Annotated in this window: 43 protein-coding genes, 1 tRNA gene and 3 pseudogenes; 27 read left to right on the top strand and 20 right to left on the bottom strand. The window is 71.8% G+C overall.

The genetic code is table 11. The annotated features are described in order from the left end of the window. A partial coding sequence (locus AB0F10_RS14740; protein WP_360623889.1) for a protein kinase domain-containing protein occupies positions 1–1,317 on the bottom strand: 1,317 nt, incomplete at its 3' end. Positions 1,318–1,517: 200 nt separating this feature from the next. Between AB0F10_RS14740 and AB0F10_RS14735 the strand changes: the two genes are divergently transcribed. Beyond that, positions 1,518–2,453, top strand: coding sequence for an aminoglycoside 3'-phosphotransferase/choline kinase family protein (locus AB0F10_RS14735; protein WP_360623887.1), 936 nt, complete (start codon positions 1,518–1,520; stop codon positions 2,451–2,453). Positions 2,454–2,543: 90 nt separating this feature from the next. Then, complete coding sequence (locus tag AB0F10_RS14730) at positions 2,544–4,607, top strand: response regulator (protein ID WP_360623885.1); 2,064 nt, start codon at positions 2,544–2,546, stop codon at positions 4,605–4,607. Here AB0F10_RS14730 and AB0F10_RS14725 read toward each other — a convergent pair. From AB0F10_RS14725 to AB0F10_RS14710, 4 genes are all read right to left on the bottom strand, one after another. Then, positions 4,604–5,542 (bottom strand): ribose-phosphate pyrophosphokinase, encoded by a 939-nt coding sequence (locus tag AB0F10_RS14725; RefSeq protein WP_360623883.1) that lies wholly within the window; start codon positions 5,540–5,542, stop codon positions 4,604–4,606. The two genes, AB0F10_RS14730 and AB0F10_RS14725, sit on opposite strands and share 4 nt — an antisense overlap. Positions 5,543–5,611: 69 nt before the next feature. Continuing rightward, on the bottom strand, positions 5,612–6,679 hold the full coding sequence (locus AB0F10_RS14720; protein ID WP_360623881.1) for a DUF2855 family protein: 1,068 nt from the start codon (positions 6,677–6,679) through the stop codon (positions 5,612–5,614). 94 nt (positions 6,680–6,773) lie between these two features. Beyond that, positions 6,774–9,017, bottom strand: a complete 2,244-nt coding sequence (locus AB0F10_RS14715) for an MMPL family transporter (protein WP_360623879.1) — start codon at positions 9,015–9,017, stop codon at positions 6,774–6,776. Positions 9,018–9,048: 31 nt separating this feature from the next. After that, positions 9,049–13,761, bottom strand: coding sequence for an aminotransferase class I/II-fold pyridoxal phosphate-dependent enzyme (locus AB0F10_RS14710; protein ID WP_360623877.1), 4,713 nt, complete (start codon positions 13,759–13,761; stop codon positions 9,049–9,051). 735 nt (positions 13,762–14,496) lie between these two features. Between AB0F10_RS14710 and AB0F10_RS14705 the strand changes: the two genes are divergently transcribed. Together AB0F10_RS14705 and fxsT (AB0F10_RS14700) are read left to right on the top strand one after the other, a co-directional pair. Then, the gene (locus tag AB0F10_RS14705; protein ID WP_360623875.1) at positions 14,497–14,910 is read left to right on the top strand and encodes a hypothetical protein; all 414 of its coding nucleotides are present in this window, start codon (positions 14,497–14,499) and stop codon (positions 14,908–14,910) included. 396 nt (positions 14,911–15,306) lie between these two features. Continuing rightward, positions 15,307–18,204 (top strand): FxSxx-COOH system tetratricopeptide repeat protein, encoded by a 2,898-nt coding sequence (gene fxsT / locus AB0F10_RS14700; protein WP_360623873.1) that lies wholly within the window; start codon positions 15,307–15,309, stop codon positions 18,202–18,204. 3 nt (positions 18,205–18,207) lie between these two features. Here fxsT (AB0F10_RS14700) and AB0F10_RS14695 read toward each other — a convergent pair whose 3' ends face one another. The 4 genes from AB0F10_RS14695 to fxsT (AB0F10_RS14680) form a co-directional block, all read right to left on the bottom strand. Beyond that, complete coding sequence (locus AB0F10_RS14695) at positions 18,208–19,470, bottom strand: HEXXH motif domain-containing protein (RefSeq protein ID WP_360623871.1); 1,263 nt, start codon at positions 19,468–19,470, stop codon at positions 18,208–18,210. Next, on the bottom strand, positions 19,467–20,702 hold the full coding sequence (locus AB0F10_RS14690) for an FxsB family cyclophane-forming radical SAM/SPASM peptide maturase (protein ID WP_360623869.1): 1,236 nt from the start codon (positions 20,700–20,702) through the stop codon (positions 19,467–19,469). The genes AB0F10_RS14695 and AB0F10_RS14690 overlap by 4 nt, the downstream gene beginning before the upstream one ends. Before the next feature lie 6 nt (positions 20,703–20,708). Next, entirely contained in the window at positions 20,709–20,846 is a 138-nt protein-coding gene (locus AB0F10_RS14685; protein WP_360623867.1) for a hypothetical protein, read from the bottom strand. Positions 20,847–21,089: 243 nt separating this feature from the next. Next, entirely contained in the window at positions 21,090–23,942 is a 2,853-nt protein-coding gene (gene fxsT / locus AB0F10_RS14680) for an FxSxx-COOH system tetratricopeptide repeat protein (protein ID WP_360623865.1), read from the bottom strand. A gap of 572 nt (positions 23,943–24,514) precedes the next feature. Between fxsT (AB0F10_RS14680) and AB0F10_RS14675 the strand changes: the two genes are divergently transcribed. Then, positions 24,515–24,895 (top strand): STAS/SEC14 domain-containing protein, encoded by a 381-nt coding sequence (locus AB0F10_RS14675; protein WP_360623863.1) that lies wholly within the window; start codon positions 24,515–24,517, stop codon positions 24,893–24,895. Between the two features lie 64 nt (positions 24,896–24,959). On the opposite strand, the gene AB0F10_RS14670 is transcribed toward AB0F10_RS14675, so the two are convergent. The 4 genes from AB0F10_RS14670 to AB0F10_RS14655 form a co-directional block, all read right to left on the bottom strand. Further along, on the bottom strand, positions 24,960–25,790 hold the full coding sequence (locus AB0F10_RS14670; RefSeq protein ID WP_360623861.1) for an AraC family transcriptional regulator: 831 nt from the start codon (positions 25,788–25,790) through the stop codon (positions 24,960–24,962). 9 nt (positions 25,791–25,799) lie between these two features. Next, positions 25,800–26,597: an alpha/beta hydrolase gene (locus AB0F10_RS14665; RefSeq protein WP_360623859.1), complete on the bottom strand. Its 798-nt coding sequence runs from the start codon at positions 26,595–26,597 to the stop codon at positions 25,800–25,802. A gap of 75 nt (positions 26,598–26,672) precedes the next feature. After that, complete coding sequence (locus tag AB0F10_RS14660) at positions 26,673–27,209, bottom strand: hypothetical protein (protein ID WP_360623857.1); 537 nt, start codon at positions 27,207–27,209, stop codon at positions 26,673–26,675. 46 nt (positions 27,210–27,255) lie between these two features. Next, on the bottom strand, positions 27,256–27,705 hold the full coding sequence (locus AB0F10_RS14655) for a MarR family winged helix-turn-helix transcriptional regulator (protein WP_360623855.1): 450 nt from the start codon (positions 27,703–27,705) through the stop codon (positions 27,256–27,258). 55 nt (positions 27,706–27,760) lie between these two features. On the opposite strand from AB0F10_RS14655, the gene AB0F10_RS14650 reads away from it, so the two are divergent. From AB0F10_RS14650 to AB0F10_RS14625, 6 genes and pseudogenes are all read left to right on the top strand, one after another. Continuing rightward, positions 27,761–28,150 carry a VOC family protein gene (locus AB0F10_RS14650; protein ID WP_360623853.1) on the top strand — a complete coding sequence of 130 codons (390 nt, stop codon included), beginning with the start codon at positions 27,761–27,763 and terminating at the stop codon, positions 28,148–28,150. Positions 28,151–29,008: 858 nt separating this feature from the next. Continuing rightward, positions 29,009–29,264 (top strand): annotated as a pseudogene (locus AB0F10_RS14645) (Tn3 family transposase); the annotation flags it as partial. A gap of 394 nt (positions 29,265–29,658) precedes the next feature. Next, complete coding sequence (locus tag AB0F10_RS14640; RefSeq protein ID WP_360623851.1) at positions 29,659–29,994, top strand: metalloregulator ArsR/SmtB family transcription factor; 336 nt, start codon at positions 29,659–29,661, stop codon at positions 29,992–29,994. Beyond that, a complete protein-coding gene (locus tag AB0F10_RS14635; protein WP_360623849.1) occupies positions 29,991–31,817 on the top strand; it encodes a SulP family inorganic anion transporter in 1,827 nt (608 codons plus the stop codon). Before AB0F10_RS14640 ends, AB0F10_RS14635 begins: the two co-directional genes overlap by 4 nt. Beyond that, complete coding sequence (locus AB0F10_RS14630; protein WP_360623847.1) at positions 31,802–32,587, top strand: adenylate kinase; 786 nt, start codon at positions 31,802–31,804, stop codon at positions 32,585–32,587. The genes AB0F10_RS14635 and AB0F10_RS14630 overlap by 16 nt, the downstream gene beginning before the upstream one ends. 418 nt (positions 32,588–33,005) lie before the next feature. Further along, positions 33,006–33,262 (top strand): annotated as a pseudogene (locus AB0F10_RS14625) (Tn3 family transposase); the annotation flags it as partial. Positions 33,263–33,655: 393 nt separating this feature from the next. On the opposite strand, the gene AB0F10_RS14620 reads toward AB0F10_RS14625, so the two are convergent. Together AB0F10_RS14620 and AB0F10_RS14615 are read right to left on the bottom strand one after the other, a co-directional pair. After that, positions 33,656–33,727 (bottom strand) — tRNA-Val (locus AB0F10_RS14620). A gap of 59 nt (positions 33,728–33,786) precedes the next feature. Beyond that, positions 33,787–34,212, bottom strand: a complete 426-nt coding sequence (locus AB0F10_RS14615; RefSeq protein WP_360623845.1) for a TIGR02611 family protein — start codon at positions 34,210–34,212, stop codon at positions 33,787–33,789. Positions 34,213–34,529: 317 nt separating this feature from the next. On the opposite strand from AB0F10_RS14615, the gene AB0F10_RS14610 reads away from it, so the two are divergent. The 4 genes from AB0F10_RS14610 to AB0F10_RS14595 all read left to right on the top strand — a co-directional run bounded on the left by AB0F10_RS14610 (position 34,530) and on the right by AB0F10_RS14595 (position 36,942). Then, positions 34,530–34,961: an SsgA family sporulation/cell division regulator gene (locus AB0F10_RS14610; protein WP_020514863.1), complete on the top strand. Its 432-nt coding sequence runs from the start codon at positions 34,530–34,532 to the stop codon at positions 34,959–34,961. A gap of 276 nt (positions 34,962–35,237) precedes the next feature. After that, positions 35,238–36,170 (top strand): AraC family transcriptional regulator, encoded by a 933-nt coding sequence (locus AB0F10_RS14605; protein WP_360623843.1) that lies wholly within the window; start codon positions 35,238–35,240, stop codon positions 36,168–36,170. Between the two features lie 72 nt (positions 36,171–36,242). Further along, positions 36,243–36,698: an Rrf2 family transcriptional regulator gene (locus AB0F10_RS14600; protein ID WP_360623841.1), complete on the top strand. Its 456-nt coding sequence runs from the start codon at positions 36,243–36,245 to the stop codon at positions 36,696–36,698. A gap of 67 nt (positions 36,699–36,765) precedes the next feature. Beyond that, positions 36,766–36,942, top strand: coding sequence for a DUF4236 domain-containing protein (locus AB0F10_RS14595; protein ID WP_360623839.1), 177 nt, complete (start codon positions 36,766–36,768; stop codon positions 36,940–36,942). A gap of 5 nt (positions 36,943–36,947) precedes the next feature. On the opposite strand, the gene AB0F10_RS14590 is transcribed toward AB0F10_RS14595, so the two are convergent. Then, on the bottom strand, positions 36,948–37,868 hold the full coding sequence (locus tag AB0F10_RS14590) for a hypothetical protein (protein ID WP_360623837.1): 921 nt from the start codon (positions 37,866–37,868) through the stop codon (positions 36,948–36,950). Positions 37,869–37,955: 87 nt separating this feature from the next. On the opposite strand from AB0F10_RS14590, the gene AB0F10_RS14585 reads away from it, so the two are divergent. Together AB0F10_RS14585 and AB0F10_RS14580 are read left to right on the top strand one after the other, a co-directional pair. Further along, positions 37,956–39,581: a fibronectin type III domain-containing protein gene (locus tag AB0F10_RS14585; RefSeq protein WP_360623835.1), complete on the top strand. Its 1,626-nt coding sequence runs from the start codon at positions 37,956–37,958 to the stop codon at positions 39,579–39,581. 100 nt (positions 39,582–39,681) lie between these two features. Beyond that, the gene (locus tag AB0F10_RS14580) at positions 39,682–41,268 is read left to right on the top strand and encodes a GGDEF domain-containing protein (RefSeq protein WP_360623833.1); all 1,587 of its coding nucleotides are present in this window, start codon (positions 39,682–39,684) and stop codon (positions 41,266–41,268) included. A gap of 16 nt (positions 41,269–41,284) precedes the next feature. Here the strand turns inward: AB0F10_RS14580 and AB0F10_RS14575 are convergent, their stop codons facing one another. From AB0F10_RS14575 to AB0F10_RS14565, 3 genes are read right to left on the bottom strand one after another with little or no spacing between them, the layout of a single operon-like run. Further along, a complete protein-coding gene (locus AB0F10_RS14575; RefSeq protein WP_360623831.1) occupies positions 41,285–42,061 on the bottom strand; it encodes an endonuclease/exonuclease/phosphatase family protein in 777 nt (258 codons plus the stop codon). Beyond that, positions 42,058–43,626, bottom strand: a complete 1,569-nt coding sequence (locus AB0F10_RS14570; protein ID WP_360623829.1) for a phosphatase PAP2 family protein — start codon at positions 43,624–43,626, stop codon at positions 42,058–42,060. The genes AB0F10_RS14575 and AB0F10_RS14570 overlap by 4 nt, the downstream gene beginning before the upstream one ends. A gap of 44 nt (positions 43,627–43,670) precedes the next feature. Next, positions 43,671–44,681, bottom strand: a complete 1,011-nt coding sequence (locus AB0F10_RS14565) for a YihY/virulence factor BrkB family protein (protein ID WP_360623827.1) — start codon at positions 44,679–44,681, stop codon at positions 43,671–43,673. A 116-nt stretch (positions 44,682–44,797) separates the two neighbouring features. Between AB0F10_RS14565 and AB0F10_RS14560 the strand changes: the two genes are divergently transcribed. From AB0F10_RS14560 to AB0F10_RS14535, 6 genes are all read left to right on the top strand, one after another. Further along, a complete protein-coding gene (locus tag AB0F10_RS14560; protein WP_360623825.1) occupies positions 44,798–45,613 on the top strand; it encodes a YndJ family protein in 816 nt (271 codons plus the stop codon). 15 nt (positions 45,614–45,628) lie between these two features. Continuing rightward, positions 45,629–46,135, top strand: coding sequence for a DUF1990 domain-containing protein (locus AB0F10_RS14555; protein WP_360623823.1), 507 nt, complete (start codon positions 45,629–45,631; stop codon positions 46,133–46,135). After that, positions 46,132–46,908: an MBL fold metallo-hydrolase gene (locus tag AB0F10_RS14550; RefSeq protein WP_360623821.1), complete on the top strand. Its 777-nt coding sequence runs from the start codon at positions 46,132–46,134 to the stop codon at positions 46,906–46,908. Before AB0F10_RS14555 ends, AB0F10_RS14550 begins: the two co-directional genes overlap by 4 nt. Continuing rightward, positions 46,905–47,486, top strand: a complete 582-nt coding sequence (locus AB0F10_RS14545) for a VTT domain-containing protein (protein WP_360623819.1) — start codon at positions 46,905–46,907, stop codon at positions 47,484–47,486. Before AB0F10_RS14550 ends, AB0F10_RS14545 begins: the two co-directional genes overlap by 4 nt. A 5-nt stretch (positions 47,487–47,491) precedes the next feature. After that, complete coding sequence (locus AB0F10_RS14540; protein ID WP_360623817.1) at positions 47,492–48,274, top strand: hypothetical protein; 783 nt, start codon at positions 47,492–47,494, stop codon at positions 48,272–48,274. A gap of 69 nt (positions 48,275–48,343) precedes the next feature. Beyond that, positions 48,344–48,937 carry a pyridoxamine 5'-phosphate oxidase family protein gene (locus AB0F10_RS14535; protein WP_360623815.1) on the top strand — a complete coding sequence of 198 codons (594 nt, stop codon included), beginning with the start codon at positions 48,344–48,346 and terminating at the stop codon, positions 48,935–48,937. A 90-nt stretch (positions 48,938–49,027) separates the two neighbouring features. Here AB0F10_RS14535 and AB0F10_RS14530 read toward each other — a convergent pair whose 3' ends face one another. Beyond that, positions 49,028–49,957: a serine hydrolase gene (locus AB0F10_RS14530; RefSeq protein ID WP_360623814.1), complete on the bottom strand. Its 930-nt coding sequence runs from the start codon at positions 49,955–49,957 to the stop codon at positions 49,028–49,030. Between the two features lie 101 nt (positions 49,958–50,058). On the opposite strand from AB0F10_RS14530, the gene AB0F10_RS14525 reads away from it, so the two are divergent. The 4 genes and pseudogenes from AB0F10_RS14525 to AB0F10_RS14510 all read left to right on the top strand — a co-directional run bounded on the left by AB0F10_RS14525 (position 50,059) and on the right by AB0F10_RS14510 (position 56,084). Next, positions 50,059–50,835 (top strand): hypothetical protein, encoded by a 777-nt coding sequence (locus AB0F10_RS14525; RefSeq protein WP_360623812.1) that lies wholly within the window; start codon positions 50,059–50,061, stop codon positions 50,833–50,835. Between the two features lie 720 nt (positions 50,836–51,555). Further along, a complete protein-coding gene (locus AB0F10_RS14520; protein ID WP_360623810.1) occupies positions 51,556–51,753 on the top strand; it encodes a hypothetical protein in 198 nt (65 codons plus the stop codon). 863 nt (positions 51,754–52,616) lie between these two features. After that, a pseudogene (locus AB0F10_RS14515) lies at positions 52,617–52,709 on the top strand (IS5/IS1182 family transposase); the annotation flags it as partial. 300 nt (positions 52,710–53,009) lie between these two features. Beyond that, complete coding sequence (locus AB0F10_RS14510; RefSeq protein ID WP_360623808.1) at positions 53,010–56,084, top strand: glycosyl hydrolase; 3,075 nt, start codon at positions 53,010–53,012, stop codon at positions 56,082–56,084. Positions 56,085–56,123 lie beyond the last annotated feature (39 nt).

Below are 56,123 nucleotides of genomic sequence, written 5' to 3'. Positions count from 1 at the left end.
GCCGCCGGCCGTGGCGCCGGCCACCTCGGTGTACCCGGCCCGGTGCCCCCGCCGCCGCCGCCCGGCCCCCCTCCGCGGCGGGGCGGTCTGCGCCGGCGCCGGCGTGGACGCGGGGCGCGCCGCGGTGGAGCCGGACGGCCGGACCACCGGTGCCGGCGCGATCGGCTGCTCGGCGACGTACGCCGGGCCCGGGTCGTCGGTGCGGCCGAGATGCCAGGCCGTCGTCGTCACGCCGGAGGCCAGGATCGCGGCGGCGACCAGGGCGATCATCGCCCAGGGCCGGCCCCACCGCCAGGTGCCCGGCTGGTTGCCGCCGCGCGGCGCGGGCACCTTCGGCTGCCCGGCGAGCGAGGGGTGCACCAGCTGCGGCGGCGAGGGGCGCGACCGGGCCGCGGCGCTCAGCGGCGCCCGGGCCGGGCGCGGCAGCGCCGGGGCGTCCACCACCCCGCGGGCGACCTCGCTGAGGTCCGCGATCAGCTCGACGGCGGTCGGCCGCAGCCCCGGCCGCTGGTCGAGGCAGCCGACGATGAGGTCCCAGAGCGCGTCCGGCACGCCGGGCGGCCGGGCCGGGTCGCCCTGCAGGTGCAGTTGCATCAGCTCGTGGACGTTGTCGCTGTCGTACGGCGGGCGCCCGCAGACCGTCTCGTAGATCAGCACGCCGAGCGCGTACACGTCGGCGGCCGGGCTGGTCGGCGTGCCCTGGAACGCCTCGGGCGCCATGTAGTGCGGGGTGCCGACGACGGCGTTCGGCGTGGTGAGGCTGGGGGTGCTCAGCACCCGGGCGATGCCGAAGTCGGTCAGCCGGATGTCGAGCTGCCCGTCCTCGCGGTGCAGCAGCAGGTTGTCCGGCTTCAGGTCGCGGTGCACGATGCCCAGCTCGTGCGCCTCGGCCAGGGCCGCGGCCACCTGGGCGGCGAGGCGGGCCGCCTCGCCCGGCCGCAGCGTGTGGTGCTCCCGCAGGTATTCGCGCAGGCTGCCGCCCGGCACGAGGTCCATGACCAGGCCCAGCGACTCGCCGACGCTGAACAGGTCGCGGACCCGCACCACGTTGCGGTGCCGCAGCATCATGAGGATCGTGCGCTCCTGCACGAAGCGGGTGACCAGCTTGGGCTGGCGCATCAGGCTCTCGTGCAGCAGCTTGACCGCGACCGGCTGGCCCGAGGACCGGTCGACCCCGCGCCACACCGTGCCGGTCGCGCCCTGCCCGATGGGACGGACGAGAAGGTACGAGCTGCCGACGCATCGCCCGCTCAGGTCGAGGGTCGACGCGCCGAGGGAATCCGGGCGCGCGCCGCCGCTCGTGGGATCCTGGTCCACCGTCGTCGTGTCCTTCCGGCCGCTGCGGTGTTCTCCTTGTCGAACCCGGCGCACCCTCGGCCAAGCTCGAACCGACCGGAATAATGCTGTTTGTCCGTATCAACTTGCAAGTTTCAGGGTCGGAGTTCGCACGTGAGGTGGTTGTCCGGCTCCACCCGTCACCGCAGCCCCGGCCCGTCGTTCATCGAGATGAGGCGCACTTGACCAGGGAAAACGTCGAAACGATCTGGCCAAGCGCCGACGATGAGGAAGATTTCGACTTCATCGCCCGCGACGAGGAGGCGCTGGGCCCCGGCGTCCGCGCGCTCTGCGCCTCGCTCGGCGTCACCGAGGCGGCGTCGCGCTACCCCACCGGATCGCTTCCCGTGTACGCGGTGGGCGACAAGGTCCTGAAGCTCTTCCCACCGGTGCACATCGACGAGCTCCGGGTGGAGGCCGGCGTCCTGGCGGCGGTGCACGGCCGCCTCCCGGTGCCGACCCCGGCCGTGCACGCCTCCGGCAGCTTCGAGCGTTGGGGTTACGTACTGATGGACCGGATGCCCGGGGTGCCGCTCGCCTCGGTCTGGGCGGGTCTCGCCCGGCCCGAACGGGACGCCCTGGCCGGCCAACTGGGCGAGGCGATCGCCGCCCTGCACGCCGTGGACGTCCCCGAGATCGACGAGTGGTGGCCCGCCGACTGGTCCGAGTTCGTCGAGGACCAGGCCGCCGGGTGCGCGGGTCGGCAGCGGGCGCTCGGACTCGACCCGGCCTGGGTCGCGCAGATCGCGCCCTTCCTCGCCGGCGCGCCGCTCGGCGACGCGAAGCCGGTGCTGCTGCACACCGAGATCCTCGACGAGCACCTGCTCTACGCCGACGGCCGGCTGACCGGGCTGATCGACTTCGAGCCGGCCATGCGGGGCGCCGCCGAGTACGACTTCGTCGGGCCCGCGGTGTTTCTGGCGGACGGCGACGGGCTCTTCTACGGGCGGATGTTGCGGGCGTACGGCATCGAGCCGGATCGCGAGCTTCGGCGGCGGCTGATGGCCTGGACGCTACTGCACTACTACAGCAATGTTCCGGCGTACCTGAAACGGCTGCCCCCGCCGGCCGAGGCGAGCTTCGCGTCGCTCGCCGACCGCTGGTTCGCCACCTCGTAGCCGGGCGAAGATCCTCGGTCGGACGGTTGCTTTGGCGCGAAACGCCCGCGCCGCACCCCGCCATTGCAGATAGTGAACTGCATGGGCGTCATGGCATATCCCCTCCGGTACGCGTTGGCCGACTTGGCGCTGGCCCTCAGCCGCGCTGCCCAGGACACGAGGAAGGTCCGTGCCATCGCGGCGCAGGCCGCCGCCGACATGCTCGGCGACGGCGCCGGGATCCTGCTGGTGGACGACGACGGCCGGTACGACGCGATCACCTTCCATCACCCCGACGACGTGCTCTGCGCGCCGTACGCCCGGCTGCTCGACCGCGAGGGTGAGCTGCCCGACGACGACTTCTCGACCGGGCTGGCCGCGAGCCGCCGGCCGATCGTGCTGGCCGGCGAGGACGCCGAGCCGCTCACCGAGCTGCCCCGGCCGCGGCACCGGGCCCACGTCGACCCGGGCGGCCCGGCGCCGGACGTGCACGCGGCCGTGCTCTGCCCGGTGATCGTCGACAACACGTACCTCGGCTACCTGATCCTGGTCCGCAGCACCCCGGGCTCGGTATACACCGAGGTCGAGGTCGAGCTGGCCCGCGACATCGCCGGGGAGCTGTCGCTGGCGCTGTCGTCGGCGCGGGCCCAGGAGCGGCTGCGGGCCGCCGAGGAGCGCTACCGCCGGGTCCTGGAGACCATTCCGGAGGGCGTGCTGCAGCTCGACGCCGAGGGCGTGGCCACGTACGCGAACGAGCCGATCGGCGTCGTCCTGGGCCTGCCCCGGGCCCAGCTGATCGGGGTCTCCCTGCGCGGCTTCCTCGACGAGCACGGCCAGGCCGAGCTGATGCGCCGCCTCGCCGAGTGCCGGGCCGGGCGCTCGACGGTCGGCGCGACCCGGCTGATGCGCGCCGACGGCTCCCAGCGCAGCGTGCGGATGAGCATGATGCCGCTGGACGACGAGCACGGGCAGCACGGCCGGGTGCTCTGCATGATCACCGATACGACCGACCACATCGACGCGCGCGGCCTCAAGCGCCAGCTCGACCACCTGCGCCGGCTCGACAGCATGGGCCAGCTCATCGGCGGCATCTCGCACGACTTCAACAACCTCATGACCGTCGTGCAGGGCTCCGCCGACATGATCGCCACGACCACCGCCGAGGACTCGCCGCAGCACCAGATGGCCAAGGACATCATGGACGCGGTCAACACCGGGCGCACCCTCACACACCAGCTGCTGGCCTTCGGCCGGACCGAGGGCAACCGGCCCGAGATCATCCCGATCCCGGACCTGCTCACCGACGTGCAGAGCCTCTTCAGCCGTACGCTCGGCGAGCGCATCGGCCTCGACCTGGCATTCGGCCCCGACATCTGGGCGGTACGCGCGGAGCGCGGCCCGCTGGAGCAGGCGCTGGTGAACCTGGCGGCGAACGCCCGCGACGCGATGCTGCACGGCGGGATGCTGCGGGTGGCGGCGACCAACGAGGTCATCGAGCCCGGCCAGCTCGCCGAGGACGCGCCGAACGGCCGCCTCGTGCACATCGTCATCCAGGACACCGGCGTCGGCATGACCGACGAGACCCGCAAGCGTGCCCTCGAACCGTTCTTCACCACCCGGCCGACCGCCGCCGGGCTGGGCCTGGCCACCACCGCCGGCATCGTGAAGGGCATCGGCGGGCACATCTCACTGGAGTCGCAGCCCCGGATGGGCACCACGGTGCACCTCTACCTGCCCGCGGCCGAGGAGCGCCCGGCGTCGGCGGTCGACCGGCGGGTCACCCCGGCGGTGATCGGCCGGGTGCTGATCGTCGAGGACCAGCCCGAGGTCGCCCAGCTGGTGCAGCGGCTGATCGCGCCGGCCGGCTACGAGATCACGGTGGCGACGGACGCGCTGACGGCGGTCACCCAGGTGGCCGCGGGCGCACACCCGGACCTGCTGATCACCGACGTGGTGATGCCGACGATGACCGGGCCTGAGCTGGCCGGCGCGCTGCGCACCCACCACCCGGACCTGCCGGTGCTCTACATGTCGGGCTACACGGCCGCGTCGCTCGGGCCGCAGCTGCACCTGGACGCCAACAGCATGCTGTTGGAGAAGCCCTTCACCCGCTCGACGCTGCTCGGCGCCATCCTGTCGCTCTGCGGCCCCCAGCCCCCGCAGAACATCGCCTAAGCGAACAGCGCGCTGACCGACTCGCCGTTGTGTATGCGGCGCATCGCCTCGGCCAGCGCCGGCGCCACCGACAGTACGGTGAGCTTGTCCGTGCGGCTGGCGGCCGGGATCGGCACCGTGTTGGTGCAGACGATCTCCTCGATGTCCTTCTCCGCCGAGAGCCGGGCCACCGCGTCGGCGGTGAAGAGCCCGTGCGTGCAGGCCACCCGGACGGTGCGGACGTTGCGCTCGCGGAGCCGGTCGAGCAGTTCGAAGACGGTGCTGCCCTTGGCGATCTCGTCGTCCAGCACGATCACGTCGCGGTCGGCCACCTCGCCGATCACCGAGCTGATCACGACCTTGTCGTCGGCGAACCGCTGCTTGGCGCCCGCCGCGACCTCGATGTCGAGCATCCGGGCGAACGCCGCCGCCTCCTTGGCGTTGCCGAGGTCCGGCGAGACCACCACGGTGTTGCTGAGGTCGTAGCCCCGGAAGTGGTTCGCCAGCTCGCGCAGGGCGTGCAGGTGGTCGACCGGGACGCTGAAGAAGCCGTGCACCTGCGGCGAGTGCAGCGTCATCGCCAGGATCCGGTGGGCGCCCGCGGTCTGCAGCAGGTCCGCGACGAGGCGGCCGCCGATCGAGATGCGCGGCGCGTCCTTCTTGTCGCTGCGGGCGTACGCGTAGTGCGGAAGCACCACGGTGATCCGCCCGGCCGAGGCGCCCCGGGCGGCGTCGAGCATGAACAGCAGCTCGACGAGGTTCTCCTGCACGGGCGGCACGAGGGGCTGGATCAGGAAGACGTCGCGCTCGCGGCAGTTGCCCTGCAGCTGCACCTCGATGCAGTCGTTGGCGAACCGCGACGTCTTGGTGGGTAGCAGCGGCACGCCCAGGTGCTCACAGATCTCAGTAGCCAGCTCCGGATGGGCACTCCCGGTGAACACCGCGATGTCACGCACGGGCACCACCCTAGGCGTTGGCCGCCCGACACCATCGAGCGACCTGCGAACGGCCGCCGCACCCCCGCCTCAGAGCTGGATGATCTGGCCGGTGCGCGGTGGCGTGCGGCCCTCGAGGACCTCGAGCCACGCGCGCCGCAGGTCGTCCGGCCCGGCGCCGGCCCGCACGTCCAGCCAGGCGCCGACCGCCGCGGCGAACCGCTGCCAGGCCTCGGCGAAGCGCCGGTCGAGCTCGTCGCGCCCCCAGTCCTGGCCGCGCTTGCGCATCCGCGCCGGCGCGAAGAACACCTCACCGGCCGAGCCTGCGTTCGGGATCTGGTTGGTGAGCCCGATCGCGACGTCGCGGACCAGCAGGTCGCCGAGGCGCCGCCGCAGGGCGTCCCGGGTCGCGGGCGCGCCGGACAGGTCGAGATAGGCGGTCGGGACCGCGTCGAGGGCGCCGATCTCGGCGTAGGAGACGACGTCGTCGTAGCAGCCGAGGGACCGGGTGAACTCGAGGTTGCCGGGCGAGGTGAGCCCGATCAGGCGTGGGCCGCGGCCGTGCAACTCGAACGCGGCGGCGTAGGCGGTCTTGCTGGACGCCGACGACACCACCAGCGACGACGCACCGTAGAAGTCCTCGTCGACGACCTGGTCGGCCAGCATGAACGAGGTGAAGAAGAGCGGCCGGAACAGGATCAGCAGATCCTCCTGGTCCGGCCGGTACGCCGGGTCGCCGGCCGTCGAGCGGTAGGCGTTGTAGGGCGACGGCAGGTCGGCCCGGTGCTCGCTCGCGTCGCGGAACCCGGAGGCGTCCACCCGCTCCGGGCGCACCACCAGGTGGCCCGCGGACGGCAGATAGCCGTAGACCCGCAGGCCGACCTCGACGCCCGGCACCGTCGACGCGACCACCTCGGCGAAGCCCCACAGTGGCGGGAGCCCCCACCGCGGCCCGAGCCCGCGCGGGCCGGGTGGGAAGAACCGCCAGTACCGCATCGATTCGCCGAGCACCGCATAGGTCACGTTGTTGGCGGTGAGGCCGACGCGGTCCACCCGCAGCAGCGCCTCGCCGTCGGACAGCGGGGGCGTCACGCCCTCGATGAGCGTGGTCTCGCCGAGGTCGTCACGGGCCACGGCGAACGTCCAGGAAGCAGGCATGGATGTGACGCTAGATTTCGGCGCACACCGAGACAAGTGCACTCTCAGTGCAAAATCCCACTCGCCGCCCGGACGCCCGCCCCCGGCTACGACCTCAGGAGTCCTCCCGCAGCCCGAGCCGGTCGTGCAGCGCGCGCAGCGGCCGCGGCGCCCACCAGTTCCAGCGCCCGGCCAGCCGCATGAGCGCGGGCACCAGCACCGGGCGCACCAGCAGCGCGTCGAGGATGATCGCGAGGCTGGCGCAGAGGCCGAAGAACTGGATGAACGACACCCCGGACGACAGCATGGCCAGGAAGGACACCGACAGGATCGCCGCGGCTGCGCTGATCACCCGCCCGCTGCGGGACAACCCGTCGACCACCGAGGTGTGCAGATCGGCGCCCTGGCCGTGCCGTTCGATGATGCGCGAGAGCACGAAGACCTCGTAGTCCATCGACAATCCGAACGCGACGCAGAACAGCAGCACCGGCATGGCCACCGCCAGCGGCGTCGCGGTGTGGCCCAGGACATCGGCGAGATGGCCGTCCTGGAAGATCCAGACGGCGACGCCGAACACGGCGCTCATCGTGAGCAGGTTGAGCAGCAGCGCCTTGATCGGCAGCAGCACGCTCCCGGTCAGCAGGAACAGCAGCGCGAACGTGGTGCAGGCGATCAGCACCAGCGCGACGGGCAGCCGGCCGCCGATCGAGCCGGTCATGTCCACAAGCTGCGCGGACAGCCCGGAGACCAGCACCGGAACCCCCTGCGGCACCGGCACGGCGCGAACGGCGCGGGCGAGTTGGGCGCCCCGGCTCGAGTACGGCTCGATGTCGTTGAGCACCGAGAACCAGGCCGCGTCCCCGGCGGTGAAGGCGCCGGGCGGCGCCGCCGTGCCGACCGCGGTGCCGCCGACGAAGGAGCCGGCCACGCTGTCGACCCGGATGACCCCCGGGATCCGGGAGACCCGGGCGGCATAGTCGGCGGCGCGAAGCACGCCGTCCGGTCCCTGACCCCAGCGGTCCGCGACGATGACGACGGTGCTGTTCCCGGTGCCGGCGAACTCGCCGCGGATCGAGTCGGCGACCATCCGGCTCTCCGCGTGTCTGGGCAGCGCCCGGTCGTCGGCGACGGCGAAGCCCACATGGCCGAACGGCGTCGCCAGCACGAGCAGCACCAGCACCACAGGCGCCGCCGTCAGCACCGGGCGGCGCAGCACGAACGCCGCGACCCGGCCCCAGAAGGCGGTGTCGCCGCCGGCCACCCGGCGCCGGGGCCACAGCGACCACCTGTCGATGCGGTCCCCGAGCACGACGAGCAGGGCCGGCAGCACCAGCAGGGCGGCGCCGACGGTGGCACCGACGACGGCGATGCCGGCGTACGCGAACGAGCGCAGGAAGTACTGCGGGAACACCAGCAGGCTGCACAGCGCAACCGCGACGGTGGCCGCGCTGAACATGATCGTCCGGCCCGCGGTACGCATGGTGACGGCGAGCGCGTCCATCATGTCGGGGTCGCGGCCGCGTTGCTCGCGGTAGCGCGACACGAACAGCAGGCTGTAGTCGACGGCCAGGCCGAGGCCCAGCGCCGTGGCCATGTTGATCGAGAAGACCGACACGTCGGTGAAGACGGCCAGCAGCCGCAGCACCCCGAGGGTCATGACGATCGAGAAGATGCCGATCAGCAGCGGCGCACCCGCCGCCCAGAGGGTACCGAAGACCAGCAGCAGCAACACGAGCGTGATCGGGATCGCGATCGACTCGGCCTTGGCGAGGTCCGTGGTCACCTGATCGTTGATGTCGTTGTTGATCTGGGTCTGCCCGCCGAAGGACACCCGCACCGCGCCGGTGGTGCCGGCCAGCTCGTCGTGCAGGTCACCGACCCGCTGCTCGCTGCGGTCCTCGTCGCCGTCGACGTGCACCAGCACCATGCCCTTGTCCCGGTCCCGGTTGACCAGTTGCGGGAGCATGTCGTCCCAGTACACGCCCACGACGTTGACCCCCGCCGTCACGGCGAGGCGCTGGACGACCCGGCGCGCCACGTCGCCGGCGTCGACGTCGAACACGTCGCCGCCCGGTTTCTCGATCATGATGACGAGGTTCGGCTCGGCGCCGTGGAAATGCTGGGCGAGCACCGCGCGGCCCCGTACCGAATCCGAGCCGGCGTCGTCGAAGCCACCGGTCTTCAGCACGCCCACCACGTCGCCGCTGAAGGCGATCGCCAGCGCGGCCAGCAGCAACGCGGTGAGCAGGACGAGCTTCGGGCGGCGGGCGACCAGCGGCAGGTCCGCGCCGGCACCCGGGCGGGCGGTGACCCCGCTGTGCCGCCCGGCCCGGGTCGGCGGAGATGTGACTGGGGTCATGTCAGGCGCAATCTGCGAAGGAGGCCACGGGTCATGCGGGTTGCGGCACGGTGACCTGGCACGCCGGGTCGAGATTCCGGGCCAGAAGATCGACGGTGTTCTCGATGTCCTCCGGGCTGTGCTCGGCGGTGACGAAGAACCTCAGCCGCGCCAGTTGCTCCTTGACCGCCGGGTACAGGATCGGGTTGACGCTGACGCCGTTGCGCAGCAGCGTGTCGGACAGCCGCAGCGCCTTGACGGAGTCCCCCGTGATGCACGGGATCACCGGGGTGCCCGCGCTGGTGCCGACGTCGACGCCGGCCTCCCGGGCGAGACGCAGGAACAGGGCGGCGCGGTCGTGCAACTGCGCGATCCGCTGCGGCTCCTCGCGGAAGATCCGCATCGCGGCCAGCGCCGCGGCGGCGTTCGCCGGGCTCATCCCGGCGCTGAAGATGAAGCCCGGCAGCGTGTACCGGAAGTAGTCGATCAGCTCGTGCCGGCCGGCGACGTAGCCGCCGCAGCTGGCCAGCGACTTCGACAGCGTGCCCATCCACACGTCGACGTCGCCGCGGTCGACGCCGAAGTGCTCGCCGACGCCGCCGCCGCGCGCGCCGAGCACGCCGACGCTGTGCGCCTCGTCCACCATGAGCAGGGCGCCGTGCCGCTTCTTGAGCGCGATGAGCGCCGGCAGGTCGCAGATGTCGCCGTCCATGCTGTAGACGCCCTCCACCACGATCAGCACGCGGCGGTAGCGGTCGCGGATCTGCTCCAGCAGCGCGTCCAGGGCGGCGATGTCCTGGTGCGGGAACGGCTGGCGGCTCGCGCCGGACAGCCGACAGCCCTGCAGGATGCTGTCGTGCGCGAGGGCGTCGTGCACGATCAGGTCGTCCGGGCCGACCAGGTGGCCGATCACGCTGATGTTGGTGGAGTGCCCGCCGACCAGCGTGATGGCGTCCTCGGCGCCGACCAGGTCCGCCAGGGCGCGGTCGAGCTCGTCGTGCAGGGCGCGGTTGCCGGACAGGATCCGGGCGGCGGACACCGAGGAGCCGTACCGGTCCACCGCCTCCTTGACCGCGTACGCGACCTCCGGGTGCCCGGCCAGCCCGAGGTAGTTGTAGCTGGAGAAGGAGATCAGCTGGCGCCCGCCGATCCGGGTCCGGCTGTCGATGACGCTGTCGTGGACCAGGAAGTACGGGTTGGCCACCTGCAGCCGGTCGAGGATCGCACCGCGCTGCTGGAATTCCACCACCTCGGGCAGGTACGCCACGTCGGCGATCTCGGGGCTGCGCGGCGCGGGCCACACCGGGCGGGGCCGGGGCTCCGCGGCGACCGGGACCGGTACCGGCTCGGGGACCGGCGGCGCGGAGACCGGGTGGCCGCCCTGCTGCGCCCGGGCCAGCGCCTGCGCGAGCTCGCCGACGGTGGTGATGCCGAAGACGTCGGCGGGGGTCAAGGACAGGTCCGGCCAGCGTCGTTTCACGGCCGCCGTGAGCTCGGCACTCATGATCGAGTCGAAGCCCAGGTCGGCGCCGAACGAGTTTTCCGCGTCGACCAGGTCGGGCGGGTAGGCGCTGATCCGGCCCACCATGACGCGCAGTTCGCCCAGGATCTGGGCGGCATCGCTGGGCGACACCTTCTGCGCGGGCACCGGCGCCCGCGTCGCGGGCGCGGCCGGCAGCGCAACGGCCGGGGGGCTGGATACGGCGGCATCCGCCGGCGAGCAGGCCACACCGGATGACGGCCCGAGGTCCCGCACGCCGGTACCGGCATAGTGTTCCAGCGGCTCGGCGCTGAAGCTCTGCAGGGCAGCGAGTTGCTCACGCAGAAGCAGGATGACGTCGTTCATGGGCGTCCGCTCTCCATTCCTGGTTACGGCCAGAAGCGCGGCGCGCTCCGGTAGACGAGACTCGATCCGGGCCGGCAGCGCCGGAGCGGCCGCGGCCGGCACCCGGGCACCGCGCGCGGCCGGCCGCGCACGACCGTCGCGGTCGGTGTGCCGGATCGAGTAGTGCTGGGTTGCCAAGGGAGACGGCGGCAGGGTCAGCAGCGGCACCCGCAGCCCCGCGAACAACGGCGTCAGATTCACGGGTACGCCGGCGACGGCCAGCCGGCCCAGCCCCTCGAGCAGCGCGTAGCCGTCGTCGGGCTCCGCCGGCATCAGCGAGATCGCCTCGAGGGCCCGCGCCGACGGCGTCTTGGCGGCCATGCCGAGCAGGGCGTCCCCGGCGCAGACCTGCACCAGGATGCGGGCACCGGACTCGACCGCGACGTCGACGGCGTCGCGGAACAGCACCGGCGAGGAGCCCTGGCGGCTCCACATCGCCCGCAGCGTCTCCGGGTCGGTCGGCGCGCCCGGATCCACGCTGGACACCAGCTTGCGGCTGGGCGTGCGCACCGGCAGGTTCGCCGCGTGCACGGTCACCGCCGAGTCGACCTCGGCGAGCAGCGGCGAGTGGAAGGCGTGCGACACCCGCAGCGGCACCACCTGGACGCCACGGTCCCGGCACCGCTCCACCAGGCGCGCGACCGCGTTCCGGTGACCGCTGGCCACGGTCTGCAGGGGATGGTTGTAGCAGCCGGCCCAGACGCCCTCGATGCCGGAGCGCAGCTCCTCGAACCCGGCCGGGCCGATCCGCACCGCGGCCATGGTGCCCGGCGGCGGCTCCTCGCCGGCGGTCACGGCGGCACCGCGGTCGACCAGGAAGTCGATGCCGTCGCCGGCCGTCAGCGCGCCGGCGGCGACGGCCGCGACCAGTTCGCCGGCGCTGTGCCCGAGCGTCACCTCGGGCGTCACCCCGCAGTCGGCGAGCAGCTGGGTCATCCCGATCCCGGCCACGCCGAGTGCGGGCTGGCAGATCCGGGTCGCGCTCACCTCCGCCTCGGCGTCCGGGCCGGGCTCCTCGCACAGCAGCTTGGAGACCGCGGTGCCGGTGCGCCGGTCGACCACGTCGGTCAGCGGCCGCACGTGCCGGTCGAGGACGGGGAAGCGGGCGACCAGGTCGCGCAGCGTACCCGCGCGCAGCGACCCCTGCCCCGGGTAGAGGAACGCGAGCTGCCGCTGCTCGGCCGGGAGCGGCGCCGCGCCCGCGTACACGCCCGGGCCGAGGCGGCCGAGGGTGCCCGCGGCCAGCGCCCGTGCGGCGGCCGCGAGCCGGTCGGCGAGTTCCGCCCGGCTCCGGCACATCACCGCCAGGCGGGAGGTCAGCAGCAGGCGGCTGGCCATCGTGCGGGAGACGGCGCCGGGTGTCATCGCCTCGTCGGCGGCGACGATGCCGGCCATCCGCTCCGCGTACGCCGCCAGCAGGTCGTGTGAGTCCGCGGAGAGCAGGACGAGCCAGGGGCGGTCGTCCCGGCCGCGGTCCACGTCGACGGGCTCCTGCTGCTCCGGCACCTCGCTGAACACGGCGTGCACGTTGGTGCCGCCGAAGCCGAACGAGCTGACGCCGGCGCGGCGGCAGTCGTCCGCCACCTCCGGCCAGGGCCGGGCCTCGGTGGTGATCTCCAGTCCCGCCTCGGCCAGCGGCAGGTCGGGGTGCGCGGTGAGCGCCGGCTGCGGCGGCACGGTGCGGTGGTGCAGCGCCAGCGCGGTCCGCAGCACGCCCGCGGCGCCGGCCGCCGGCAGCGTGTGCCCGATGGTCGCCTTGCCGGACGACAGGTAGCAGGGCCGCCGGACGGCGCCGCCGGAGCGCAGCCGGCGTACCGCCTCGATCTCGACCCGGTCGCCCACCGTGGTGCCGGTGCCGTGCGCCTCCAGGAAGTCGATGGCGCCCGGCGCGACACCCGCGTCCTCGTACGCGGCCCGCATCGCCGCCTCCTGGCCCTCGGCCCGCGGCGTCATCGGCCCGGAGCCCTTGCCGTCGTTGCCCGTGCCGATGCCGTTGAGCACCGCGTAGATGCGGTCGCCCGCCGCGACCGCGTCGGCCAGCGGGCGTACCAGGGCGAGCGAACCGCCCTCGCCGAGCACGAACCCGTCCGCGCGGGCGTCGAAGGGCCGGCACACGCCGGCGGCGGACAGCGCCCCCACGCGGGAGAAGCCGACCAGCGCGCTCGGGGTCAGGTTGAGGTAGACGCCGCCGACCAGCGCCGCGCTGCACGACCCGGTCCGCAGGTGGTTGACGGCCTGGTGCAGCGCGACCAGCGCGGAGGAACACGCCGCGTCGACGGCGAACGACGGACCGCCGAGGTCGAGCAGCTCGCTGACGGCGCACGGCCCCATGTTGAGCAGCGAGCCGGCGAGCGAGAAGGACTGTGGCGCGTCGACGGCCCGCGCCGCCGCGGCCGTCACCGCTTTGAGCAGTTCGGGGTCGTACGTGTCCGGCGACATCGAGCCGTCGACCAGCATCCTCGCGAGGGCCCGCGCGGCGGCCACGTCCTGGTAGTCGGCCGAGCTGATGCCGACGAAGACCCCGGTGCGCGCCCGATCGAACTCGGTGCGCTCCCAGCCGGCGTCCTGCACCGCCTCCCGGGCCAGGTCGATGAGCAGGCGATGCTGTGGATCCATCGCCTTGGCACGCCTCGGTGGAATCCGGTGGTGCAGCGCGGCGAAATCCTCCACGTCATCGAGGAAGGCCACCCGATCGGTGTACGTGGAATGCGCATCGCGGCGATCGGTTGAGAAAACTGTCTCGTGATTCCATCGCGTGGACGGAACGGTCCGGAATTGCTGAGCTGCGTTCAGCGAGTTCGCCCAGAACTCGACGACGTCCCGAGCACCCGGAAAACGGCAAGAAAGACCGACAATCGCAATGTCCACTGATGTCCCCATGCTTGCGTGCGGTTGACGGCTCGACCGGAAAGCCGCCACGAAAAGCGCAGAACGCACCGATGCACCACCGCCAGCGGATGCGCTTTTTACGGATGCTACGGCAGCTTTCGCAGTCCAAGGTAGAACAACGCGACATCGGCAGGGTGATCTTGTAAACTCGGTCACCCGGAGGGGGTTCTCCACTGCGGAAGTGCAGAACGCCACGCCTGGTCCGGCACACCGGCCGGCACATACGCGAATGCGTTTTGGCGATCGTGTCGAATGTGGTCGGAGGGGCGCCGCGGGAACCCCGCCATGCGCGTGTCTGTCGTTGCGGCGGTGATGTCCACGGATCGGCGGCCCGCCGTCCGGCGGTGAATTTCCGCGTTCTCCACGGCCGCCCGATCGCCCGCTCACCCGCGCTCCCTTTTGGTCATTGCGGCGCGGCGCGGCGCACCCGGGTGGCCGCCGGGCACTCTTCTCGTCCTGTCCTTCGCATTTACCGGGGCCAGCGAATGACCGCGCGATCAATCGGGTGATGCCGGTCGGTTCGGATGCGGGACGGCCGGGCCGGCCCCGGCGGGCACCGAAACGCGACGGGAGTGTCGTGACCGGCGGCTCAGCCGTACCCCGGACGCGAACCTCGCACGCCCGCGGGCGTGCGATCTTGGGCCAGATCCACCCGTTGGTAGGCATTTAGACACGCTTGGGTGTGTCCGTGGGGTTTCGGCGGACAAATGGCCTACTTTGTGCTCCATGAAGAACACAACCATGCGATGGCTCGCCGTCGCCGTGGCGCTGATAAGCGTCGCCGTCTCCACCCCGGCCCAGGCCGCCCCGGCTCAGCCCCCGCCGCGGCGGCTCAACGCGGTCGCCTACTACGGCACCCTCGACGTGATCGCACGCGAGACGCTCGGCATCCGCGCCCGGTTCACGACCATCGAGGGCCGCCCCGTGGTGGGCCTGCCGGTGCAGTTCGTCACCACCGGCGAGCGCTGGTTCATGTGCGAGGCGACCACCGACTTCAACGGTTTCGCCGAGTGCCGCAACGGCCCCATTCCGCCGCCGATCTCGCTGGCGAACCTGCTGGTCAACGGATACGACGCCATCTTCGAGGGCAACCGCTGGTTCAGGCCCGTGATGGCGCACAACAACATCGGCGTCGGCTGACCCTGCCCTGTCAATAGGCGGCCGGCGCAGGCCGCCGACCGCTGCGCCGTTCCGGCGTTCTTCATGAACGAGAATCCGGCGTGTTCACGGCGCCCCCGCAAGAACCTTTCCGCGGATCCGCGCCGCGCTCACCCCGAGACGATCCCAACGCCCCCGCCCGGCCATGCCGAGCGGGGCGTTGGGCGTCGGGCACCCGTCCGCCCGGCCCGCCACGATGATTCTGCGCGACCGATGAGCAATTCGGGTCCGCGGTGGACATTGATCAACGTGCGCCGCCGCCACGTTCCTCCGGCATGCCGGAGATGGCACCATCAGACGTTCCACCAATACCTGACACGGACAACTTCCGATATCCTTCGGTTCCAGGGATTCATCCGCGCTCGGAGATGAGAAGCTGTGCCGGACTTGGACTACTCCCGCGAAAAGCTGCTCGAAACCCTCCTTCAGGTGCAAGGCCTCGCGGAGCGTCCAGCGCGGGACGCGCGAGTCGAGGAACTGAACGGCGCCCTGCCGGCCCCCCTTTCCTTTGTCCGGTCGGACGACGCCGCCGAGGACCTGGCCGCATTGCTGACCGCGATCGGCGGCGTGCCGGGGGGCCTGCGGCTCTTCGCCGAGATCGTCATCCGGTGGCATCCGGGAGAGGCGTCCAAACGGTTCGGTGCGCTCGCCGCCACCAGCCGGCCGCTGCGTCCCCGGGCCTATCGTCCGGAGGAGCGCATCGTCGGGGACATCCCCATCCGCAACCGCAACTTCACCGGCCGGATCGAACTCCTCGAACAACTCGGCAGCAAGCTCTCCAAGGACTCCGCGACATCGGTGCTTCCCCCGACCCTCAAGGGCCTCGGCGGCGTCGGCAAGACCCAACTGGTGATCGAGTACGTGCACCGGCACCTCCATCAGTACGACATGATCTGGTGGATCCCCGCCGAGGAGACCACCACGGTGCTGGCCGCGCTGACCCAGCTCGCCCAGCGCGTCGACCTGCCGATCGCCGACGACCAGCAGGAGACCGCCCGCACGGTGCTCAACTGGCTGGCCGTCGGCGGCGACGACCGGGACTGGCTGCTCGTCTACGACAACGCCGACGAGCCGTCCGGGCTGCTCCCGCTCCTGCCGTCCACCGGCGGCCACGTGATCGTGACGACGCGGATCGAGGAATGGAGCACGATCGGCATACCGATCGAGGTCGACGTGTTCCGCCGCGACGAGAGCGTGGAGATGCTCACCGGGCGGACCCGCGACGACCCCAACGTCCTGCCGATCACCGAGGCCGAGGCCGACGAGCTCGCCGAGAAGCTCGGCGACCTGCCGCTCGCGCTCGAGCAGGCCGCGGCGTGGTATCTGGCGACGGCCATGCCCGTGCGGGACTACATCGACCTGCTGGACGAGCGCATCGAGCTGCTGAACGAGGGCAAGCCGGCCGACTACCCGCGTACGGTCGCCGCGTTCGTCGCGGTCGCCGTCGAGAAGCTCCAGGAGATCGACGCGGCCACCGCGCAGTTCTTCGCCCTCTTCGCCTACCTGGGCGGCGAGCCGATCCGGCAGTCGCTGCTGCGCCGCGGCGCCAACGCCGACATCTCGGCCCCCCTGCGCCGGGCCCTCGGCGACTCCATCCTGACCGGACGCATCGTCCGCGAGCTGCGGCGTTACGGCCTGGCCCGCACGGTCGGCCGGGCCACCTCCGCGGCCGCGCCGCTGTCCGGCGACCGGTCACCCCGGGTGCAGGTGCACCGCCTGGTGCAGCGCGTGCTGCGCGACACCCTGACGGCGGAGCTGCGCGAGGAGACCCAGCGCAACGTCCAGCGGCTGCTGGCCGTGGCCCGCCCCGGCGACCCGGACGAGGTCGGCGAGCTGGAGCTGCAGAGCGAGATGGGCCCGCACCTCACCCCGGCCGACATGGTGCACTCCGGCACCCCCGAGGGTCGCCAGACCGTGCTGGACCACTCGCGCTACCTCTACATCGTCGGCGACTACGAGAACAGCCGGACGCTGGCCGGCCGGGCCGCCGAGGAGTGGGGCAAGAACACGTCCGACGAGATGCTCGGGCCGAGCGGATTGACGACGCTGCTGGCCCGGGCGCAGGTCTCCAACGCCACCCGGGCGCTGGGCGACAGCCGGACGGCGGCCGAGCTGCTGGAGGACACCTACAACCGGTTCCTGACGAGCCCGTTCCTCGGCCGGGAGCACCCCTACACGCTCATCACCGGCAACCAGCGCGGTCACGTCATGCGCATCGAGGGTCTCTACCGCGAGGCGCTCGCCTTCGACCAGGAGAGCTACCGGCTGCACCGGGAGGTCTTCGGCGACGAGGAGGCATACACCCTGCGGGTGAAGGGCAACCTCGCCGTCGACTTCCGGCTGATCGGCGAATTCGCCGAGGCGCTCGAGCTCGACGAGCAGATCGCCTCGCACTGGGCCGACCAGAGCATCGTCGACGCGAGCGTCATCCGGACCCACATGAACGTGGCCCGCGACTTCTACGGTCTCGGCCACTACCTCGCCGCGCTGAAGCGACTCAGCGAATGGCTGCCCGAGCAGGAGCGGCTGCTCGGCGCGAGCCACGGATTCGTGCTGATGTCCGAGCGGACCCACGCCATCACCCTGCGCAAGCTCGGCCGCCTCGCCGAGGCGCTCGAGGTGATGCGGGTCAACCACGAGCGCACCACCGAACGCTTCAGCCAGCAGTTCAACCGCAGCCACGAGTTCTCCGTGGCGGCCGGTGTCAGCCTGGCCAACGTGCTGCGCCAGGTCGGTGAGCTGGACGAGGCGAGCGAGCTCGCCGACGACGCGCTCAAGCGCTACCGGGACGACTTCGGCGGTGACCACCCGCTGACCCTCGCGGCCGAGGTCAACCGGGCCATCCTGCACCGGGCGACCGGCGACCTCGACGAGGCGTACGCGCTGGACGACCACGCGTGGCAGCGGCTGCGGGAGAAGCTGGGCGACGAGCACCCGTACACGATCTGTGCCGGCACCTCGCTCGCCACGGACCATGCGCTGGCCGGGCGGCGCGACGACGCGCTGGGCCTGTCCGAGGAGATGCTGCGGCTGAGCCGGTCCGGCGACCCCAAGAGCACCGCGGCGCGCGACGGCAAGGAGAACCCCTACATCCTGATGCGGGCCATCAATCTCTCGCACGACCTGCGCGCCGCCGGCCAGGAGGAACGCGGCACCACCCTGTTCCGCGAGTCGCTGGCCCAGCTCGAGGGGCTGCTCGGCGCCAACCATCCCGAGGTGCGCGCGGCGGCCGGCAACAAGCGGCTCGAGGGTGACATCGAGCCGCCGCCGACCTGATCGTCAGCGGCCGTTCCGGTCGGCCCACGCGGCGTGGGTCCGGGCCAGCGCGGCCAGCGCGTCGCGATCGACGTCGGCCGGGACCGGCTCGGCCAGCAGCCGGTCTGCGGTGATCCGCAGGGCCGCCACGAACTCCTCGCCCGCGGGCGTCAGCGAGCCCGACTCCTCGATGCTGGTGAGTCCCCGATCGACCTGGAGGCGGGTCTCGGCGAAGCGCCGCGTGGCGATCGCCTCCGCGTCGCGCAGGGCCAGCCACGTGTCCGCCACGCCGGCGAAGGCGTACACCCCCTGGAGCAGGCCCGGCAGCGGGCGCGGGTCGGTGCGCCACGGCGCGAAGTAGCGCCGCTCGTCCGCGGGGTCGGTCAGCCGCGCCAGGTGCAGCACCGCGCTCAGCTTGGAGTGCTGGAATTCGTGAACGAGGGTAACCGCGAAGTCGGCGGCGGTCGGCGGCCGGGTCAGGCCGAAGACGCCGAAGGCGTGCCGGATGGTCGCGCTGCGCGCCGATCTCGGATCGGTCTGCACCAGCGGCACCAGCGACTGCAGGCCGGCGCCCAGCTCGCCGGCGCGCTCCGGCGAACGGGTCGCGAGCAGCACCCAGGCCTCGGCGAACACGGCCCGCCACCGGTCCACCTCCTCGTCCGGGAGGCGATTCGCGGGCGGCACGTGGTGCCCGTGGCGGTAGGGGTGGAGATCGTCCAGGGCCAGGTCGATCGCCTGCCCGGCAGCGTCCGCGGTCAGCCGGCGCACCGGTAGCCAGCCGCGCTCGGCCGGCACCTCGACGACGCCGCCGGCGGTGAGCACGAACAGCCGCCCGCCCGCGGCGCTCACCCGCACCGACGCGGCGTCGCCCGCCTCGATCGCGCCGAGCCCGGGCAGCATGGCGAGGCCGTGATGCACCGGTACGGCGACGGAACCGTCGACGCCGGTGCGGGCCGCCGCCACGATCGCGATCGCCGAGATGTGTCCGAGGTCGGCCGCCGTGGCCTCGCCCCGCATCGCGGCCCGGCCGGCGATCGCGGTCCAGCCGCCCACCATCGGGGCGCCCGCGACGGCGGCGAACCCGTCCGGGTCCGCGCTCCGGGCGCGTTCGAGCAGGTCGCGCGCCTGCTCACCCGCGGCGCCCTGCCGCTCGAGCAGGAAGCGGATCAGCAGCAGATGCTTGCTCAGCTGCGACCTGCGCAGCTCCCGGATCGCCTCGGCGCCGCCGAGCCCGGCCGCCAGCCGGCCGAGGACCGCCCCGGACAGCCGATGAACCGCGGTGGTCACGCCGGCCTCCCGCCGCGCGACCGCAGATCGGCGGCGACGCGGTCGTAGACGTGCCGGACGAAGGCCCGCAGGTCGGCACAGTAGACGGAGGGCGCCCGGAAGCCGACGCCGCGGCGGTAGCGGTGCACGTAATGCCCGCCACCGCAGAAGGCGACCGCGGGGCAGGCCTGGCACTCGTCGGACAGCGCCGCGCGGCCGATCTGCCGTGCCACGATGCCCGGATGGTCGAGGGCCTCGTCGAACTCGTTGTGCCGCACGTCCAGGCCGGTCGCGCAGGCGCCCTCGTAGGCGCTCTTCAGCGCGTCGACCTGCTCGATCGCCCCGTCCGACTCCACCACGATCACGCCGAACGGGCTCAGGCCGAGCTGCTCGCTGCGCCCGGTGCCGCCGAGCACCAGGCGGATCGCGTCGTCGAAGATCCGGATGCGGGGTGGTGACGCCTCGTCGTACCAGCGGTCGAAGATCGCGATGAGCCAGTCGGCGTACGGCGTCGCCCGGCCGGGCACCGCGGGTGGCGGCGACTCCCAGTTCGCGTGGGGCAGCAGCAGGTCGATGGCGGGCGGGTCGAAGGCGCGCAACTGCTCGTAGCAGTCGAGCGGATCGGTGTCCACGGCGACGGTGCAGAGCAGCCCGGCGTACGCGGCACGATGCTCCGGGCGCTGTAACAGCGACAGTGCACGCTGGACGGCGGTGAAGCTGCCCCGCCCGTTCGGCATCCGGCGGTGCCGGTCGTGGTTGGCGGCGGTCCCGTCGACGCTGATGCCGACCTGGATGCCGTGCTTCACGAACATGGCGGCGGCCGGCTCGTCGATCAGCACCCCGTTGGTCTGCATGCCGACGTCGACGCGGCACCCGGCCGGGAACACGGCCCGGGCGGCCCGCACCAGCTCGGCGAGCCGCTCGCGGCCGTACAGCAGTGGCTCACCGCCGTGCAGCACGATGCGCACCCGGGCGAGCCCGTGCTGCCGCGCGTGCGTGGCGAACCGGGTCAGCGCGGCGGTCCGCACCTCGTCGGACATGGTCCGCGGCCGTTCACGCCAGCTCTGGTCGGCGTGTTCGTAGACGTAGCAGTAGTCGCAGGCCAGGTTGCACCGCTGGTGGACCTTGAGCACCAGCTCCCGGAAGGGGACCGGGCGATGACCCGCGGCGCGCGCCGCGGCCACGTCCAGTTCGGCGTACGGCCAGGGCGCCGCGCGGTGATGCACCGCGCGGACGTCGACCGCCGAAGCCATGACCCGTCAATCCTCCGACATGAACGAGCCGAACGCGCTGAGCGCGTCGTCGCCGTCGTCGAGGCCGGCCTGCACCACCCGCAGCGACCGGCCGATCATGCCAAACCCCTCGTCGGCGATCGCCGCGAGGGGAAGAGCCGACACATCGGCTAGTGGAATCCAAGAATCCTCACTGGGAGGATCCGACGATTCGGCACTCACATGGACCTCCCTCGGCGCTATGGCCGGGGGGCCAGGCCTGTCAGCTCAAGTCAAAAATCTGGTGTGTTGATCGCAACGTAAAGCATTACCGGGAGGAAACGAGGACGTCCGACACAGGGTACGGGGTATGCCGTTGCCGGTTCAGCGGTTGGAGCCATCTGACAAACTCTGACGCGCCCGGACCTCTCACGCGGACGGCGCCTCGACGCAGACCAGGGCGCGCGTTCCCTGAGCGACCTGGAGCACCACGGGATGATGTCGCCCGAGGGACCGCCGCAACTCCCGGAGTACGCCGTCCAGCGACGGCGCGGATCCGTCACCCTCGTGGCGGGCCGCCCGGTCGGCGGCGAAGTTCGCCGCGGCGAGCAGCGTGTCGAGGTGGAGCTGCCCATAGAGGTTGAGGGCACGCAGGTACGCCTCCTCGGACAGCTGCCGGGCCCCCGCGGGCGTGCACAGGGCCACGGCGGACGCGAGATTGGTGACGGCGGCGACGGTGAAGGGGTGGTCGGGGCCGAGCCGTCCGCGGAGCGCCTCGTAGGCGTCCTGCCCCATGGCCCGCGCGTCCTCCCAGCGCCGCATCGCGAGGTAGGTGGCGACGATGTTGACGCGCGCCGCGTGGATCAGCGGGTTGTCCGCCTGCAGGGCCTTCTCGTACAGAACCTTGGCCCGCTCGCCGAAGTGCAGGGCCGCCGGCAGCTGACCGAGATCGCGGAGCGCGTTGCTGAAGCTCATCGCCACCGTCAGGGTCAGCTCCCGGGTGACGCCCACCTGAACGATGCAGGCCTGTTGGCAGGCGCCCAGTTCCTCGGCCGCCGTCCCGGCGTCGCCCAGCCGCCGGTGTGCGACCCCGGTCATCCGGCGTGCGCGGAGCAGGTCCCGCTCCCTGCCGTGTCTCAGCACCGGCGCGAGGCACTTGACCACATCCTCGTAGTGCCCGAGCCCGTACAGGCTCTCGGCGAGGGCGTTCAGCAGCCGGTGCGCCCGGCGATCACCCGGATCGTGGCGGCTGTGGAGCCGCAGCGCCGCCTCGTCGTCGTCGGCCGCCTCCCGGAATCTGCCGAGAAACCGCAGGCTGACACCGCGGTTGTAACGGCTGGCGGCGATGCGGAACTCGTCGACCCGGGGCGATCGCAGGTGCCGCTGGTACGTCGCGTCGTCGAGATCGAACGCCTCCTGGTAGTGGCCGGCGAGCCGCAGGTCGTGCCCCCGGCTGCGGGCCAGGTCGAGCGCGATCGTGTGGTCGGCGTACGCCGGATCGGCATTGACCTGATCGGACATCTGCGCCGTCAGGGCCTCGGACTCGCGATATTTGCCCGCCGCGCGCAGCGCGTTGGCGAGATCGCGACGGATCTGCAGGTACACGTCGCCGTTCAGGCCGAACATGGCCTCGCCGGGGAACGAATCCACCGCCTTCTCGCCGAGGAGCCGGGCGGCGGCGATCTTGTTGTTGAGGAACAGGAATCGGATCTGATGGCGCACGGTGCGGTAGGCGGTCGCCTGCGGCCAGTCCACCAATCCGGCGGGCAGGACGTGCGGCGCGATCGCCCGATGCGTCGGCCACGTGTCCCGGTCCTCCGGATGGCCCGGGTCGGCCTTGACCAGAATTCCCCGTACGTCGTTGCGATTGCGCTCCCCGGCGGCGTCGGGAAGCAGTTCGCGGAGTACGAGCCGGATGAGCGCGGGGATCTCGACGCCGTCCTCGGGCAACCGGCGGGCGAATCCGTGCTGAACCAGTATCGGGATCTTGCGCCGCAATTTGTACTGGTCGCGGAGCAGCGTGCGAACGGGGGCCGAGATGTTGCCATCGGCTCCCGCCAACAGCAGGGGCACCCAGACCGGGCCCGCGCCGAAACCGATGAGAAGTGTCAGAAGCTGGAGTGCCTCGCGGTCCCCGGCAATGTCATCCAGGGCGGCGCGGAGTTCCCGGACGGCCCGTTCCGGATAGAGGTCGAGCCGGGAGGATCCGCCCGGCATCACGTTCTCCGAGGCGGCGAAATGCGCCGGCAGGTCGTCCCACGAGGAAACCGTTCCGTCGTGGTAGAGCCGGCAGATCGCCTCGAGCGCGAGCGGCATGCACCCGACTGCCGCGACCGCCTCCGCCGTCTGGGACTTGCTCATGTGCGGGTCCTGTTTCCGCAGGTACTGGGCGACCTCGCTGATGTCGAAGTCCGGCACCTTGATCCCGAAGTACGTATTCTCACGCGCCAGGCCCGCGTTCCGCGTCGTCACCATGACGCTGCCGCCGATCGTGCGGATCAGCGGGCGGACGTCATCGGACTGCACGCCGTCGAAGACGAGCAGATAAGGCCCCGGGTCACCGAGGGTCGCGAACAGCGCCTCCAGCGTTTCGTTGACGTCAGGTGACCTACCGACGCCAAGGCGCCCCGCGAGGGTGAGCAGGGAAGCAGTGGCTCGTTCGGCGTCCCGCGCGTCCACCCACCAGACGACCGCATATTCGGCGGCGTGCAGGTTGACGTACTCGCGGGCCATCTGCGTCTTCCCGACACCGATGGGCCCGTAGAGCACGAGCGGCGCCCGGGAATCCTCGGCCAGGCGCTGCTCAATGGCGTCGAGCAGCAGGTCACGCCCGGTGAAATGGGGATCCCGCTCCGGGATCTCACCCCGCACGGCCGCGGGGGCCGCGGCCGCCGGCGGCGCGGGCGCGCGGTAGGTCACCGGCCGCCGGCGCGGAGCCAATCGCCGTGTCACCTCGCCACCGGCGGGCGGCCGCGGAATCTGGCTCCACAGCTCGACGCCCTTGCCCAGCTCCTCCTTGACGTCGACCGGCTGATCCGCGCTCTCGCAGAGCACGATGATGATCGACCGGATCTTGTTCCAAGCGGGCAGCGGATCGCCGCGGAACAGGGCACTCACGGTCTCATGCGAGACCGGCTCCAGCTCCCGGTTGCCGCGGATCGCCTGGCTGACGATGCGCGTCGCGGGACGACCCGCCAGGCCGTAGAGCCGGTGCAGCCGAATGAGGAGCTCGCGATGATCGCCCTCGGGCACGCGATCGAGGTCCGGCAACGCGATGGGCACTCCACACGCTCCGAGGCACGTCGCATGTCGACAGAGATGTCAGACCACTAAGGATCGCATGATCCGCAGTTCTGTAACAACTGGGCGCGCGGCGCCCACTTTCCGATCTTGTCGGCACCGGCCGGGACGCTTCCCCGGCAGAACATGTCAGCGGCGGCCGAACTTCTGCGGCAATTTGTCAGACCGCCTCGGTATGAGGTCAGGAAACCCCTGATCAAAGCACTTCTCGGTAACGCTGGGAACAGGTCCCGACGGACCTGCGGTTTCCGAGGAGAGTAGATGCTCGAACAATTCGACCCGACCGTGATCGCCATTGCGCTCACGCTATGGCCCGCGGCCAGATCAATCGTCTTCATAGGAGCCGCCGCGGTGAGCTTATGGTCCCGCCACGAACAGCGCAGGAGGACCGCCGAGCGCATTATGCGACTCCTGCGGCCCCCGGCGAACCACGACGAGCCCCGCCACTGATCGTCGCGGCGGGATTCGGCCGATTCCCCGGGTCTCCCCCGGCGTGGCCGGCGCCCGCGTATCGTCGCGACGAGCGTCCCGGGTCGCGAGAGAGGGCAAAACCCATGATCGAGCTACTTACCGACCTGCCGGACGGCACCCTCGGCTTCCGGCTCTCCGGGCCGGTCAGCCGCGACGAGTACGTGAAGATCCTGCTGCCGCCGATGAAGGCCGCGATCGAGGGCGGTCGCGGCGTGCGGCTCCTGCTCGTCGTCGGGGACGACTTCGGCTGGTTCGAGCCGGGCGCGTTCTGGGAGGACCTGAAGTTCGGCCTCGGACCGGGGATCGCCCATCACAAGGCCTGGGAGCGGACCGCGATCGTCTCCGACGCCGACTGGGTCCGCCACGCCATGGGCGTGTTCGGCTGGCTGATGCCCGGCCAGGCGCGCGCCTTCACCCAGGCGGGAATGGACCAGGCCCGGACCTGGATCGCCGAAGACCTCTGAAGCAAACCGCCGTCACCACGAGGTGTCCGGCATCATTGCGAGGGCGTCGAACGCGTCATGACGTTCATAGCCCCTGCATGCCGATACGCCGGGGGGTCGTCCGGGCCGGCCAGGCGACGTGGTCGACGGAGAGCCAGGGTGCGGCGGCCACCGCCGTAGGCGTCAGCCCGGCGAACTCCTGCACCTCGCGGTGCAGGTGAGGCTGGTCCGAATAGCCGCTGACGGTGGCGACCCCGGCGGGCGCGTGACCCGCCGCGAGCAGGTGGACGGCACGGTCGAATCGCACCAGCCGGGCGGCACGTTTGGGGCTGACGCCAAGCTGGGCCCGGAAGCGGGACCACAGCCGCTTGCGGCTCCAGCCGACCTCGTCCGCCAGGGTTTCGACCCGGAGCCGCCCGTGACTGGCGCGGATCCGGCGCCAGGACTGTGCGACCTCCGGGTCGACCGGGTGACGCACGCCCAGCCTCCGGCCGAGCACGCCGGCCGCGATCGCGAACCGTTCGTCCCAGGACCTGGCGGCCCGCAGCCGCTCCTCGGCCCGGGCGGCATCCCGGCCCCAGACCTCCTCCAGGGTCGCCACGGTGCCGCTCAGGTCGGCCAGCGCCGCCGCTGCGATCGGCTCCAGCCGGATCTGCAGGCACTCGGCCCGGTGGCAGGTCGCCCGAAAATCACCGGGCAGGAGGCCGGCGACGACGCTGCCACGCCGGTATCCCCCCGAGGACTGCCAGCCCGCCCCACCGCTGTCGCCGAGGTCGATGAAGACGGTGACCAGCGGGTACGCGACCATGGCGAGCTCGGCGGCGGGTGTGCCCGGACGCTGGCGGAATCCGGCCATGCCGACCCCCGGCGGGCAGGCCGCGGGCCGCGGCACCGCGACATCCGCCCAGGCCACCACGGAACAAGCCTAGGTCCGCTGCGCGACGAAGCCCAGCAGCAGCTTCGCGGTCTGTTCAGGAGACTCGAAGATCGGCATGTGCCCGACACCGGGCAGCAGCTCGAGCCGGGCGCCCGCCACCTGCTCGTACCGGTGTGCCATCGACACCCGATAGCGGGGATCGGCGTCACCGAAGATCACGAGGACCGGAACGTCGAGGGCCGCGAGCCGCTCGGGCGCGCTCCGCTCGGCGAGGTACGCCACGTTCTGCCGCATGAGCGCCCGCATCCTGCCGTACCCGAGTCCACGCATCTCGGCGAGCACGTCGTCCGGGATGACCACCGGCCGGGCGCACATCGAGTTGATACCCCGGCGCATCATCGCGTCGGTCCGCCTCGGCCACACCAGCGGGCCGAGCGGCGGCGCCATCAGCGCGCGCACCAGCAGCGGATCCGGACGGACCGAGTCGAGGCTCGGCCCCGTACTGATCAAGGTCAACGACCCGACCAGGTCGGGCCGCTGCTCGGCGAGCGCGATGCCGGCCCACCCGCCGCTGGAGTGACCGGCCACCGCGACGTGCCGCAGCCCGAGGTCGTCCAGGACCGCCGCCACCCGGCCCGCCTGCGCCGGCACGTCGTAGGAGGAAGCGGGGGCGGACCGGCCGTAGCCCGGCAGGTCGACCCGGAGCACGTGGCGGTGCCCCGCGAGCATCGGGACCATCGGCTTCCAGAATCCGCCGGTGCCGGCCGATCCGTGCAGAAGCAGCAGCGGCGGCGCATCCGGCCGCCCGTCGTGTACGACGTACATCCCATCCGCAGAGTTGTTCACACCACCGACGATGCCCCCGCCCGGCCCATCCGTCTTGAACGAATGTCGCGGCGGGGCTGCACCAGGACCGCCGGGTCACACGTCCGGGACGTGCCCCGGGCGCTCACCCGGCCCCATGGCGCGCCGGATCGGAGCCGCGCCGGCCGGGTCCGAAACTCTCACAACGCTGATGAATCCGTCCCCTGTCGTCGCTCCGACAATCACCCGCTCGTCCAACGACATCATCACGAATCCCGGACGACCCGGCGGACCCCCGAGAACGCCATGATCCGTGCCTGCGCCGATGACATTCCAGTCCTTCATCAGGCGCACTCGCGCCCAGTGCGGCCGTGCCGGAATCTCCGCGTCCACCGGACCGACCGAGACAAGGAATTCGCTCACCCCGGTGAGCAGCCCGCCGGTCTTCGCGAGCGTCCACCAGGCGGCGTTCGCGCTCTCCACCAAGGCCGGGTCGTCGAACACGAACACGGCGTCCTCCCGGCCATCCTCATGCGAGCATGCGAAAAGCATCCAAGCCGCCGACGCGGGCAACGTCACAGCGGACCAGTCGAAGTCCACCATTTCAATACCCGCGGTCCGCAGTGAAGCGACGATCATGCTCGGGCTCAGCATTCCAAAATCCGATCGGGTAAGGGTGGATGGTGTCCACGGTCAGATTTCAGAGCTGAGGCCGCGCGGCGGCGAATACCTTGAGCAGCAACCCGTGGAGCTGGTCTCGTTCGGCGGGAGTGAGGCCGCTGAGCAGGCTGTCGTCGACAGCCGCCGTTTCCTTCAGCAACCGCGCCAGCAGTTCCCGCCCGCTCGCCGTGATGGTGACCAGCACGCGCCGGCGGTCGGCGTCGTCGCGGGTCCGGCCGACGTGGCCCGGGCCCGCCAGTTGATCGATCACCTTGGCCACGTCGCTGGGGTCGACGCTCAGGCGGGTGCTCAGGTCGCGCTGGGCGTGCGGGCCGAAGTCCGCGAGGGCGGCGAGGACCGACATGTGCCACATCCGCAGGCCGAGCCCGGCCAGCCGGTCGGCGACGCGGTCTCGTCCCGTCTTGCCGCTGAGCGACAGCAGGTAGACGTTGATGCCCATCAGGGTGGGCGGCCTGGCCGTCGGGTTCACGCGCTCCATGTTAGGTGCAGTCCTATAGTGGGCTCAAACCTACGATTGGAGAGTCATGGACGCGCTACACCCCCGGCTGCTGGTCGACGACTTCCCGGCCGTCTTCGCCTTCTACGCGGCCGTGCTGCCGAAACTGGCCGGTGCCCAGCTCGCGGCCGGCGGCCCGGACGGGCCGTACGCGAGCTGGGACGTCGGCGACCAAGGGCTCCTGTCGATGTGCGACGCGCGAATGATGAGCGGAGCGGCCGGCGCGGAGCTGACCACGGGCGGCCCCGTGATGCTGGTCTGCCGGGTGGCCGACGTCGACGACGGCGCCGACCTGTGCCAGGCGCACGGCGCGACGGTCGTTTCACCGCCGGCCGACCGGCCGGAATGGGGGCCGAATCTGCGCACCGCCCACCTGAGGGACCCGCAGGGCACCCTGATCGAGTTGCAGTCCTACTGAGCCGACATGGCCCGGCCCACGTGCGCCGAGGCAGCCACCGAGTCCACCAAGGCCAGACCAGGCCAAGCGCCCATTTCGAGACGATGAAGCCACGGCAACAGCGCGAGGATGCCGCAGACCGCGCGGCCTCGGAGGTCATGGTTTCGCCGCAGCCGGCAGAAGCCGCTGACGGTCCAAACAGACCCGCGCCCACCCACGACACGCCTCGATCTCCGACGACGACGCGGCAGGCTCAGATCCCCCTGTCGTTGCCCTGAGCCGGGACAACGACGACTCATGAACCACGCTGGAACCGAACCGACAATCACCGCAACAGACAGTGCCCCACCAGCGCACCCACCCAGGTAAGCGCAGCGAAACCAAGAAGCCGCCGAGCGCGCAACAAACCGATGCGCCAGCGAGCACAAGAAGACCGATACACCAGCAAGAAGACCGATGGCCAGCGAGCCCGAACCGATGCGCCAGCGAGCACAAGAAGCCGATGCGCCAGCGAGAAGTCCGATGCGCCAGCGAGCCCGAACCGATGCGCCAGCGAGCGCGAGAAGGCCGCCGAGCGCAACCATCGCAACGCGGGGTTTCCAGGGGCTCGGCCCCCGGAGCAGATATGACGAGGGGCCGAGGTTCGCGCTTTCCGCGAACACACGGCCCCTGCCACTCGTGGACCATACGTGGCAGATCCGAACCGCATACCCGCAGCTCAGGGCCCAATCGTCACGCTGCCGGCCGTCCGGCACCGCACATCCTGACCGTTTCAGCGACCACCACCAGCCGTAGCGGCGCCGTCCTGGCCCAATCCATCGGCAACGGCGCTCCGGCCATGCTCACCCGACCACCACTCGCCGATCATGACGGCGAGCGGACGACCTGCTGGGGGTTGCCGCGTCCGTGCAGGGCGGGCACGCCACTGTTGCGCTGGTGGTCGGGAAGGTGTGCTCCTCGAAACGGCAGCAGAACGCGCTGACCAGCGCGATCAAGGAGTACGGTGCGCTGCGCCGTACGGTATCTGGCCGACGAGACGTACCGGCGGCGGATCGCCCGGCAACTGAACAAGGGCGAGAACTTGCACGCTCTGCGCCGCTCCCTCGCGTACGCCGGCGAGGGCGGGCTTCGGCGCCGGTGCAGGGCGGCCACGCCGAGGCCGTGATACTCCGTCGACCAGCAGATAGTCGAGTTGGCGGCCAGGATCAGGCCTGACGCCGACGCCACCCGGCCGGGCGGCAACACCCCCGGATCTGCGTACGCCCGGCGGTTCAGGCGCCCTTGCCGCGGCTGCCGTATGCCACGGTGCGGGATCTGTGGTACGAGGCCTGACCTGCCTGTTGGCTGACCCGCGGGAGCTGCGACGGGCCAGAGGGCGGCGGATGCGTCATGCCGGCCGGATGAAACCGGAATGACCAACCGCACAATCTCCCGTCACCATGAAGGCTTGTTCAATTGCTAACCTTTGCAAGTCGGAATTTGCCGCCAACGCCGCCGCGGCGGCGGGCGTGGAATGGGGGTGAGTGGGCGTGTCTGTGCCGGTGTACCAGGCCAAGGCCGAGCTTTTTCGCACCATGGGTCATCCGGTGCGGATCCGGGTGCTGGAGGTGCTGCAGGACGGGCCAAGTCCTGTTCGGGACCTGCTCGCCTTGATCGAGGTGGAGCCGTCGAATCTGTCCCAGCAGCTCGCGGTGTTACGCCGGGCGGGGCTGGTGACCTCGACCCGGGAAGGCTCGTTAGTGGTGTACGCGTTGAGCACGACCGACGTGGCGGACCTGTTGGCCGCCGCACGGCGAATCCTTGGTGCGGTGCTGACCGACCGCGACGGGCTGTTGGCGCAGCTGCGCAGCCAAGGGCCGCAGTGAGCGTCGCCCAGGCGGCCCGGTCGCTGGGTGCCCGGTTCGGCGCCCTGCTGCCGCAGCGCAGCGACTGGGCGGCGGCGCGCCGCGCGCCGCGCGCCGACCTGCTCGCCGGGCTGACGGTGGCGGTGGTGGCGTTGCCGCTGGCGTTGGCGTTCGGGGTCACCTCCGGGCTCGGCGCACAGGCCGGGCTGGTCACCGCGGTCGTCGCCGGTGCGGTGGCCGCGGTGTTCGGCGGCTCGAACCTGCAGGTGTCCGGGCCTACCGGGGCGATGACGGTGGTGCTGGTGCCGGTCATTGCCCAGTTCGGCGCCACCGGGGTGTTGATGGTCGGCGTGCTGGCGGGGGTGATCCTCATCGGGCTGGCGGTGGCCCGCCTTGGCCGCTACGTGCGGTACCTGCCTACTCCGGTGATCGAGGGTTTCACCGCCGGTATCGCCGTGGTCATCGCGTTGCAGCAGCTACCGGCCGCGCTCGGCGTCGCGGACGCGCACGGTGACAAGGTGTGGCAGGTGGCCGCCGATGCGGCCGTCCGCTTCGCCCGCGACCCGCACCCGGCCCCCATCGCGGTGGCCGTGGGTGTCGCGGCGTTGATGCTGCTGGGGGCGCGCTGGCGCCCCGGCGTGCCGTTCTCGCTGCTCGGGGTCGCCGCGGCGACGGTGCTGGCCGAAATCACCCCGATCGGGCTGGCGCGTATAGGTGTCCTGCCCGCAGGTGTGCCGGTGCCGTCGCTGAGCTTCCTTGATGTCCACGCCGTGCAGATGCTGCTACCCGCCGCGGGCGCGGTGGCCACGCTGGCCGCGTTGGAGAGCCTGCTGTCGGCCACCGTCGCCGATGCGATGAGCGTCAACGAACGACACGACCCCGACCGGGAACTGTTCGGTCAAGGGCTGGCCAACCTCGTCGCGCCCGTGTTCGGTGGGATCCCCGCCACCGCGGCGATCGCCCGCACCGCCGTCAACGTGCGCGCCGGCGCCCGCTCGAAACTCGCGTCACTGACCCACGCGCTCGCCCTGGCCCTCATCGTGCTCGCGGCCGGGCCGCTGGTCGGGCACATCCCCCTCGCCGCGCTCGCCGGGGTCCTGCTGGCCACCACCGTGCGCATGGTCGAGGCGGGTTCCCTGCTGGCCCTGGCCCGCTCCACCCGCGGCGACGCGGTGGTACTGATCCTCACCTTCACGGTGACCGTCGTATGGGACCTGGTAACCGCCGTGGCGGTCGGTATCGGCGTCGCCATCGTGCTGGCGCTGCGCGCGGTCGCCCGCACCGCCCGCCTCGAACAGGTACCCCTGGAGCCCGGCGATCACAGCGCCGAGGAACACGCCCTGCTCGCAGAACACATCGTCGCCTATCGCCTCGACGGGCCGCTGTTCTTCGCCGCCGCCCACAGCTTCCTGCTGCAACTGACTGAGATCACCGACGTACGGGTGGTGATCCTGCGCATGTCGCGGGTGTCGACCGTCGACGCGACCGGCGCGCACGTGCTCGGCGACGCCATCAACCGCTTGCAACGCCGCGGCATCACCGTGCTGCTGTCCGGCATTGCCCCCGGCCACGAGGAAATCCTGAGCACCCTCGGCGTCGCCGAACAGCTACGCCGCGACGGGCGGGTCTTCTCCGACACCCCCGCCGCCATCACCTACGCCCGCACCTACGTCCTGCACCACTCCACCAGCGAACCGGGACCGCCGCCCCACGCCGCCGGACACCGCGGTGGCGGCGGATACGAGGACGGCACCACCACCCACACCGCGACGCGCGGACAGCAGCCGCAGACCGCCCCATTCCAACCCCCAGCCCCCGGAGCGTCTCCATGCGACTACTGCTGATCGGCCCCCCAGGCAGTGGCAAAGGCACCCAGGCCGTGCGCATCGCGCAGCACTACGGCATCGAGCACATCTCCAGCGGTGACCTGCTGCGCCACCACGTCGCCGAGGGAACCACCATCGGCCGGACCGTCGCCGCGTGCATCCACCGTGGCGATCTCGTGCCCGACGGCATCGTCATGGACATCCTGCGCAAGCCCGTCGAAGCCGCGACCAGGCGCGGCGGCTATATCCTCGACGGCTTTCCCCGCACCGTCGCCCAGGCCCAAGCCGCGTACCGGGTCGCAGGACCGCTGGGCACCGGGGTACGCATCGCCGTCTACCTCACCGCCGGACGTCGCCAACTGATGACCCGGCTGCTGGCCCGCGGCGCACAGAGCGGCCGCACCGACGACACCGAACAGGTCATCAGCCACCGCCTCGACGTCTTCGACGCCGCCGCCAAACCACTGGTCGACTACTACCACCACCGCGAAACCCTCATCACCATCGACGGCGAACGCCCCATCGACGACGTCACCCGCACCATGATCGATCACCTCGACCAGGCACGACGCCAGCTCGGCCTGCCCGAACACCCCACCCCGCCCCAGCCGATCGTGGAACACCCCCGGGACGCCTGCCGGTGCTCGCCGCGACAGCCCTCAACGCGGACCGGCCGCGCCGGCGCCACACCCGTCCCAGCCACCCACGACAAAGCACCGCGGTCTCCCCACGATGGATGGACCCATACCGCAGCACACGGCGGCCATGCGGACGAACCCCCGTGCTGACCTACCCTTCCGGGTCACCCTCGCCGCCCATCAACGCCGCCAGCAGCGCCCGGGCGGACCGGTCGGTCAGTTCCGACACCACAGCGGCGGCGCGGGCGTCAAGCTGGTCCCTACCTCTGCTGACGTCTGCGCGATCTCCCACTCGGAACGGCCGAGAAACTCGGGATCCAGTCAGAAAACAAGTCGCGTTCGCACCAGAAACACCAAGATCAAGAACACTCCCATAGCCGCGAAGAGGGCGCGAAGGGCGCATTGTCATTGACGCTGTCGGGTCGCCCTCCGTGCGCGCCTTCGGACAGCCCCGGCCGTCACCCGGGCTGTACGCGGCCGGCGTGGAGGGCCCGTCGGTCTTGGGAGATCACTGTGGCGTCAGCACCCATCTCGGCGTATCGGCGGTGAGTGTCTGACGTGTTCAGCGGGCCGCGGCGTGCTCATCTACTGGCACGTCGAACGCAAGAGCATGGCCATCCACTCCCAGCTCATCTCCTGCACCGCCTCCGAGGTAACCGCCATGGTCGAGGGCGCGATGCGCCACGGCACCACCATGGAGGTCGAGGGCAACTACGTCGACTCCCACGGCCGGTCCGAGGTCGGCTTCTGCACCACCCGGCTGCTCGGCTTCGACCCGCTCCCAGGATCAAACGGGTCAACAAGGTCCGGCTGTACCGGCCGGCCGCCCGGCCTCATGCACCTGGACATCGCTGTGGTCAGCGAGGCGGCGAACCAGAGCCGCGGCAAGTTCAACACTTCGGGCAGCCGGTGTCTCAGCGAACAAGCGCAGATGAATCCGGTCAGACGTACGCACCCGTGCAACGTGACGTGTCTCGACGACGCCCGCACTCATTTGCCGCCGGCCGCGAGCTGGCCGGCGCGCGCTCAGCCCCCACCCCGAACCAGCACACGATTGCGCTGGCCGCTGGCATTGCCTCCTGTGCTGGGAGGCAGGCCGGACGAGACCATGGTTGGACACGAACCGTCGAGGCCCTGCGCATAACCGCAGGTCAAAGCCATCGAGACGGGTCGAACCGGATACCCAAAACGGGCACCCGGTTCGATAACGACTACTCGTGGGCGATACTGGGATCGAACCAGTGACCTCTCCGGTGTGAGCGGAGCGCTCTCCCGCTGAGCTAATCGCCCTCAACGGAGTCAGACTGTACCGGACCGGCGGGCTTTCGCGCGAACCAGGGTCCGGCGCGTCAACCCCCCGTTACGAAGGTCCAGATCACTGCTGCCAGGTCGACGCCCATGGTGAGCTTCACCGACGTCCACAGCACCGCGCAGATGAAGATCAGGCCGGCCAGGCCGATCAGCGCCCGTAGCGGCAGCGGCCGGGAGAGCGCCCAGTGCGTCCAGGCCTGTACGTGTTTCTTGGTGAAGTGCAGCAGGTGTTTGGCCCAGACGAACTCGACGGCCCAGATCGCCAGGCCGAGGATCACGATCGCCCATCCGGGGCCGGGGAACGGAATGAGCACGATGCCCAGGGCCACGACGAGGCCGCCGAGAATTCCAACGCCGATCTTGAGTGCCATCCGGCCGGTCGGATTGGCACGGATCCGGTCGAGCAGGCCTGGAGGTGAGTGTTCCTCGGGCGCCGTTTCGGTCAAGGGGTCGGTTTGGGACATCTCGTTCACTTTCGCGGCAAAGATCGCGTGCTCCCGGTCATTTCATCCCCTAGTGTTCCCCACCCCCGTCACTACCCGGGAGGAATGGACGTTACCGGAGTGAGTCAACTGCTGGACCACCCGACGCCGGGCGGAACCGAGTACTTGGGCAGAACAGGACAAGATACCGTTTAACGGCTCGTTCGGTGGCCTTATCGGAACCGTCTTCCCACTACTGGGTGAGATCAGCGTATGGCGGAGCGTAATGACAGGGATCACCTGAGTATGGGAAACGCGGGGTTCACCAGCCTCGCAGCGGTGCCGGGGGGAGTTCGTCCATGAGTACCATTCGTCCAACGACCGTCGAGGTCGAAACCTCGCTGCGGCTCGTAGCGCCAGACGCCACGGCTCTGCCCGTGCGCGCCAGTCTGCGGTACGACCCAGCCGACCCGTACGCGGTCCACGTGTTGTTCCACGCAGAATCAGCCGGTGGGGAAGCCGTTAGCTGGTCCTTTGCGCGGGAACTGCTCGTGACCGGGCTTGATGAGCCTGCGGGGATCGGGGACGTCCGGGTGTGGCCGTGGGCCACGCCGCGGGGCGACTTCGTTGCCCTGGCGCTGTCGTCACCCGACGGCAACGCCCTGTTCGAAGTGCCGCGCAGTGTCCTGGTCCGGTTCCTGCGGCGCACCTATGTGGTGGTGCCGCGCGGCCGGGAGTCCGAACACCTGGACGTGGACGCCGCGGTCAACCGGCTGCTCGCCGGTCGTTAGCGACAGGAATTACCGGGGCGACCCGCACGGACACTGCCGGTCCGCGCGGGTCGCCTTTTACATGCCGGAACACCGCGGAAGACGATCGCGCCCAACGCGGCGAGAAACGGACATACAACCAGTGAAAGCGTATTCGCGGACAGAAAGCGAATAGCGCTACACCGCGTACCTTTATGTCCGATTTGGCCAATGTTATCGGGGGTCTCCCGGACGATAAAGTCCGCTCTCCGAGTTCCCACGTGCATCGCTGGTCACGGCCCGCTACGGTCGGCCTCGATGGTCACCGCCGGTCCGCGACTCGTCAGGTCCGCACCCGCCCCGAACTGGGCGGGCGTCGGAACCTGGACGCTGCCGGAGACCGAGCTGGCGATCCCGCATCCGGCACCGCGCCGGCTGCCCTATCACCTGTTGGCACTGACCACCGCCGGACACGGCACGGTCGAGATCGACTTCGCCGCCCACCCCTGCCGGCCGGGCACCCTGCTCTGGATCCGCCCGGGCCAGGCGGTGCGCTTCGGTGCCGAGCCCGGGCTGGACGCGGCGCTGGTCGCCTGGGACCGCGACCTGCTCTCGGCCGCGGAGGTGGCCGGCGTGCCCGTCGACGATCTGCCCGGGCCGAACCGCTGGCAACTGGCCGGCGAGGACGCCGACGCGGTGATCACCGAGGTGGCACAGCTGGGCGTCGACTGCACCCGGCACTCGTCCGGGGTGGTCGCCGCCGCCCTGCTGCGTCATCAGCTCGCCGTTCTGTTGCTACGGATCGCCCTGCTCACCGATTCCCCCGACGGTTTCGGCGGCACGGCGACCTCGGAGGGCCGGACCTACGCGCGGTTCCGCCGCGACCTCGAGGACGGCCACCCGCACAGCCGGCGGGTCGAGGACTACGCGGCGCGGATCGGCTGCTCGGTGCGCACGCTGACCCGGGCCTGCCTCGCGATCACCGGCCGCAGCGCCAAGCGGGTCGTCGACGACCGGGTGGCGCTCGAGGCGCAACGCCTGCTGGCCTGCACGGATCTCTCGGTGGCCGAGATCGGCCGGCGGCTCGGCTTCGGCGAACCGACGAACTTCGGGCGCTTCTTCCACCGCGAGGTGGGGCTCAGCCCGGGCGCGTTCCGGATCGGCGCGGCGCAGCGGATGCCCGACCAGGTCCCCGACGACGTCGCCGACATCGGGGCAAGGGTGCCGTCTCAGCGACTGGCCAATGACTGAAGGTAATGCCCGAATTCCCATATTTCCCGGGGTGCGCGAGGACGACGGGCTCTGACGCGGCATGATGGTGGTGTGCAGATCTCCGCGCGCGGCGACTACGCGGTACGGGCGGCGCTGAGCTTGGCCAACGCCTACCCGGCCCTGATGTCCGCCCAGGCCGTTGCCCAAGACCAGAACATGCCTCGGAAGTTCCTCGAGGCGGTTCTCGCCGACCTGCGCCGTGCTGGGGTGGTCAGAGCTCAGCGCGGCGCCGAGGGCGGCTACACATTGTCACAGTCCCCACGGGACATCACGATCGGCCAGGTGCTGCGGGCCGTCGACGGCCCGCTCGCGGGCGTCCGCGGGCTGCGCCCCGAGGAGACGCAATATTCGGGGGCGGCGGAGAACCTGCCGAACCTCTGGGTGGCGGTGCGATCCGCCGTGCGCGAGGTGGTCGACGAGGTGAGCCTGGCCGAGCTGATCAGCGGCCGCATGCCGGCCCACGTCCGCAAGCTGACCACCCGGCCCGACGCCTGGCAGCCGCGGTAGGACGTTTGCCGAGATCGAAGATCGGGAACCTTCCGGCCAACCGGCTCACCACGGAAGGGTTATCCCAATGGGCATCATGTTCCGCAGTCGCAAGAAGTTCGGGCCGCTGATCCTGAACTTCACGCAGCGGGGATTCTCGTCCTGGTCCATCAAGATCGGCCGCTGGTCGTGGAACTCCAAGGCGCGGGCACACCGCGTCGACCTGCCCGGTCCGCTGTCGTGGAAGCAGGACAAGTCCAGCTGACCGCGTCAACCGGCGGCGATCACCACGTCGCCGCCGAGCCTGCCGTGCTCCGGCCGCCGGGTCACCGACCCGGCGGTCAGCAGGGCGTGCAGCACCCGGGTGGCGTCCGCGGCCCGGTAGACGGTCTCGGTGAGTGCGAAGGTCCGTAGCTCGGTCACCGTCGCCTCGCCCACCTCGGCGAGATGGCCGAGCAGTTCCCGGCGTAACGGCCCGGGGTGCGGGTTGAGCGATATGTCGATCAGGTGCCGCTCCGGGTCGCCCGGATCGCGGTAGCGGACCCCCGCGTACTCGTCGACGGCCCAGATCGTGTCCTTGAAGCCCTCGAGGCTCTTGCCCGAGGTGGTCGCGAAGACCAGCACCTCGCCGGGCGCCTCGTCGACGGCCAGTTCCACCGCGGCGACCAGCGGGAATCCCGCGGCGCTGAGCCCGGCCCGATACTCGTCCGCGGCGTACCCCTCGGCCCGCAGCACGATGATCGCCTCCGCGGGCCGGCCCGCGGCGAGGGCCGCGACGGTGGCCGGGGCCGGCGGTCCACCCGCGGCGGTCGCATCCAGAAAACCCAGCAACGGTACGCGGGCAGAGCCGGCCGCCTTCAGCGCGACGGCGAGCGCGGCATCGGTGCCACCGGCGACGGTGTGGACGATCAGCCCCGCCGCCGCGTCGGCGGCCTGCTGCACCGCGGCGAGCCGGCGACCGACCTCGGCGGTCTGCTCACCGACCGCCACCATCGTCAGTTCCCGGCCTCTGACCAGGTCGGACTGTTCGGCGAACACGCGCAGCGCCGCCTCGGCCAGGTCCGGCCCGGCGTCGGCGTATCCGTGCGCGTAGGTGGCCCGGCGGGCCCGGTGCAGCGCGGCGGGCGCCCAGGCCTCCAGGTGGCGTACGAGAATCTCACGCTTGACGTTGGCGACGCTGTCAGCGGTCATAACCGAGTTATACGGCGTCCCGTCCGGGCAGTTCGGACCGGGTCCACGGACCGAGGGACTTGTACCTAGGGTGGCTGAACAGCCACTATGAGGCACGTGGCACCTCCGCTCGCCGAACTGACCGCCCAGGCGCAGACACTGTCCTCCGCAGGCGACCTCGCCGGTGCCCGGGACGTGCTCGCCCACGTGCTCGATCCGGCCGATGTCGACCCGCAGCGCGCCTCCCCCGATCTCGCGCTCGCCGCGGCCCTGCAGGCCCGCATCCTGATCGCCCTGGGCGATCCGCACGGCGCGCGGACCTGGGCCGGCTTCGCGCACGCCGCCGAGGAGCGCCTGCACGGCCCGCAGGACGAGCGCACCGTCGCCGCGGCGGCCACCCATGCGGCGGTCCTGCACCGGGTCGGGAACCACGGCCGGGCGGCCCAGCTCTACCTCGACCTCGTCGGCGAGCTGACCGCATTGGACGGCAGGCTGTCGCCGCGGGTGCTGGCGGCCGAGGCCGACCTGGCCACCGCCGAGCACGCGGCGGGAAACTGCACCGCCGCGCGCACCCGGCTCGCCGACGCCTGGGCCCGGCACCACGAGGGCTACGGCGACGCTGCCCCGGCCGGGATCAAGATGCTGGCCCGGCTCGGCGCGATGGAGCGCGAGTGCGGCCGCGACGGCGAGGCGCAGGCCCACCTCGCGCAGGCGCAGGAGCTGTGCGCCCGCCACCTGCCGCCCGATCACCCGCTCGCCCAGCAGGTCGCCCGGCTCGCCGGCGCGCCGGCCACGGGTCGCCACGTGTGCGGCCGGGTGCAGAGCTCGACCGGGCCGACGTCCGGCGGACCGGCGTCCGGCGTGACCCGGGTCCCGGCCACGACCAACCCGGGCGTTCATCCGGTACGCCGGGACCCGGCCGGGCCCGGCGACCTGACCGGCCGGCACGCCCGCCCGGAACCGCCGCTCACGCTGCCGCTGACCTCCACGCCGCCCGCACAGGCCGCCGCCCCGATCCAGGAACAGGTGCCCGCCGAGCCGGCGCCCGCCGTGCGGCCGCCCGACGAGGAGGCGGAGCACGCCGGGCCGCCGGCGCCCCTGCCGCCGCAGGCCTGGACCGTGGAGCCGCCCGGCCCCTGGCCGCCCGACTCGTTCCCGCCCGACGCCTACCCGCCCGACGCCTATCCCCCGGGACCGCGCCTGCCCCGTCAGGTGGGAGACCCGGCCATCGAGCAGGCGCCCGACCGCCGGCTGCCCGTACCGGTGCGCAAGCCCGACTCGCGCTCCTCCCGGCAGTCGCTCGTCCTGGCCGCGGTGCTCGTCGCCGGGATCGCGGTCGCGGCCGCGATCGTGGCCGCGACGCTGCCGGGCGGCGGGCAGGAAGCGGCGACGGGTGCCACCGCCTCCGCGGCGCCGGCGGCGCCGGCGCCGGCACCGCCGACCAGCGCCTCGCCGTCGAACGCCGCGGTGGCGCCCGCGGGGGTGCGGCTGAAGGACAACCGGGACAGCGTCTCGCTGACCTGGCGTTACCCGAAGGGCTCGGAGGGACCGGTGCTGATCTCCGGCGGCCGCACCGGGCAGGAGCAACGGGCCTTCCAGCAGCTGCCCGCGGGCACCACTGACTACGTCGTGTACGGGCTGAACAAGCAGACCGACTACTGCTTCACCGTGGCCGTGGCCTACACGGTCGACCAGGTCGCCGCATCGAAACCCGTCTGCACGAGGCGCAACTAACAACCGATTCGCAACCGGCCGCAACCTCAGCAATCACCGCGGGCACCCGATCGGAGCAGTGCCAGGGACCGACCGGGACCCACGGGGAAAGCGGGACGCGATGACGACGGAGGCGACAGCAGCGGTCGGCGCCGTGGCCACCGGCGACCATGCCGCGCTCGCGGCGACCCTGGCGGAGCTCGAGGCACGCCCGCGGTCGCAGTTCCGCACCGTGGCCGCGCCCGCCGCCGTCGCCGAGCGTAAGGCCACCGAGCTGGGTGACGAGGCGCTGGCCATGCGCGCGCGCCTGCTCCGCGCCAACGCCCTGGTCCGCGAGGGCAAGTCCGAGCAGGGCGGCCGCTGGGCGCATCAGGTGCTCGCCTGGTCCCAGCAGCACGGCAGCCCGTTCCTGCTGTCCCGCGCGCACCGGGTGCTGTCGGTCTTCTACCGGCAGATCGGCGACGTGTCCGAGGGCCTCACCCACGCCGTGCAGTCCGTGGCCAACCTCACCGACGACGAGCCCCCGGCCGTCCGCGCCGGGCACCTGCTGGCGCTCGCCACGGCACTGGACGAGAGCGGCTCGATCGAGGAGGGCGACCGGCGCTTCCGCGAGGCGCTCGCCCTGGCCACGGCCGAGGGCGATCTCGAGCTCACGCTCAACATCCTGAACAACATGGCCTTCACGGCCTACGAGAACAACGACGAGCCCGGCGCCCGGGACCTGGTCGCGCACATGCGGGCCGTGCAGGCGCGCGGCGGCCGGGCGTTCGGAACGCTGGAGCTCGACACGATCGCCCGCATCGACATGATGAGCGGCAACTACGCGGCGGTCGAGGAGAGCCTGCACTCGCTCGTCGACAGCGCGCGGTCGACGGTCGTGAGCCTCGAGGGCGACACCTCGGCGGTGTGCCTGCTCACCCTGGCCGAGGCGCGCCGGCTGGACCGGCGCTACGCCGCCGCCCAGACCGCCCTGGACGCCGCGGTGCGGCTCGCCGAGGATCGCGGCCTTGATCGGGTACGGGCGCAGGCCAACGAGGAGCAGGCGGCCCTGTACGCGGCCACCGGGCGCTTCCGCGAGGCGTACGAGGAGCACCGCGCGTTCCACTCGGCGGCCACCGCCCTGCACTCGACGCAGCGTGAGGCGCAGGCGCGGGCGCTGCAGGCGGTCTTCGAGGCTACCGAGGCGCGGCGCGCGAGCGAGCACTTCCGGGAGATGGCCCACCGCGACGCGCTGACCGGCCTCTACAACCGGCGCTACGTCAACGAGCGGCTGCCGGCCCTGCTCGGCGAGGCCGTCGCCACCCGGACGCCGATCTCGGTGGCGATCCTCGATCTGGACCACTTCAAGCGGGTCAACGACACGCTGTCGCACAGCACCGGCGACCAGGTGCTGCAGAACGTCGCCCAGCTGCTGCTGGAGGCGGTGAGCGGCTCGATGATCGCCGCGCGGATGGGCGGCGAGGAGTTCCTGCTGGTGCTGCCGGGCATGGACGCGCGGGAGGCGACCGAGCGCTGCGAGCGGCTGCGGCTGCGGATCCGGGCGCACGCCTGGGAGCCGATCACCGGCGCGCTGTGCGTGACGACCAGCATCGGCGTGACCACGTCGGCCGAGGGCCGGGCCACCCCGTCGGCGCTGCTGTCGCTGGCCGACCGCAACCTCTACGTGGCCAAGCGCGAGGGCCGCGACCGGGTCGTCGCCGACCAGTGAGCGGGCTCCGCCGCCGTCAGAGGTCCAGTTCGACCGCGAGCGGGTAGTGGTCCGAGGCGTACTCCGCCTCGTCGCCGCGGATCACCCGGGCCCGCGTCGCGGCGGCCGCGATCGAATCCGTGGCCAGCACGTAGTCGAGCCGCATCCCGGCGTCCGAGAACTCCCCGCCGCCGGCGGTGGTCGGCACCGTGAGCCCGTCGCCCTCGCCCACCGCGCGCCACAGGTCGGTGAAGCCGCCGGCCGCGAACCGCGCGATCGCCCGGGTGTCGGCCTTGCCGTCCGGGCCGAGGTGGCGGCGGCGGTGCTGCTCCGGCAGCCGGGACAGCCGTGCGGTGTGGTCGGTGCCCGGGTCGAGCGAGTTGAGGTCGCCGGCGATCAGCACCGGGCCCCGCGCCGCGCGGCACCGCGCCACCAGCCGGCGGGCCTCGCGGAGCCTGCGGCTCGGCGAGAACGGGTTCAGGTGGGTGCTGACCACGGTCACCGGCCCGTCCGCGGTGGGCGTCACCACGACCGCGGCGGCGTGGTGCAGCCGCCACCACACGGCCGACCAGGAGACGATCCGCAGCGGCGGCCGGACCAGCACCGCGACCGGCTGGCCGAGCAGCGACCGGGCGAGGAACGGCGTCATGCCCAGCGCGGCCGCCACCTCCCGCATCCCGGCACCGGGAAGGCCACGCAGCTCCTGCAGGGCCAGGATGTCCGGGGCCTCCCGGCGCAGCAGGGCGAGCACGGCGTCGAGGCGGCCGCCGCTGCCCCCGGTCCTGATGTTCCAGGTCAGCAATCTGAGCGTCACCGGGCGGGCTCCTCGGCCGGATCCCGATCGTCGCCCCCGGCGCCGGCCTCGCCGCCGTCGGCGCTGGGCCGGTCGGCCTCCCCGCCGTCGGTGTCGGACCGGCCGGCCTCCCCGACATCCGCGTTGGGCCGGCCGGCCGGCCCGACATCCGCGTTGGGCCGCAGCACGAACCAGAGCAGCGTGATCCAGCAGGCGGTCAGCACGCCCGCGCCCAGCACGTCGGTCGGGTGGTGCATGCCGCGGTACATCCGCGACAGCGCGACGCCGAGCGGCATGATCACCGCCAGTGCCACGAAGAGCCACCGCCACCAGGCCCGCACCCGGGGCACGACCAGCAGGGCGATGGAGACGTACAGGCACATGGTCGCGGCGATGTGCCCGGAGGGGAACGACGAGGTCGGCAACTGCCCGTCGAGGTGCTCGGCGGGCGGCCTCGGCCGGTCGACGGCCGCGGACGCGGCCAGGAAGAGGCTCAGCTCGCCGAGCAGGGCCAGCACCACGAAGAGCACCGGCCGCCAGCGCCGCCACAGGGCCAGCGCCAGCGGGCAGAAGATCAGCGAGACGGCCAGGATCAGGTGGGTGTCGCCGGCCTTGCTCCACGCGTAACTGAGGTCGTCCAGGACGGGCGTTCGCAGGCCCTGCAGCCCCTGCACCGCGCCGTCGTCGGCGGCGGCGATCCAGGTGCCCTCGGTACGGTTGGTGACCGCCCAGCCGAGCACGTACAGCAGGCCGAAGGTGAACACCCAGCCGACGATCAGCACCGCGGCGCCGGCCCAGGGGTGCGGCAGCACCCGATCCTCGTCGGGCGCCAGCGTCACGTCGTGTCCCGCCTCCGGCTCCAGCCCGCGCAGGGTCGCGCCGACGGGCCGACCCGTCTCGCGACGCCAGACCCGGAACGCGTACGCGGTGACGCCGAGCCAGGCGGCGCCGAGCAGCCACCCGGCGAGCACGTCGGAGAGGTAGTGCACGCCGAGCGCGATCCGGGTGCCGCCGATGAGGGCGATGACCAGCGCGGCCGCGCCGATGGCGAGCCTTCGCCGGCGCGCCGCGACGGCGGGCAGGAACACCAGCAGCAGGGCGCCGTAGACGACCATCGAGCCGAGGGCGTGCCCGCTCGGGAAGCTGTTGCCGGGCGCGGTGGCGACCGGCGACTCGACGACCGGGCGCAGCCGGCCGACCAGGGCCTTCAGGGACGGGTCGAGCAGCAGCGCCCCGGCGCCGGTGACGGCGAGGTAGATCGCCAGCCGGGTCCGCCGGCGGATCAGCAGCAGCACCACGACGACCGCGACGAGCCACATCATGATCGGCCGGCCGCCGAGCCTGGCGATGGCCTCGAGCACGGTGACGACCAGCGGGTGCGGGGCGACCAGGCCGTTCAGCCCCTCCGCCACGGCCAGGTCGAGCCGCTGCAGCGGCTCCCAGTGCAGCCGCACCAGCAACAGGAGCAGGCCGAACCCGAGCCCGATGACGACGACGGCCGACAGCCCGAGCAGGCTGCGCTCGGTGAAGTGGCGGGCGGGCGCCCAGCCGGTTCGCCGGCCTACGGTGCCGTGCTCGGTGGACATCGTTGAACTCCTGCCGATCGGTGACTCACGCATGTGCGCGGGAGTTACCCCCTCGGCTCGAAGCTCACACCGGCCTCGCGCTGCCGGGGCACGTCGCCGTCGCCCGGCTCCCACCGGTCGTGCTGCGCGGGCCGGGTGATGCCCACCCGCTGCGCTTCCAGCTGGGCCGCGAATGCCAGGCCGAAGAAGAGCGCGATCCCGGTGAGGTTGGCCCAGAGCAGCAGCGCCATGATCGCCGTCAGCGGCCCGTAGGTGGCGCCGAAGCCGTCGCTGACCCCGACGTAGCCGGCCAGCAGCAGGCTGGCGAGCCACCACAGGACGGTGGCCAGGGTCGCGCCGAACAGCAGCCAGCTCAGCGCGGGCTGCCTGCGCCGCGGCGAGTGCCGGAACAGCAGCCCCACGGCGAACACGATCAGCACCAGGCTCACCGGCCAGCGCACCAGGTCCCAGGCCCGCAGCGCGCCCGTGCCCCAGCCGAAGTGCCGGGCCAGGGACTGCCCGGCGGAGTGCCCGGCGACCAGCAGCAGGAAGCCGAAGAGCGCGGGCAGCCCGGCGACGACGGCCAGGATCGCCGCCCGCAGGTACTTGTGCGTCGCCTTGCGGTCGCGCTCGACGCCGTAGATCCGGTTGGCGCCGCGCTCGATCTGCGCCATCGCGGAGGTCAGCGCGAACAGGCCGGTCACCAGACCCAGCGCGAGGGCGAGTTCGCCGGCGTCCCTGGTGCGTTCGTTGTCGGCGAGAAGCTCGGTGACCAGCGGCTCGCTGTCGCCCGGCGTGAGCGCGATGACGGTGTCCGCGATGACCTGGCCGCCCTCGGAGACGCCGAGGTCGGTGGCGAGCCCGGAGAGCGCGATCAGGAACGGCACGATGGCCAGGCACAGCTGCAGCGCGAAGGCCCGGGAGTGGCTGAAGCCGTCGCCGTACCGGAACCGGAGGAAGGCGTCGCGCAGCAGGTGCCAGCGCCCGTAGTGCCGCAGGGCCAGGAACGCGTCGTCGGCCGAGAGCTCGTCTCCCGGCATCATCCGGGTCTCGGGGACCGGCTCGGTGCTGCTCAACCGCGTACTCCTGGCACGACCGCCAGTGTGCCGGAGCCGCACCGGTTCGGCGACCCCGGGTGCATGGGCTACAGTGGCGGCATACTTGAACACGTTCAAAGAAGTGGGTGGGCGCCATGCGGGTGCTGGTGAACCTTCTCGTCATCGTCGGCATGCTGGTCGTCGTTCCGGCCGGGCTGCGGCTGCTCGCCGACCCCGGCATCGGGCTCGCCCGCCGGTGCTGGCCCGTCGGTGCGGTCGCCGGCGCCGTGAGCCTGTGGCTGCCCCGGGGGGCCGTGGCGACCGCCCTGGCGACCCTCTACGCGGCGGTGGCGGCGCTGCTCTGCGCGTACGCGGTAAGCCGCCCGGCCCGGCCCCGCCGCGAGTGGCCCGCCGAGGCCGCCGTGCTCACGGCCCTGATCAGCCCGGCCGTCGCGGCGAGCGCGCTGATCGCCGAGCGGGCCGGATACCGCCTGTTCTCCTTCGACCTCGGCGTGCTCGCGCTGACCGTGGCGCACTTCCACTTCGCCGGGTTCGCCGCCGCGCTGATCGCCGGGCTGCAGACCCGGATCGCGCCCGGCCGGGCGGCCGACGCGGCCGCGCTGACCGTGCCCGCCGGCACGCTGCTGGTGCTGCTGGGCTACTTCACCGCCGAGGCGGTCGAGCTTGCCGGGGCGCTGGTGCTGACCGCGGGGATGTGGACGGTGGGCTGGCTGGCCTGGCGCTACGCGCGCAGCGGCGCGACCGGCCGGCTCACCGCGGTGCTGTTGGGCGGCTCCGCGGCCGTGCTCGCGGTGTCGATGGTGCTCGCGGTGAGCTGGGCCCTCGGCGAGGCGACCGGGCTGCCGCACCCGTCGCTGGGCTGGATGGCGGCGACGCACGGGGTGGCGAACGCGCTCGGATTCGCGGTGTGCGGCATGGTGGGCTGGCGCCGCGCCGGGGCATATCTCTGACCAGGGAGGAACTTCATGAGTGGATTCACCTACGCCGAGGTCGGCGCGACCCGGCACGAGCCGCTGCCACCGGGCTACCGGCACCTGCACTACCGCACCGAACTCGGTCGCGAGGACTTCGCGGCCGCCGCCGCCGCGATCCTGACGTTTCGGATGCACCGCGCGACCGGCGCCCGGATCCGCGCGAGCGCCGACCGTGCCGCGCCCGGGGTGCGGCTCACGGTCGGGCTCGGGCCCCTCGTGGTGCCGTGCGAGGTGGTGTGGACCGCCGACGGCCCGGACCTGGCCGGCTTCGGCTACGGCACGCTGCCCGGGCACCAGGCGCGCGGCGAGGAGTCGTTCACTGTCGAACGGGACGAGCAGGGCCGGGTCTGGTTCGCCGTGACCGCGTTCAGCGCGCCGGCCCGCCTGCCGATGCGGCTCGGCGGCCCCGTCGCGGTGCGCTTCCAGCACCTGTACGCCCGGATCTGCGGCCGCGCGCTCCGACGGCTGTGTGCCCGGTCCCGTACGGTTGACACGTGAGCGAGATCAGCGTCACGTGGTGGGGGCACAGCACGATGTGGCTGGCCGATTCCGGTGTCCACCTGCTCACCGACCCGCTGCTCACCAACCGGGTGATCCACCTGCGGCGCAACGCCGGCCCGACACCGATGCTGCCCGGCGCCCCCGACGCGGTGCTGCTGTCCCACCTGCACGCCGACCACTTCCACCTGCGGTCGCTGCGTGCCGTGCCCGGCGAGCCGCTGCTGGTCGTGCCGCGCGGGGCCACCCCGCTGGTCGCGGGCGGCCTCGGCCCCGCGTACGCGGAGCGCTGCGTCGAACTCGTGCCGGGCGAGGAGACCACCATCGGCGCGGTGACCGTCCGCGCGGTCGAGGCGGCGCACGACGGCGGCCGCGGCCCCTGGTCCCGGCTGCGCTCGGTGGCGATGGGCTTCGTGGTCGAGGGCGCCGCCCGCACCTGGTACAGCGGCGACACCGGCCTGTTCGACGGCATGTCCTCGCTCGGCCCGCTGGACCTCGCGCTGGTGCCGGTCGGCGGCTGGGGGCCGACCCTCGGCGCGCACGGCCACCTCGACGCGTCCGACGGCGCCGAGGCGCTGCGCCGGGTGAAGGCCGCCCGGGCCGTCCCGGTGCACTACGGCACGTTCTGGCCGGCCGGCCTGAGCCGGATCCGGCCGCACATGTTCCACGACCCGGGCACCGAGTTCGCCCGGCACGCCGCACGCACCTCGCCGGACACCCAGGTCCGGGTGCTCCGGCACGGCGAGACGCTCAGCTTCGAGTCTGCCGCGTGATTTCCGAACTCGGCGCCCTGGGGTGGCTGTCGCTGGTGGTGGCCTTCGGCGCGATCGTGCCGATAGTGCCGACCGGCGCGGCGGTCAGCGCCGCGGCCGCGCTGGCCTTCCACACCCACCCGCTGCTGATCATCCTCGTCATCGCCGCGGGCGCCGCCGGCGCCTACGTCGGCGACCTGGCCATGTACGCGATGTGCCTCGCGGGCGGCGAAACCCTCGCCCGGCGCCTGCGCTGGCTGCGCGGCGAGGAGCACCTGACGGCGATGAAGGAGCGGCTGGACAAGAGCCAGGTGCCGGTGCTGCTGGTCTCCCGGCTGCTGCCGGGCGGCCGGGTGCCGGTGCTGCTCGCCGCCGCGTTCATCGGCCTGAGCTGGCGCACCTTCATCGTGGCGAACGTGCCCGCCTGCATCCTCTGGTCGGTCGTCTACGCGGCCATCGGCGTGGCCGGCGGTTCGATCTTCCCGGAGCCGTGGCAGGGCGTGGTCGCCGCGGTCGTCCTGGTGGTGGTGATCAGCAAGGCCGCCACGATGATCAGCAAGCGCCGCGCGGCCCGCCAGGAACAGACCGAGACGGCCTAGCGCGCATGGCCCGCCTGTCCGAGATCGCCTTCGTCCTGCCGGAGACGCCGGAATCGCGCGCCTTCCTCGGCGACCTGCGCGATCTGCTCGCCGACGTGGCGTACGCGGGCTCGCCGGGCGAGGCGGCCGACCGCCTGACCCTGACCCCGCCGCAGCCCGCCGAGGCCCGTCCCGTGACGGCGTTCGTGCTGGCCGACGTGGCCGCACCCGAGATCGTCCTCGACACGGGCCAATCCATCGCGACCCACGCCGGCACGTCCGGCCGGCAGGCGCTGGTCGAGATGCCGGAGCTGGCCCGCCGCCTGGCCGGACACGTCCGGCGGGTCGACCACACCGGCGTGAACCTGCCGGCCGCCACCACCACACCGGAGCAGTGGAACGGCCTCGTGCGGGCGATCGCCTCGGCGTCCACCATGTACCGCTACCCCACCGGCGAGGACTGGCCGTTCGTCCTCCCGTCGACGCGGGCCGAGCTGCACGACGACATCCGGGACTTCGTCGTCGGCCGCGAGCCCCGCTTCGAGCTGGTCCACGACCGGTGGCGTACGCAGACCGAGTGGCAGTTCGCCCTCTGGACCGACCTGACCCGCGCCGAACTGGAGCTGATGTTTCCCGAGCCCGAGGGGACCACCTTCCCGGAGCTCGAGGAGATCTTCCGCGTCGTCCCGGTCCGTCACCCCTGGCCCGGCCTGGACATCCGGTTCGACCTGTCCTACCGCATCGAGGACGGCCCGTCCGATTGGGAAACCGGCGAATGGCTGGTGACCGAGGGCGGCCGGATCCGCTGACCTCGGCCGCCACGTGACCGGCGACATATGTGGGCGTTGATGAGTCCGTGGGCTGGAACAATGCCGATCATGGGTAAGACACATGAGGGGATCTCCGGACGGCTGCGGGAGTTCATCGAGACCCAGCCGATCTTCTTCACCGCGACGGCGCCACTGTCCGAGTCCGGCACGGTCAACCTGTCGCCGAAGGGACTGAGCGGCTCGCTCGCCGTCGTCGACGAGCTGACCGTGGCCTATCTCGACTTCGCCGGCAGCAACGCGGAAACCATCGCGCACCTCCGCGAGAACGGCCGCATCACGCTGATGTGGTGCGCGTTCCAGGGCCCGCCCAACATCGTGCGCGTCCACGGCCGCGGCGAGCCCGTCTTCCGCGACGACCCGCGCTGGACGCGCCTGCTCTCCCACTTCCCGGGCGTCGACGCCTCGCAGCACGGGCTCCGGGCGATCATCGTGGTGCACGCCGACCTGATCCGCGACACGTGCGGCTACGCCGTGCCGTTCATGAGCTACGACGACGATCGCGAGCTGCACGCGAAGCGCTTCGCTCGCGAGGACGACGCGTCGCTGAGCTCGTACTTCGAGAAGAAGGAGTTCATCGCGACCAGCATCGACGGCCTGCCCGGACTCCCGCTGCCGCTGCCCGCCACCCCGGCAACACCGTAGCGTCGCCGACCGGCCGGGTGCGCTCACCCGTCTCCCGGCTCGGCCCAGCCGCGAGCCCCAGCCCGGCAGCCCACCGGCAACCTGCGCCGGCTAATACTTCAGGTACTGGCGGGTCATTTTGGCGACCTTCTGCACCAGGGCGATGCCGCCGTCCATGCTCTTGTTGTTGTGCGAGAGCACGGCGACGGAAACGTCCACGTCGTCGTCGTCCGAGATCACCCGGCCGACCGTGTTGACGGCCCAGAGGCCGCCGTCCTTGGTGCGGGTGTCCCAGCCGTTCTTCACCGTCGTGATCTCGCCGGACTTCGCGACGACCGGCACGCCCCAGTCCTGGCTCGAGTCGACCTTGCTCATCAGCGTGAACGCGAGCTTGCGCGAGTCGGAGTCCAGGGGGCCCTTGGTGTCGACCAGTTCGGAGAGCAGCTTCACCTGGTCGTTGACCGTGGTCCGGGTGAGGCCCCAGGAGCTGTTGACCGTGGTCTGGCTCAGCCCGAGGCGCTTGTTGCACCGGCCGACCGCCGAGGCCTTGCCGAGCTGGTTGAACAGCGACGTGGTGGCGTTGTTGTCGCTGAGCCGGATCATCCGCTTCGCCAGCGACATCTGGTTCGAGGACAGGTCGCGGCCGGCGTCCTGCGCCTTCAGCAGCATGCAGGCCAGCACCTGGACCTTGACGATGCTGGCGGTGTCATAGGTCTCCGAGCCCCGGTATGAATAGCGCTCGCCGGTCTTCTTGTCGAGGACGGCGACGGAGAACTCGGGAGCGTTGGCCGCATACTTCTTCAGGGCCGCGTCGAGGGCCTTCCTGTGCTTGGCCCGCTCCAGCGCGGCCAGCTCCTCCGGGCTCGGGCCGGTCGGCGTGGGCGAGGCCGTCGGTTCGGGGTCGCCGAAGGTCAGCGAGCTCGGCAGCAGACCGCCGCCGGTGCCGCCGCCGTCGTCCTGTATGCCCAGGCCGATCAGGGTGGTGCCGCCCACGATCACCACTGCCGCAGCCGAGAAGATCCAGAGTCGGTTTGGTCGCACCCATGCATACTGCCGCGCCGCGCACGGGATCCCAAACTGCACTACCAAGGGCTCGGAAACTATTACTATCAGTCACTGGCGCAGGCGGGCACAATGGGGTCATGGCCCTGCTCCCGTCACCTTCCGCCCTGGTCGAGCTCAGCCGCTACGCGATCGGTCAGGTGGTGGAGACCGCGGCCTCCCTCGCCACGGTCCCGGTACGCGCCCTCGGCCTGCTCGGCCAGACCGAGCTGCTGGTCAACCGCATCACGGTGCTGAGCGAACGCGCCGAGGGCCTGATCGACCGCGTCGACGGAATACTGGATCGGGTCGACGGCGTGGTCGACGGCGCCGAGGAGGCGCTGGCCGAGACCAAGGTGATCATGGCCGGCGCCGCGCTGGCCGTCGACGAGGCCGGCGTCATCACGCCGCGTGCGGCCCAGCTGCTCGACCAGGTCTCCGTGACGTCCGAGGGAGCGGCCGTGGCCGTCGCGGGCGCGGCCTCGGTCCTCGCCGACGCCGGCGCCCTCACCGACGCGGCCTCGGTGGTGGTCGGGCAGGCGACCTCGACCTCGGCCGAGGCCCGCGAGCTGCTCGACAAGTACGGCCCCACGCTGCGTCGCGCCGCGCCCCTGGCCCAGCGGTTCGTGGACGAGCTCACCCCGGAGGAGATCACCGCCGCGATCCACATGATCGACGAGCTGCCCCGCCTGCGGGAGCACCTGCGCGACGACGTGATGCCGCTGCTCGGCACGCTCGACAAGGTCGGACCCGACCTGCGCGCGCTGCTCGGGGTCGCCAACGACCTGCACATGGCGATCATCGGCATGCCCGGGCTCGGCCGGCTGCGCCGCCGCGGCGAGAACCGGGTCGCCGACGACGAGGCGAACGGCCGCTAGCTCCCGCCCCCGCGAAGCGCGACTGATCTTCAAGGTCATTGGCCGACAGGACGGCCGGGCGGCAGAGGTATTTGTCGCACCTCACCCTCACTCACACATAGTGACCGACCGTGAGTGACCCGCGCATTGCCGGTGGTTGACAGGTTGGCCGCGTCGTTCAGTTTCGGCGCGTGCCAGAATTGTCACGGCAACCTCAGTGAATGCTATTCCCGAATAAGGTTGGCATGATCGTTCACGAGCATGCCGGGTCGGGTTGCGGGAGAATTCTTCAGTGGGACAGTTGTCATTGTTCGGCAGGTCGGAATTGGCGGCGATGCGGGACCGGACCGCGCGGCGGAACTATTCAGCCGCCGCTGATGAATTTCGTCGTGAGCACGAGCGTCATCGCCGGTGGGGCCTTCAGCAACGCCACGGCGAGAAGCCTCGCCGCAACCGCCTGAGCCGCTCCGCAGCCCTCGCAGCGGCGGCCCCCGAGAGCGGGCCGGCGCGCCCCACCCCACCCGCGTCACACGCCGCACCCGCTTCACCCACCCCACCGGCGTCACTCGCCGCACCGCGAGTACGCGCCACACCCGCGTCGCCATCTGCATCGCGAGTGCCCGCCGCAGTGCGGCCCAATCTCGCACCGAAGCAGGCCACGCCACCGCAGCGAGCGGCGGGACCGGCCCCGATCCGGCAACCACGAGCATCTCGGTCGCCGGTCCGCCCGTTCCTGCCGGCATGGCACGCCTCCTGGCAGGCGCCGCCACCTCGGACCTCGCCTCGGCGGCCGTGGACAGCACCACCGCCACCGCGACCGGCATCGCCAGCACCGGTGGTGGCATCGCCGACGGCTGCGGTGCCGGTGCGGTGCGTGTCACGACCGGTGGCAGCACCTCGGTGGTCGCGGCCGAGGGGCCCAAAACTCTCGCCGTCTGATTCTCGGGCGAGGCGGCCGGTCCTACTTCTGGCGTGGTCGGATCCCGGTGGGTGTTTCCTGAATTCGGGTGGCCGCCGTGAATCGGTGGGCGCGGTGACACTCGGCCCTATCGGGTATGCCCGGGTCCGTGACGGTCATCGCGCGAACGCCGGCCCAGAGCCAAACAGAATTCGTTGCCCGCCATGCCGATCTGCGACGCCCACACGGTGGGTGAAATGCGCCGTCATGCGGCGGAACGTATCGGCCGCTACACGACAGATGTCATGTGCCACGGGAACGGTTCGCCGCAATCGCGCGCCTCCGGAATGCGGATATTCGAGGGCCGAGACTTGCCGATACGACATACGCGCTCACCTCGGCCATGGGATCGCTTGCCGGCCCGCGGTCAGGCGTTATTGGCCTGGCCCGCGCCTTCGCGACCGGCCGCTGTGAGTCATCCATAAGGCCGACCCGGGGGCAAGGTCTTGGCGACATCGGCCTTCGGGTCTCTGCCGATCCGCCGTGAGCTCTGCTTGATGCGCCGTGGCAGGCGGTTGACCTGCGACGTCGGATCATCGCGGGACCAGATCAACGCCGCGCCGGTTCTCGCGGCCGAACAGAGCCGTGCCGTAGCACTGGCGCCGTTTGACGCACAGTCGTCAACAGGTTCGATCAGAGTCCTGGCATCGTCGACGCCGGGCACACCAAACCGCGCCCTCCACCGAGTCGAGCGCCCATGGGCGGTCGGCGCAGCTGGGTAGAGCGCCACCATAGTTCCAGGTTCTCGGTGACCGCCGACGAGGCGTACTCGTCGCGCGCCAAGCGCTACGCGGCAGAGGGACCCCGTGCGACGATCCCGGAACCCAACGACCGGATCGCCGGCCGCGAACGCCGCGGCTCACGCGGCGGCCGGCCACCCGCGTTCGACCCCGGCTCCTACCGCGACCGTAACCAGGTCGAAGCCGGCCTCAACCGGTGAGGCCCGGTAACGCGGCGTGAGCTATCGAGCCACCTCGACCTTGTCGAGACGCTCGACCGGTTGCGCGCCATCCCCGCGGACATGATCCGCTGGGCAGGGCGTGGCCGGGTGTGCGCCGAACCGGCTCCGCACGGCCGCATTAATCCTTTCTGAGCAGGGGCTATTCACGCCTGTAAACATTGACGAAACACTTCGTAACAGTTAGCCTCGCGGGACCGTGAGAGCGCTCTCACGGCCACGCCCGCGGTCCACCGCCGCGGCAATGGCGACCCCCGTTTCCCCATCGGAGGCACCCGCATGCATCCCCCGCTCCCGCCATCCCCGCACGCCCGCCCCCGCTCCCCGCGCGGCCGGCTGGCCGGCTTCGCCGCGGCCGTCGTGGTCGCCGTCGGCTCCGGCGTCCTCGCCGTGGCCGTGACCGGCCCGGCCGAGGCGGCGACCGTCGGCGCCGGCAGCTACACCGAGACCCTGCCCGCCGGCGCGAAACTCCCCACCGGCTGCGGCAACATGTCGGCCAACCCGCGGCAGTACCTGACCGCGAACGCGCCCGCCGGGCCGGTGCCGACCAACGACTGGTGGTCGTCGCTGCTGTTCAAGAAGGGCGATGAGTGCAACTTCTCCCAGCCGCTGTTCGCCGGGCCGGCCGCGTACCGGCCGGTGGCGAGCGGGCTCGGGCTCTCCTACCAGACCGACGCGGCCATCAGCGGCAGCGCGACCGGGCTCGGTGAATACCACTACCCGTACGCGCAGCACGTCGTCGTCGGCGTCGCCGGGCTGAACGCCACGCAGTCGCTCGTCGACGGCTGGAGCGACTGGACGGTGACGCCGTCGTGGAGCGACGGCATCCGGACCATGAAGGCCACCATCGGCCACGGCCTGCCGCTCTCGTACTACCAAGTGACCGGCGGCGACGCGCTGCTGACCGTCACCGGCCCGCCGACCGCCTGGCAGAACAGCGGCAACCGGATCGGCTTCTCGATCGGCGGCCACGACTACGTCGCGTACGGGCCGACCGGCTCGACGTGGACGCTCAGCGGCAGCACCATCCGCTCCAGCCTGGCCGGCAAGGGCTACTTCTCGGTGGCCGTGCTGCCGACGCTGTCCAGCGCCGCCACCGCCGACAAGATCGCGCTCGCGGACACCTACGGACAGTACGCACACAACCACGTGACCGGCACCAGGATGTCGTACACGTACAACCAGGGCGCCGGCACGGTGAACACCACGTACGCGTTCACCACCACCGCGCGCGAGGGCGGCGGCACGGGCACGGTCATCGCGCTCTACCCGCACCAGTGGCGCTACCTCACCGGCTCGACCCCGCTGTCGCGCACCTACGTCTCGCCGCGCGGCGCCATGAAGATCGTCACGGGCGGCGGCTTCCAGACCACCATGAAGTACACCGGGGTGCTGCCGGAGATCCCCGCCGTGGGCGACTCCAGCGGCTCCGACCTCAGCACCGTCACCGCGTTGCTCAACAACGAGCTGAACAACCCGGCCGACTTCCGCGGCGACGACACGTACTGGACCGGCAAGGGCCTCGGCCGGGCCGCCCGGATCGCGGAGATCGCCGACCAGCTGAACATCACCTCGGTACGCGACTCGGCGCTCAACGTCATCCGTACCCGGCTGACGGACTGGTTCACCGCGTCGGCCGGCAAGTCCGCGCGAGTCTTCTACTACGACCGCAACTGGGGCACGCTGATCGGCTATCCCGCGTCGTACGCGTCCGACGAGGACCTCAACGACCACCACTTCCACTACGGCTACTACGTCGCGGCGGCGGCGACGCTCGCCAAGTTCGACCCGGCCTGGGCCGCCCGCGGCCAGTACGGCGGCATGGTCGACCTGCTCATCCGCGACGCCAACAACTACGACCGCGGCGACACCCGGTTCCCCTACCTGCGGGACTTCGACATCTACGAGGGGCACGACTGGGCCTCCGGGCACGGCGCGTTCGGCGCGGGCAACAACCAGGAGTCCTCGTCGGAGGGGCAGAACTTCGCCAACGCCCTGATTCAGTGGGGCCAGGCGACCGGCGACAACGCCGTACGCGATGCCGGGATCTGGCTGCACACCACGCAGGCCGCGGCGATCAACGAGTACTGGTTCGACGTGCGCAACGAGAACTTCCCGGCGACCTGGGGCCACAACTACTCGGCCATCGTGTGGGGCTCGGGCGGCGCGTACGCGACGTGGTTCTCGGGTGAGCACGCCATGGTCGTGGGCATCAACATGCTGCCGATGACCGGAGGCCAGCTCTACCTCGGCGACTACCCCGAGTCGGTCAAGGCCACCTACGCCGAGCTCGTACGCAACAACGGCGGCGAGCCGACCGCCTGGCGCGACATGCTGTGGCAGTTTCTCGCGCTCGGCGATCCGGACGCGGCGCTGGCGAAGTTCCGGGCGAACAGCGCGTACACGTCCGAGGAGGGTGAGAGCAAGGCGCACACGTTCCACTGGATCCGCAACCTCGCCGCGCTCGGACAGGTCGACACGACGGTGACGGCGAGCCATCCGCTGGCCAAGGTGTTCTCGAAGAACGGCGCGAAGACGTACGTCGCGTCGAACATCACGAACTCGGCGCTGACGGTGACGTACTCGGACGGCAGGACGCTGAGCGTTCCGGCGGGCAAGACCGTCGCGAGCGGGGCGACGAACTGGAGCGGCGGCAACGCCACCGGCGGCGGCACCACGACGCCGCCGACCACCTCGCCGACCCCGACCCCGACGCCCACCGCCTGCACCGGCGACGTGCTGCTCTCGCAGGGGAAGACCGCCACGGCGTCGTCGGTGGAGAACGCCGACTACCAGCCGGGCCTCGCCGTCGACGGCAACGCGGCGACGCGGTGGTCCAGCGCGTTCGCGGACCCGCAGTGGCTGCAGGTCGACCTCGGCGCGGCGCAGCCGCTCGCCCGGGTGGAGCTCAGCTGGGAGGCGGCGTACGGCAAGGCGTACCAGATCCAGACGTCGACGGACGGCAGCGCCTGGACCACCACCGCGACGGTGACCGCCGGCACCGGCGGCAACGTCACGCACGCGGTCTCGGGCACGGCCCGGTACGTGCGGATGAGCGGCACCGAGCGTGGCACGCCGTACGGCTACTCGCTGTACGAGTTCAAGGTGTTCGGCGGCTGCTCGGGCGGCACGACGACGCCGCCCGCGACCACGACCGCGCCGACCACGGCACCGACGACCGCACCGACCACCCCGGCGACGGATCCGGCGGCGACCGCGTGGGCGGCGAACGTCGCGTACCCGGTGGGCCGGATCGTGACCTACAACGGCGCGCGGTACCGGTGCCTGCAGGCGCACACGTCGCTGACGGGCTGGGAGCCGCCGAACGTGCCGGCGCTCTGGGCGACCAGCTGAGCCGGTGACCCGCCCTGCCGCCCGCCGACGCGGCGGCAG

This window comes from Actinoplanes sp. NPDC026623, from assembly GCF_040638275.1.
Lineage (GTDB): Bacteria > Actinomycetota > Actinomycetes > Mycobacteriales > Micromonosporaceae > Actinoplanes.
This window is presented reverse-complemented; position numbering and strand designations above follow the sequence as displayed.

What these genes read in the sequence shown, in the direction of transcription:
- AB0F10_RS14730 (WP_360623885.1), top strand. Translation starts at nt 2,544, where the DNA reads ATGGCATATCCCCTCCGGTACGCGTTGGCCGACTTGGCGCTGGCCCTC.
- AB0F10_RS14720 (WP_360623881.1), bottom strand. Translation starts at nt 6,679, where the DNA reads ATGCCTGCTTCCTGGACGTTCGCCGTGGCCCGTGACGACCTCGGCGAG.
- AB0F10_RS14715 (WP_360623879.1), bottom strand. Translation starts at nt 9,017, where the DNA reads ATGACCCCAGTCACATCTCCGCCGACCCGGGCCGGGCGGCACAGCGGG.
- AB0F10_RS14710 (WP_360623877.1), bottom strand. Translation starts at nt 13,761, where the DNA reads ATGGGGACATCAGTGGACATTGCGATTGTCGGTCTTTCTTGCCGTTTT.
- AB0F10_RS14705 (WP_360623875.1), top strand. Translation starts at nt 14,497, where the DNA reads ATGAAGAACACAACCATGCGATGGCTCGCCGTCGCCGTGGCGCTGATA.
- AB0F10_RS14690 (WP_360623869.1), bottom strand. Translation starts at nt 20,702, where the DNA reads ATGGCTTCGGCGGTCGACGTCCGCGCGGTGCATCACCGCGCGGCGCCC.
- AB0F10_RS14675 (WP_360623863.1), top strand. Translation starts at nt 24,515, where the DNA reads ATGATCGAGCTACTTACCGACCTGCCGGACGGCACCCTCGGCTTCCGG.
- AB0F10_RS14660 (WP_360623857.1), bottom strand. Translation starts at nt 27,209, where the DNA reads ATGCTGAGCCCGAGCATGATCGTCGCTTCACTGCGGACCGCGGGTATT.
- AB0F10_RS14650 (WP_360623853.1), top strand. Translation starts at nt 27,761, where the DNA reads ATGGACGCGCTACACCCCCGGCTGCTGGTCGACGACTTCCCGGCCGTC.
- AB0F10_RS14630 (WP_360623847.1), top strand. Translation starts at nt 31,802, where the DNA reads ATGCGACTACTGCTGATCGGCCCCCCAGGCAGTGGCAAAGGCACCCAG.
- AB0F10_RS14615 (WP_360623845.1), bottom strand. Translation starts at nt 34,212, where the DNA reads ATGTCCCAAACCGACCCCTTGACCGAAACGGCGCCCGAGGAACACTCA.
- AB0F10_RS14610 (WP_020514863.1), top strand. Translation starts at nt 34,530, where the DNA reads ATGAGTACCATTCGTCCAACGACCGTCGAGGTCGAAACCTCGCTGCGG.
- AB0F10_RS14605 (WP_360623843.1), top strand. Translation starts at nt 35,238, where the DNA reads ATGGTCACCGCCGGTCCGCGACTCGTCAGGTCCGCACCCGCCCCGAAC.
- AB0F10_RS14595 (WP_360623839.1), top strand. Translation starts at nt 36,766, where the DNA reads ATGGGCATCATGTTCCGCAGTCGCAAGAAGTTCGGGCCGCTGATCCTG.
- AB0F10_RS14590 (WP_360623837.1), bottom strand. Translation starts at nt 37,868, where the DNA reads ATGACCGCTGACAGCGTCGCCAACGTCAAGCGTGAGATTCTCGTACGC.
- AB0F10_RS14585 (WP_360623835.1), top strand. Translation starts at nt 37,956, where the DNA reads ATGAGGCACGTGGCACCTCCGCTCGCCGAACTGACCGCCCAGGCGCAG.
- AB0F10_RS14580 (WP_360623833.1), top strand. Translation starts at nt 39,682, where the DNA reads ATGACGACGGAGGCGACAGCAGCGGTCGGCGCCGTGGCCACCGGCGAC.
- AB0F10_RS14570 (WP_360623829.1), bottom strand. Translation starts at nt 43,626, where the DNA reads ATGTCCACCGAGCACGGCACCGTAGGCCGGCGAACCGGCTGGGCGCCC.
- AB0F10_RS14560 (WP_360623825.1), top strand. Translation starts at nt 44,798, where the DNA reads ATGCGGGTGCTGGTGAACCTTCTCGTCATCGTCGGCATGCTGGTCGTC.
- AB0F10_RS14555 (WP_360623823.1), top strand. Translation starts at nt 45,629, where the DNA reads ATGAGTGGATTCACCTACGCCGAGGTCGGCGCGACCCGGCACGAGCCG.
- AB0F10_RS14540 (WP_360623817.1), top strand. Translation starts at nt 47,492, where the DNA reads ATGGCCCGCCTGTCCGAGATCGCCTTCGTCCTGCCGGAGACGCCGGAA.
- AB0F10_RS14535 (WP_360623815.1), top strand. Translation starts at nt 48,344, where the DNA reads ATGGGTAAGACACATGAGGGGATCTCCGGACGGCTGCGGGAGTTCATC.
- AB0F10_RS14525 (WP_360623812.1), top strand. Translation starts at nt 50,059, where the DNA reads ATGGCCCTGCTCCCGTCACCTTCCGCCCTGGTCGAGCTCAGCCGCTAC.
- AB0F10_RS14520 (WP_360623810.1), top strand. Translation starts at nt 51,556, where the DNA reads ATGGCACGCCTCCTGGCAGGCGCCGCCACCTCGGACCTCGCCTCGGCG.
- AB0F10_RS14510 (WP_360623808.1), top strand. Translation starts at nt 53,010, where the DNA reads ATGCATCCCCCGCTCCCGCCATCCCCGCACGCCCGCCCCCGCTCCCCG.